At 44.4% G+C, this 57,671-nt stretch carries 46 protein-coding genes (1 of these 46 only partly in view); 40 read left to right on the plus strand and 6 right to left on the minus strand.

Translation table 11 applies throughout. The features are described 5' to 3' along the window. Positions 1 to 96: 96 nt before the first annotated feature. The 18 genes from PCH02S_RS19395 (at position 97) to PCH02S_RS19480 (ending at position 21,952) form a co-directional block, all read left to right on the plus strand. Complete coding sequence (locus tag PCH02S_RS19395) at positions 97 to 387, plus strand: YerC/YecD family TrpR-related protein (protein WP_079414635.1); 291 nt, start codon at positions 97 to 99, stop codon at positions 385 to 387. 148 nt (positions 388 to 535) lie between these two features. Next, positions 536 to 1,303, plus strand: coding sequence for a sirohydrochlorin chelatase (locus PCH02S_RS19400; RefSeq protein ID WP_127455598.1), 768 nt, complete (start codon positions 536 to 538; stop codon positions 1,301 to 1,303). Between the two features lie 17 nt (positions 1,304 to 1,320). Continuing rightward, positions 1,321 to 2,325 carry a diacylglycerol kinase gene (locus PCH02S_RS19405; protein WP_127455599.1) on the plus strand — a complete coding sequence of 335 codons (1,005 nt, stop codon included), beginning with the start codon at positions 1,321 to 1,323 and terminating at the stop codon, positions 2,323 to 2,325. Positions 2,326 to 2,362: 37 nt separating this feature from the next. Continuing rightward, positions 2,363 to 3,919, plus strand: coding sequence for a 23S rRNA (uracil(1939)-C(5))-methyltransferase RlmD (gene rlmD / locus PCH02S_RS19410; protein WP_127455600.1), 1,557 nt, complete (start codon positions 2,363 to 2,365; stop codon positions 3,917 to 3,919). A gap of 833 nt (positions 3,920 to 4,752) precedes the next feature. Further along, positions 4,753 to 6,981 (plus strand): hypothetical protein, encoded by a 2,229-nt coding sequence (locus PCH02S_RS35785; RefSeq protein ID WP_246069165.1) that lies wholly within the window; start codon positions 4,753 to 4,755, stop codon positions 6,979 to 6,981. A 31-nt stretch (positions 6,982 to 7,012) separates the two neighbouring features. Then, positions 7,013 to 7,636 carry a hypothetical protein gene (locus PCH02S_RS19420; RefSeq protein WP_127455601.1) on the plus strand — a complete coding sequence of 208 codons (624 nt, stop codon included), beginning with the start codon at positions 7,013 to 7,015 and terminating at the stop codon, positions 7,634 to 7,636. Next, complete coding sequence (locus PCH02S_RS19425) at positions 7,637 to 8,182, plus strand: HEAT repeat domain-containing protein (RefSeq protein ID WP_127455602.1); 546 nt, start codon at positions 7,637 to 7,639, stop codon at positions 8,180 to 8,182. 15 nt (positions 8,183 to 8,197) lie between these two features. Then, a complete protein-coding gene (locus PCH02S_RS19430) occupies positions 8,198 to 9,646 on the plus strand; it encodes a glycosyltransferase family 2 protein (protein ID WP_127455603.1) in 1,449 nt (482 codons plus the stop codon). Between the two features lie 33 nt (positions 9,647 to 9,679). Then, positions 9,680 to 10,495 carry a response regulator gene (locus PCH02S_RS19435; protein ID WP_127455604.1) on the plus strand — a complete coding sequence of 272 codons (816 nt, stop codon included), beginning with the start codon at positions 9,680 to 9,682 and terminating at the stop codon, positions 10,493 to 10,495. Positions 10,496 to 10,526: 31 nt separating this feature from the next. Further along, complete coding sequence (locus PCH02S_RS19440) at positions 10,527 to 11,882, plus strand: nucleotide sugar dehydrogenase (protein ID WP_127455605.1); 1,356 nt, start codon at positions 10,527 to 10,529, stop codon at positions 11,880 to 11,882. Between the two features lie 32 nt (positions 11,883 to 11,914). Further along, positions 11,915 to 13,744, plus strand: a complete 1,830-nt coding sequence (gene glmS / locus PCH02S_RS19445) for a glutamine--fructose-6-phosphate transaminase (isomerizing) (RefSeq protein ID WP_127455606.1) — start codon at positions 11,915 to 11,917, stop codon at positions 13,742 to 13,744. Positions 13,745 to 13,768: 24 nt separating this feature from the next. Further along, positions 13,769 to 14,530 carry a sugar phosphate nucleotidyltransferase gene (locus PCH02S_RS19450; protein WP_127455607.1) on the plus strand — a complete coding sequence of 254 codons (762 nt, stop codon included), beginning with the start codon at positions 13,769 to 13,771 and terminating at the stop codon, positions 14,528 to 14,530. Between the two features lie 24 nt (positions 14,531 to 14,554). Beyond that, positions 14,555 to 15,913 (plus strand): phosphoglucosamine mutase, encoded by a 1,359-nt coding sequence (glmM, locus tag PCH02S_RS19455; RefSeq protein WP_127455608.1) that lies wholly within the window; start codon positions 14,555 to 14,557, stop codon positions 15,911 to 15,913. Further along, a complete protein-coding gene (locus PCH02S_RS19460; protein ID WP_246069166.1) occupies positions 15,894 to 17,177 on the plus strand; it encodes a copper amine oxidase N-terminal domain-containing protein in 1,284 nt (427 codons plus the stop codon). The genes glmM and PCH02S_RS19460 overlap by 20 nt, the downstream gene beginning before the upstream one ends. A gap of 35 nt (positions 17,178 to 17,212) precedes the next feature. Next, positions 17,213 to 18,091 carry a hypothetical protein gene (locus PCH02S_RS19465; protein WP_127455609.1) on the plus strand — a complete coding sequence of 293 codons (879 nt, stop codon included), beginning with the start codon at positions 17,213 to 17,215 and terminating at the stop codon, positions 18,089 to 18,091. A 312-nt stretch (positions 18,092 to 18,403) separates the two neighbouring features. Beyond that, positions 18,404 to 19,105 carry a response regulator transcription factor gene (locus PCH02S_RS19470; RefSeq protein ID WP_218033164.1) on the plus strand — a complete coding sequence of 234 codons (702 nt, stop codon included), beginning with the start codon at positions 18,404 to 18,406 and terminating at the stop codon, positions 19,103 to 19,105. Further along, complete coding sequence (locus tag PCH02S_RS19475) at positions 19,096 to 20,574, plus strand: sensor histidine kinase (RefSeq protein ID WP_127455611.1); 1,479 nt, start codon at positions 19,096 to 19,098, stop codon at positions 20,572 to 20,574. The genes PCH02S_RS19470 and PCH02S_RS19475 overlap by 10 nt, the downstream gene beginning before the upstream one ends. 418 nt (positions 20,575 to 20,992) lie before the next feature. After that, complete coding sequence (locus PCH02S_RS19480; protein ID WP_127455612.1) at positions 20,993 to 21,952, plus strand: tRNA dihydrouridine synthase; 960 nt, start codon at positions 20,993 to 20,995, stop codon at positions 21,950 to 21,952. Positions 21,953 to 22,117: 165 nt separating this feature from the next. Here PCH02S_RS19480 and PCH02S_RS19485 read toward each other — a convergent pair whose 3' ends face one another. From PCH02S_RS19485 to PCH02S_RS19505, 5 genes are all read right to left on the minus strand, one after another. Further along, entirely contained in the window at positions 22,118 to 22,465 is a 348-nt protein-coding gene (locus PCH02S_RS19485) for a retropepsin-like aspartic protease (RefSeq protein WP_127455613.1), read from the minus strand. Position 22,466: 1 nt separating this feature from the next. Next, positions 22,467 to 22,709, minus strand: coding sequence for a hypothetical protein (locus PCH02S_RS19490; RefSeq protein ID WP_127455614.1), 243 nt, complete (start codon positions 22,707 to 22,709; stop codon positions 22,467 to 22,469). A 279-nt stretch (positions 22,710 to 22,988) separates the two neighbouring features. Continuing rightward, complete coding sequence (hxlB, locus tag PCH02S_RS19495) at positions 22,989 to 23,540, minus strand: 6-phospho-3-hexuloisomerase (RefSeq protein ID WP_127455615.1); 552 nt, start codon at positions 23,538 to 23,540, stop codon at positions 22,989 to 22,991. A gap of 5 nt (positions 23,541 to 23,545) precedes the next feature. Next, positions 23,546 to 24,178, minus strand: coding sequence for a 3-hexulose-6-phosphate synthase (gene hxlA / locus PCH02S_RS19500; protein WP_127455616.1), 633 nt, complete (start codon positions 24,176 to 24,178; stop codon positions 23,546 to 23,548). 178 nt (positions 24,179 to 24,356) lie between these two features. After that, the gene (locus PCH02S_RS19505; protein WP_127455617.1) at positions 24,357 to 24,752 is read right to left on the minus strand and encodes a winged helix-turn-helix transcriptional regulator; all 396 of its coding nucleotides are present in this window, start codon (positions 24,750 to 24,752) and stop codon (positions 24,357 to 24,359) included. A 449-nt stretch (positions 24,753 to 25,201) separates the two neighbouring features. Between PCH02S_RS19505 and PCH02S_RS19510 the strand changes: the two genes are divergently transcribed. The 10 genes from PCH02S_RS19510 to PCH02S_RS19560 all read left to right on the plus strand — a co-directional run bounded on the left by PCH02S_RS19510 (position 25,202) and on the right by PCH02S_RS19560 (position 44,410). Further along, positions 25,202 to 28,897 (plus strand): S-layer homology domain-containing protein, encoded by a 3,696-nt coding sequence (locus PCH02S_RS19510; protein ID WP_127455618.1) that lies wholly within the window; start codon positions 25,202 to 25,204, stop codon positions 28,895 to 28,897. Between the two features lie 139 nt (positions 28,898 to 29,036). Further along, positions 29,037 to 29,942: an NUDIX hydrolase gene (locus PCH02S_RS19515; protein ID WP_174806799.1), complete on the plus strand. Its 906-nt coding sequence runs from the start codon at positions 29,037 to 29,039 to the stop codon at positions 29,940 to 29,942. A gap of 21 nt (positions 29,943 to 29,963) precedes the next feature. Further along, positions 29,964 to 30,449 carry an NADAR family protein gene (locus PCH02S_RS19520; RefSeq protein WP_127455620.1) on the plus strand — a complete coding sequence of 162 codons (486 nt, stop codon included), beginning with the start codon at positions 29,964 to 29,966 and terminating at the stop codon, positions 30,447 to 30,449. Positions 30,450 to 30,777: 328 nt separating this feature from the next. Then, a complete protein-coding gene (locus tag PCH02S_RS19530; RefSeq protein WP_127455621.1) occupies positions 30,778 to 31,656 on the plus strand; it encodes a TIGR02452 family protein in 879 nt (292 codons plus the stop codon). Continuing rightward, entirely contained in the window at positions 31,643 to 32,521 is an 879-nt protein-coding gene (locus PCH02S_RS19535; RefSeq protein ID WP_127455622.1) for an ADP-ribosylglycohydrolase family protein, read from the plus strand. Before PCH02S_RS19530 ends, PCH02S_RS19535 begins: the two co-directional genes overlap by 14 nt. Before the next feature lie 1,020 nt (positions 32,522 to 33,541). After that, on the plus strand, positions 33,542 to 33,808 hold the full coding sequence (locus PCH02S_RS19540) for a hypothetical protein (protein ID WP_127455623.1): 267 nt from the start codon (positions 33,542 to 33,544) through the stop codon (positions 33,806 to 33,808). A 48-nt stretch (positions 33,809 to 33,856) separates the two neighbouring features. Next, on the plus strand, positions 33,857 to 37,597 hold the full coding sequence (locus tag PCH02S_RS36220) for a YecA family protein (RefSeq protein ID WP_218033165.1): 3,741 nt from the start codon (positions 33,857 to 33,859) through the stop codon (positions 37,595 to 37,597). A gap of 688 nt (positions 37,598 to 38,285) precedes the next feature. Beyond that, a complete protein-coding gene (locus PCH02S_RS19550; RefSeq protein WP_127455624.1) occupies positions 38,286 to 41,033 on the plus strand; it encodes an MrcB family domain-containing protein in 2,748 nt (915 codons plus the stop codon). Beyond that, positions 41,005 to 43,410 (plus strand): restriction endonuclease-like protein, encoded by a 2,406-nt coding sequence (locus tag PCH02S_RS19555; RefSeq protein ID WP_127455625.1) that lies wholly within the window; start codon positions 41,005 to 41,007, stop codon positions 43,408 to 43,410. Before PCH02S_RS19550 ends, PCH02S_RS19555 begins: the two co-directional genes overlap by 29 nt. Positions 43,411 to 43,429: 19 nt before the next feature. Further along, positions 43,430 to 44,410 (plus strand): restriction endonuclease, encoded by a 981-nt coding sequence (locus PCH02S_RS19560; RefSeq protein WP_246069167.1) that lies wholly within the window; start codon positions 43,430 to 43,432, stop codon positions 44,408 to 44,410. Between the two features lie 48 nt (positions 44,411 to 44,458). Here the strand turns inward: PCH02S_RS19560 and PCH02S_RS19565 are convergent, their stop codons facing one another. Beyond that, positions 44,459 to 44,680: a helix-turn-helix domain-containing protein gene (locus tag PCH02S_RS19565; RefSeq protein WP_127455626.1), complete on the minus strand. Its 222-nt coding sequence runs from the start codon at positions 44,678 to 44,680 to the stop codon at positions 44,459 to 44,461. Positions 44,681 to 44,792: 112 nt separating this feature from the next. On the opposite strand from PCH02S_RS19565, the gene PCH02S_RS19570 reads away from it, so the two are divergent. The 12 genes from PCH02S_RS19570 to PCH02S_RS19630 form a co-directional block, all read left to right on the plus strand. Beyond that, a complete protein-coding gene (locus PCH02S_RS19570) occupies positions 44,793 to 45,065 on the plus strand; it encodes a hypothetical protein (RefSeq protein WP_127455627.1) in 273 nt (90 codons plus the stop codon). A 636-nt stretch (positions 45,066 to 45,701) separates the two neighbouring features. Further along, positions 45,702 to 46,823, plus strand: a complete 1,122-nt coding sequence (locus PCH02S_RS19580; RefSeq protein WP_127455628.1) for an MORN repeat-containing protein — start codon at positions 45,702 to 45,704, stop codon at positions 46,821 to 46,823. Between the two features lie 293 nt (positions 46,824 to 47,116). Beyond that, positions 47,117 to 48,037, plus strand: a complete 921-nt coding sequence (locus tag PCH02S_RS19585; protein ID WP_127455629.1) for a hypothetical protein — start codon at positions 47,117 to 47,119, stop codon at positions 48,035 to 48,037. Between the two features lie 238 nt (positions 48,038 to 48,275). Next, a complete protein-coding gene (locus tag PCH02S_RS37000) occupies positions 48,276 to 48,653 on the plus strand; it encodes a CPBP family intramembrane glutamic endopeptidase (RefSeq protein WP_407670102.1) in 378 nt (125 codons plus the stop codon). Between the two features lie 297 nt (positions 48,654 to 48,950). Further along, positions 48,951 to 49,778, plus strand: coding sequence for a protein-glutamine gamma-glutamyltransferase (locus PCH02S_RS19595; RefSeq protein ID WP_127455631.1), 828 nt, complete (start codon positions 48,951 to 48,953; stop codon positions 49,776 to 49,778). 81 nt (positions 49,779 to 49,859) lie between these two features. After that, positions 49,860 to 50,450 carry a hypothetical protein gene (locus PCH02S_RS19600; RefSeq protein WP_127455632.1) on the plus strand — a complete coding sequence of 197 codons (591 nt, stop codon included), beginning with the start codon at positions 49,860 to 49,862 and terminating at the stop codon, positions 50,448 to 50,450. 209 nt (positions 50,451 to 50,659) lie between these two features. Then, positions 50,660 to 51,583: a sulfate adenylyltransferase subunit CysD gene (gene cysD, locus PCH02S_RS19605; protein WP_127455633.1), complete on the plus strand. Its 924-nt coding sequence runs from the start codon at positions 50,660 to 50,662 to the stop codon at positions 51,581 to 51,583. A 1-nt stretch (position 51,584) separates the two neighbouring features. Next, complete coding sequence (locus tag PCH02S_RS19610; RefSeq protein ID WP_127455634.1) at positions 51,585 to 53,219, plus strand: GTP-binding protein; 1,635 nt, start codon at positions 51,585 to 51,587, stop codon at positions 53,217 to 53,219. 210 nt (positions 53,220 to 53,429) lie between these two features. Beyond that, positions 53,430 to 54,431, plus strand: a complete 1,002-nt coding sequence (locus tag PCH02S_RS19615) for a glycosyltransferase family 4 protein (RefSeq protein ID WP_127455635.1) — start codon at positions 53,430 to 53,432, stop codon at positions 54,429 to 54,431. Positions 54,432 to 54,449: 18 nt separating this feature from the next. Then, on the plus strand, positions 54,450 to 55,568 hold the full coding sequence (locus PCH02S_RS19620; protein WP_127455636.1) for a glycosyltransferase family 4 protein: 1,119 nt from the start codon (positions 54,450 to 54,452) through the stop codon (positions 55,566 to 55,568). A 23-nt stretch (positions 55,569 to 55,591) separates the two neighbouring features. Continuing rightward, positions 55,592 to 56,875: a protoporphyrinogen/coproporphyrinogen oxidase gene (locus tag PCH02S_RS19625; RefSeq protein ID WP_164819634.1), complete on the plus strand. Its 1,284-nt coding sequence runs from the start codon at positions 55,592 to 55,594 to the stop codon at positions 56,873 to 56,875. A gap of 620 nt (positions 56,876 to 57,495) precedes the next feature. Then, positions 57,496 to 57,671 carry the 5' portion of a slipin family protein gene (locus PCH02S_RS19630; protein WP_127455638.1) on the plus strand. 928 nt of this gene lie beyond the right edge of the window, so the window shows 176 of its 1,104 coding nt (coding positions 1-176); the start codon lies at positions 57,496 to 57,498; its stop codon lies off the right edge, out of view.

Genomic DNA, 57,671 nt, shown 5'->3' on the forward strand with positions numbered 1-57,671 from the left:
AATCCTAAAGGCAGGATTTAAAGCGGGCGTGTCGAATGATACTCTGGAGCTTACTATAATAAGCTAACATGCATTTCTACCAGGAGTTGATAACGTATGCAATTAAAAAAATTAAATGATAAAGCTATAGACCAACTTTTTGAGGCCATACTGACCCTTAAGGATATAGAGGAGTGCTACGTCTTTTTTGACGACCTGTGCACCGTGAACGAGATTCAATCGCTTTCCCAGCGTCTGGAGGTAGCTCGCATGCTGCGCAAAGGCTGCACGTACAATCAGATCGAAGCGGAAACGGGCGCATCCACAGCCACCATCTCCCGAGTTAAGCGCTGCTTGAATTATGGTAATGACGGTTACGTATTGACATTGGATCGTTTAGGTCGTTAAATATTTGTATCATAAAAGATTTCAAGATCCTGCATTACCAAGTGTAATGCGGGATTTTTCCTGTTTATAGAGAGCTCAATTGACATGTGGGAACACATTCGTTAGCATAGGATTTGTAGCCATGGATAGAACGGGTGGGGAGAACATAATGAGTAAGGTTGGTGTCCTGGTCATAAGCCATGGATCTAGGGATAAAGGCTGGGTTGATCTGGTCGACGAAGCCGTATCTGCGGTTCACATGCCGGAAGGAATGCCAATCTATGCCTCCTATCTGGAACTGGTGGAAGGACGGTTGATTCAAGACGGTATATACAGCTTAGAGGCGCAAGGTGTGACGGATATCATCGTCGTTCCCTTGTTCGTGTCTTCTGGGAGTACACATATAGACGAAATCAGCTACGCTTTAGGCGTTATCGAAGAGCCGCTGCTGGAAACGGACATGGAGCCTTTTGAAATAAAGGCAAGGATTCATTTTACATCCCCGATTGATGACGATCCTGTAATTGCAGAGATTATGTATGCCAAAATCAAGGAACTGTCCGAACAACCAACGCAGGAAATCCTTCTACTGATTGGGCACGGAAGCCAGGAAGAGGGCTTTCATCAGAAGTGGCTTCAAGGCTTGGAGCAGCTTGCAGAGCGGTTGAAAACTTTGGGCGGCTTTGACGAAGCGGATGTTGCCATGCTGTTGCCGGATCAAGTGCATGCCAAGATGACAGAGTGGGCGGCGAAGAAGCCTGGACATGCTGTTATTGTGGCGCCGCTTTTTCTGAGTGAGGGCTATTTCACGAGACAAGTGATCCCTTCCCGATTGAAGGGATTTGCATATACATATAATGGACGGGCGCTGCTGCCAAGTCCGCTAATTTCCAAATGGATGGAGAAGCAGATTGCTTCCGCAAATTCGAGACGGTGAACAGGTGATGAGACACAATGGTCAAAAGAGCAAGACTGATCTATAACCCGACTTCCGGACGGGAAGAAATGAAGAAACGCCTGCCAGAAGTTCTGCAGCGCTTAGAGCGCGGCGGCTTCGAAACATCCGCTCATGCGACAATTGGTGAAGGGGACGCCACGCTGGCCGCGGCTGAAGCTGTGAACCGTGGCTTTGATCTTATTATCGCTGCTGGCGGAGACGGCACGCTGTGCGAAGTGGTGAACGGTATGGCCGAGAAAGAGGGGCGACCGCCGCTTGGCATTTTGCCGCTGGGGACGACCAACGATTTTGCCCGCGCGCTTGGCATTCCCAAGAACCTGGAGCAGGCATGCGATCTGATCATCCAGCAGTACAGTACAGATATTGATGTAGGCAAAATCAACAACCGCTACTTCATTAATATTGCCGGCGGAGGCTCGATGACCGAGCTGACGTACGAAGTCCCGAGCAAACTCAAAACCATGATCGGCCAGTTGGCCTATTATATGAAGGGACTCGAAAAACTGCCTAGGCTCAAGCCTATCGAGCTGTATGTCAAAGCAGGCGATCTCGAGTTTCACGATGAAGTCATGATGTTCCTTGTCGGCAACACGAACTCCGTCGGCGGGTTCGAGAAGCTCGTGCCGGAAGCCAGAATGAATGACGGATTGTTTGACGTTTTGATCCTGCGCAAGTGTAATCTTGCTGAGTTTATCCGAGTGGTCACACTCGCGCTGCGCGGGGAGCATCTAAATGACCCGAATTTGATTTATTTTCAGACCAATCATATCGAAATTAATTCTCCGGACTACGTTCAGTTGAACTTGGATGGCGAATTCGGCGGCACGCTGCCGTGCGTCATGACGAACCTGAAAAGCCACCTCCAAATCATCGTCGATGAGTCCGGTCAGTCGATTTATAAGAAGACGCTGATTGAAACTTTGACGACGCCGTTTCAGTTGAAGGAACGGATCGGTGATGATGAGCATGATGGGCATCATCCGCATCAGCCAAGGGAGTAGTTGTGCGAAATAATGGAAGAACAAGAGTGAGGGAAATATGAGCGTAAAAGATAAAAGGGCTGCGAAGTCCAACGGGAAATCTGCGGATCGAAGAGCGGGGAGTTTTGCGGGGCAAAGAGTAGGGAGTTCTGCAGAACGTTCTAAGGATCAAAGAGCAAGGAATTCTGCGCCCAAAGCGGCGCCGGCCTGGATGGCAGATCTGCCGGTGCAGATCGGACAGCAATACGAGGCTGAGATCATCGGGATCAGCCATGATGGGGAAGGGGTGGGCCGTGTGAACGGCTTTACCCTTTTTGTTGCTGGTGCGCTGCCGGGTGAGCGTGCTCTGGTGCGGGTGGAGCATGTGAAGAAGCAGTACGGGTATGCGCGGCTGCTGCAATTGGTGGAAGAGAGTGCGGAGCGCGTCATGCCGGTTTGCAGCATTTATGAGGAGTGCGGCGGCTGTCAGCTGCAGCACCTGAGCTATGAGGCACAGCTACGCGTGAAGCGTCAGCAGGTTGTGGATAATTTGCAGCGGATTGGGAAGCTGGATGTGCACTCGGAAGCATCTGAGGGCATAGTTGTCCATCCCACGCTGGGAATGTCCGAGCCATGGCGGTACCGGAACAAAGCGCAAGTTCCTTTTGGGGAAGAGCGTGGCGGCCTCATTGGCGGATTTTATGCACAGGGAAGCCATCGCATCATTGATATGGAGGAGTGCCTGATCCAGCACGAGGCGAACGACGAAGTAGTCGCTCGGGTGAAGGAGATCGGTGCGCGGCTGGGTATTACCGCTTATCGGGAAGAGACGAATGCCGGACTGCTGCGCCATGTCGTCGTCAAAGTCGGCTTCCGCACGGGCGAGATCATGGTCGTTTTGGTGACTAACGGCAGCACGATTCCGCGTGTGGACGAGTGGATTGATGGTATTAGGGCTGCGCTGCCTTCAGTGAAGAGCATTTGCCATAACATTAATGTGAAACAGACGAATGTTATTTTTGGGGATGAGACTCGCGTCCTATGGGGCAGCGAGGTCATCTATGACTATATCGGCGATGTGAAATTTGCCATTTCCGCGCGATCCTTCTTTCAAGTGAACCCCGTTCAGACGGAAGTCTTATACGGGAAGGCTCTCGAGTACGCCGGGTTGACCGGCGATGAAGTCGTCGTCGATGCCTATTGCGGCATCGGGACGATCTCCCTGTTCCTGGCGCAGCGCGCGGGACAGGTCTACGGCGTTGAGATCGTCGAAGAGGCGATCGCGGATGCACGGAAGAATGCCGAGTTGAACGGCATGACGAACGTGCATTTCGAAGCGGGCCCAGCGGAAGTGGTCCTCCCCGAGTGGACACGTCAGGGCATTCGCCCGGACGTGATCGTGGTGGACCCGCCCCGGAAGGGCTGCGACGCCGCGCTGCTCGCGACGATCCTAGAGCTGCAGCCGCGCCGCGTCGTCTATGTGTCGTGCAGCGCATCGACACTGGCTCGCGACTTGCGCGTGCTGGTTGATGGGGGCTACGGCGTCGCGGAGGTGACGCCGGTGGATATGTTCCCGCATACGGTACATGTGGAGTCGGTGGCTTTATTGGTGAGGGATGATGTAGATACTAAATAAACCCTTGCTATAACAAATAAAGTCCTGCCAAAATCGTAATAAACTCCTGCTATTCCCTATCGAGAGCCGGAACAAGAGCAGGTAAAAGATCCTAATTTTCTTCTCAAGCGTTACCCCAATCCGAGCGTTACTCAGGCTTTACCTCCTGATCTCGCTCGGCTTTTTTATTCCCATCATAAGAATAAAACGATTCGCCGCGGCACCGAAACCCTTGATATTCCTATGTTTCCCCAGGCTTATTCTCATCCAAATGCTTTTCCCAATCAATCCCTAATCATTTACTCAAACGCATTTCCCCATGGTTTTACCCGATCAATTATCCTGGATGCTCCAATATAGTCAGCACAAAAACGAAAATATAAGAGGAATAGCAATTCTTATTGAATGATGAGAGTAAATTTGTTAGAGGACGTGCTCATTCAGCTTTAAATGACATAAAAATGTTTTGTAAGTAGTCACGCTTCAGAGATATCTCTGAGGCGTTTTTTTATTGAGGGGGGGTGGCGATTAATCCCAATTTAAAATCTTCAGTCCGCATAACCATTATCAACCCTGTATTAGTTTTTCTTCATCCTTGGCTTTTTTATTTTTTACTGGCAATATCCGCTAAATTTACTCTTTTATTTCTCTGTAACTATTCTATTTTAGTAAAATTATTTGATTTTAATGATTTGCTCACAATCTTTTAAATCTTTGATAACAAAATTCAAATAAGGAACACAATGATTTTGAAATGATCACAATGTTTAACACTTTGAAAACAGACAATTGCACTTTCCTGTCGTAACATGACAGTAGACAGCACAACTAACAGCAAACTATCGAAGGTGAATATGATGCGCAAGTGGCTCAAATTGTTGTTTAAGATAGGTCTTGTCATTGCGATAGTAGCCGGTGCGCTTTATTATTGGCTGCGTCCGCTTTTGGTCAGAATCGAAAGCACGGCGCTGGCTAGCGGCATACATGTAAAGTTTAGGACCCAAGGAACGAATGTAGAAGAATACACGAATCAAGCCTGGCAGCCCTATTTCGCCAAGGGAATTAATATGGGGGCGACGATCCCAGGACATTTTCCCGGTGAATTGGCCATTTCGGAGGATGAATATGAGAGATGGTTTGGCATGATTCAGGACATGGGCGTGAATGTGATTCGGGTGTATACGATCATGATGCCCGAGTTTTACGAGGCGCTCTCCAAATACAACATGAAGCATCAGAAAGATCCGCTTTTCTTCCTACAGGGCATATGGAGCCCGGAGGAACAGCTGATTGAAGGGCAAGATGCCTTCGATCTCAAGATCAAGGAGAAATTCGAGCAAGAGATTAAAGACGCGGTTACGGCGGTTTATGGAAAAACGACACTCACGCCCGAGCCGCATTCGGGAAAAGCAGGAGGTGCTTATAAATATAATGCAGGTCCTTATCTCATGGGCTGGATTGTCGGCACGGAATGGGATCCTAAGATGGTGAAGGGGACCAATGATTTGCACGCGGGCACCCCGGACTATGTTGGGAAATATTTTCGCAATAAACCGGGAGCGAACGCTTTTGAGAAGTGGTTGGCCTTGATGGTCGACACGGCGGCGCAAACGGAAATTCAATATGGCTGGCAGCATCCGATGGCTTTCGCCAATTGGGTGACGACAGATCCAATCACGCATCCGGGTGAACCTCTCGTTGAGGAGGATCTGGTTAGCGTCGATCCCACGCATATTGAGGCGGTGGATTGGGAGGCGGGCTATTTTGCCTCGTATCACGTGTATCCGTATTATCCGGATTTCTTTGCTTTCGATAAGTCGTTTCAGGAAATGACCAACAGCAAAGGAGAAGCCGATAGTTACCTCACCTATCTGAATAAGTTAAAAGCAGCGCACCCCAATATGCCGGTCATGGTTACGGAGTATGGCGTGCCGGCTTCCTTGGGCGTAGCCCACTTGGGCACGCTCGGCCGCAATCAAGGCGGTCATAACGAGCAGCAGCAGGGAGAGATCGATGCGGACTTGCTGCAGGAGATTCACGGAGCCGGCTATGCTGGTGCGATATTGTTCACGTGGCAGGACGAATGGTTTAAGAAAACGTGGAACACCCAACGTTACGATGAAGCGGATCGCCGGGCTTACTGGTATAACACACTGACGAACGAGTCTTTCTTCGGGGTACTCGGGATGTTCCCGGGCAAAGACGAAGCGATTCACATCGATGGGGACGCCTCGGATTGGAACAAACTGAAGGATAAGAAGAAGCTTGATGTGCAGGCTCCCGGCTTTGAGGAGATTTGGGCCACGCATGACGAAGGCTACCTTTACTTGATGGCCAAGCTATCGGAGCCGTTCGACCCGTCTGCTGAAAGCATCTACTTCGGGGCAGATACGCTGCCTGGTGGCAATCGTCACGGACCCGAGCTTCATGGCATGACACTTGATGAGGGGCTGGAAACCTTAATTGAGCTGTCGGATAAAAATAAAAGCCGTATGACGATCGCTTCCAATTACGATATTCATGCCCGCTTGTATGAGCGTTCCGGACTACCGGACATCGATCCGAAGGAAAAACAGGATGATTCGGGGATTTTCAAGCCTTGGAAGCTGGCAGTCAATTATCTGCTGGAATATCCCGATTCCCGGGTGAACCACCCCTTTGGGGATGTCGAGGTTGGCCTTTTAGAGAAAGGTTACAGTGATCCGGCGCGTCCCGACTACAATTCGAAGGCGATGTGGCAGGTTGGGGGGCAGGTGCTCGAAATGCGGATTCCGTGGATGCTGCTGGGATTCAGCGATCCAAGCTCTCTGAGCGTATTCAATTACAACGCCCCGAGTAAGAATACTTTTGAAGTGAGACATGTGGAAGGCGTCCGTTTTGTTCCTTGGATTGTGAAGAATGATCAAGTCGTCGGTCGGGATAGCTCGGCAGCGGCGCAGCCGGTGCAGGTAGCCACGATGCCGCTATACACCTGGCAGGGCTGGGAGGATAAGGTGAATTATGTGGAACGACCGAAGCAAAGCTACTACATCATGAAAGAGGCGTTGCATAAGATCAATGGCCCCGTTATCTCTACCAATTAATCGGGTAGCTGAAAAAGAGGAGAGTGCAGGTGTGTACACCAATCTTCATACAGCCATACAAGCGTTATATATCATTTTAGCTTTTAATCTGGTTTGTGTGGCTATTATTTATGCCATTAAGTTGAGAAGTATTAGAAGGAGAAAGCTGAACGATCGCTTCAAAACGAAGTTCAAGGATTACCTGACGTATTTGCAAGCCAATCTGGATGGGATGGAGCCATTAAGGGTCCCTCCCTGGACGATGAACCCAGTGGAAAGAGAGGCGATGCAGGAAAAACTGAATGATATGATGGAAATCTTCTCGGGTGAACAGCGGCACAAGCTGGTTCAGCTTTGCGTAGATCTAGGGCTCGTGCAGCACCATCTAACGCGCTTTAATAGTCGAATTTATCGGGTGAAGCTGGATGCCGCTTATCATTTGGGGTGCATGAGGGTGAAGGAGGCAGTGCCGGCGTTGCTGGACATGTTAAAGGAGCATCCGCTCAATTCGGCGCTGTTTGTCGTCGCCCGAGCGGTCGCCAAGTGCGCCCGCAGCCAGCAGGAGCTCGAAGCCATGGTGCAGATTCTCCTTCAGCACAACAAGAACTGCTACGAGCTGATTGTGGATATGATTGCAGATTCGGAAGTAGATGCCGGCTCTATGTACACGGGCTAAGTGAGTCATAAGAATCCGGCTTACGTTCGGATTGGGCTGATTGGGCTCCATGTCTACACCGATCCGGCAGCAGCCTCTGCGGTCTACCGTCTCATGGATGCCGAGCAGGAAGACATTCAAATCAAAGCAGTGGATTTGTACCTGAAAAGCTCCCGCCTGCTGCCTAGAAACGTCATCAGCAAGCTGCTGAGTCATCCCAATCTGGACATTCGCCGATTGACGATAGAGGCTTTGGCCAACATCAAAAATCCGGCTTACGTCGAACTCATGGAAACCAGTCTGGGCGACGCCGATCAGCGCATCGTGTATGCGTCGGGCCGAGGCTTGCTCCGTATGGGAGAAGAAGGTATGGTAGTGCTCTGTGAGCGTGCAGCAGCGGTGCAAGGGACGGATCGTGGGCAATTTATGCAGCAGCTGATTGAGGATGAGATTAAGCAGCTGTCTATGCAGCTCCACAATTGGGAGAAGCTCACGCAATATAACCTGCTGATGTATACCTATGACAAAATATTTCGCAAGTCTACACGTATCTATCGTGTCGTATAGGAGGGTTGTGTAAACATGTGGGTTTTCGGATATCAAGTGGTGTTGGATTCATTTCTGAACGGGCTAAGGGAGTTTTTGCTCTATTACAGCTACGCCGCTCTCTTTTACGTTGTTCTCGTTACTCTGCTTTATTATTTTATCTTCGGATTCTCGATTCGGCATATTTTCTCGATCAAGCGGGGAATCCAGTACAACCGGATTAATAAGCTATCCAGTTCCAGTCAGCTCCCGCCGGTTTCCCTCTTGGTGCCGGCCTATAACGAGGAGTTAACCATCATTGAGAATGTAAGGTCACTGCTGGCGCTCAATTATGCGGAATATGAGGTGATCGTCGTCAATGACGGTTCACAGGACCAGACTTTGAAGGTCATGCTTGAAGAATTCAAGCTGGAGCTCATTCATCCGGTGCTTTCCAGCAGTATTAAGACCGGAAAAATCAGAGGGGTGTACCATAATCCCGAGTATCCCAATCTTTTTTTTATAGATAAAGAAAATGGAGGGAAGGCGGATTCGTTAAACGCAGGCATCAACCTTTCCCACTTTGCGTTGATCTCGACGATTGACGCAGACTCATTGCTTGAAAAGGACGCCCTAACGCGGATTGCTCGGGTCTACATGGAGAACCCCGAGGAGACGATCGCCGTTGGGGGCAATGTTCGAATCGTGAACAGCTGTACGGTGGAAGACGGCATTGTGAAGGATGTTCAATTTCCTCGTAAGCTGCTGCCGGCACTGCAGCACGTCGAATACACGAAAGCCTTTCTCGGCGGCAGGATCGGTTGGGGCGCCGTCAATGGTCTCATTATTATCTCGGGAGCCTTCGGCGTGTTTCAAAAGAAGATGGTCATCGCTGTCGGCGGTTACCGTGGGGGCTACCCTGGTGAGGATATGAATATTGTGATTAAGCTCCACCGTCACTGCTTGGATAATAAAATCCCATACCGGGTAGCGTTTTGCCCGGATGCCGTTTGCTGGACACAAGCCCCTGATTCGTACCGGATCTTGAGCAGTCAGCGCAAGCGCTGGGGGCGGGGGAATCTGAAAAATATGATTGAGGAAGGGATTTACATATTGCTGCGCCCGAAATACAAAATATTCGGGATGCTGACCATTCCCTATAACATCGTGTTTGAAACACTGAATCCGTATTTCCGACTCAGCGGCTTGTTGGCGATATTGGGCTACTGGATGCTGAATATGACGGATTGGCACACCATCGTTATCTTTTCGTTAGTCAATTTCTTATCCTGTTTTGCCTTAAGCCTGGGTGCCTTGTTTATTGAAGAGACGGCCTTTAGCCGGTATCCCAAGCTGGGTGACCTGAACAAAATGATCTTGTTTTCGATCTTAATGTTTGCGGGGTATCGGCAAATTGGTGTTTGGTGGAGGTTAAACGGACACGTCGAATTCCTGCGCAATAACAACTCGTGGGGAACGATGGTCCGTACCAATTTTAATAAATAGCAAATCTAAACAAAGACAAGAGGAGTGGTGAAGATGGCTGTATTAGTGCATGATCCGATTCAAGAAGCAATGTTGCAATTAGCAGAACAAGTTCAGGCTTCGTATGAAAAGGGTGCTCCATGCGGGATGATTCTTGCGCCAAGCGCAGAGGTGGGCCAGAAGGTACTGGAACACATGCAGTCCTATGTGAGCAGCTTTGAGCCTGAAGTACCCCTTCATGGCTTCTACTTGGATCCCTGCGGCCTTCTCGGAGTCGTTCTGTCCGGGCAAAAGCTGATCAACACGCATTATACATCGCTCGTGCTCAAAGAGTTCCTGGAACAGCAAAATTTGCTCGAAGGTCAGATGGTTGTCGCTAGCTTCCCGGAGAGTGGCGAGCTAACGGAACAGTCGATGTCACAGCTACTTCATACAACACTACAAGGGAAAGGGGAGAGCAGAGACATTCACCTGTTCATGCATCATGGGGTTCAACAGGGAATCACCTCGATTCTCATCGCCGATCCGGACGAGGTGAGCAGAGAGTTTGTCAAGCTGCGGCTTGAGATAGGCGGTTACAAGGTCGAAGAGGCCAAGGACGGCAGTGAAGCGCTCGAGAAATTTGAGAAAACCATGCCGGACCTGGTAATTACGGAGCTAAACCTGCCGATTCTTGACGGATACCAGTTGATCGACAAAATCCAGAGGGACCATGCCGGCGAAGGACAAGTTATCGTGCTTACGGATAAGCAGTTACCGAAAAGTATGGACCGTGCCTTTGAATTAGGCGCATCTGATTATGTGACGAAGCCCTTCTCCATTTCAGAGTTGGAGTGGAGAATCAAAAAGCTGGTTTCCCGTCTGGGCTAATCCACGTGAAAACATAGGAGGGAGAATTACAATGAACGCATATACCAATTTAAAATATAAATTCCAGGCAAAAACAGCTGAAATCGGGGTCATCGGTCTCGGCTATGTAGGGCTGCCTCTCTGCATGGAGATGGCGAAAGGCGGGTTTACTGTATACGGCATCGATCTCGATTTCCGGAAGGTAGAGTCGCTTCAAAGCGGCCAATCGTATATTCAGGACGTTCCGAACGAAGAAGTGGCGAAAGCGGTTGAGTCCGGCCGGTTCATTCCGACCGACGACTACCATACCGTTCAAAGGCTGGATGCAATCTCCATTTGCGTACCGACGCCGCTCAGTGAAAACCAAGACCCGGATACCTCTTATATTCAAAGTGTTGTCCGGGAAATTAAGAAAAATCTTAAGCGCGGAGCCCTGATCATCCTTGAGAGCACGACCTATCCGGGAACGACGGAGGAGCTCATTCAGTTCGAGCTGGAAGCGCAGGGACTCAAGGTGGGCAAGGATTTCTTCCTCTGCTTCTCGCCGGAGCGGGTCGATCCAGGTAATCCCAAATTCAACACCTTTAATACGCCTAAGGTGATCGGTGGTACGACGGAAGCATGCATCGACCTCGGCGTCACCTTATACAGCCATGTCGTGAAGGACGTCGTACCGGTCTCCTCGCCAAAAGTAGCGGAGATGTCCAAGCTGCTGGAGAATACGTTCCGCAGCATTAACATTGCGTTCATTAACGAAATGGCCATGATGTGTGACAAGATGGAGATTGACGTCTGGGAGGTCATTAAAGCGGCGTCGACGAAGCCGTTTGGCTTTATGCCATTCCATCCGGGGCCTGGCATCGGCGGTCACTGCATCCCGCTGGATCCGATGTATTTATCGTGGAAAGCCAAGGAATTCCGCTTCTACAGCAAGTTTATCGAGCTGGCGCAATCCATCAATGATAATATGCCGGAATATGTTCGGTATAAAGCTTCGCAGGTGCTCAATATGTATACGAAATCTATTCGCAATTCGAAGATTCTTATTCTAGGCATGGCGTATAAGCCGGATGTAGATGATCTCCGTGAATCGCCGGGACTGGAGCTGTACGAGCTTCTTCGGGAGAGCGGAGCTCAAGTGGACTATTACGATCCGCATGCCGTTTCATTCTTCGATAAAGTTGGGGATACGGTACAATCCGTGAACTACGATCTGTCCGCTTTTGCCGAGTATGACTGCATGGTGCTGATCACGAATCACCGCAACTTCAATAGCCGTGAACTCGTGGAACTGGGCGTGCCGATCATCGATACGCGCAATGCATTTGCCGACATCCAAGGGGACAATATTTATAAATTAGGTACAGGTATTCGCAAGCAAGAAGTGAGGATCGCCGTAGGCGTTTAAACTCATCCTAGAAGAGAGAGGAGATAACAACGATGTGTGGCATTGTAGGGTATATAGGAAAGCGAGATGTACAGCCGATTCTACTGAACGGATTAAGCAAGCTGGAGTACAGAGGGTATGATTCCGCGGGGATCGCGGTACTGGTGCAGGATCAGGTCAAGATTAGCAAGGCGGAAGGGCGGCTGGCCAACTTATCGGTTCAGCTGGATAAACAGCCGTTGATCGGATCGATCGGTATCGGGCATACGCGTTGGGCTACGCACGGCAGACCGTCGGATGCCAACTCCCATCCGCATACGGATATGTCGGGTAAATTTACTGTCGTGCACAACGGCATCGTGGAAAATTACATGGAGCTGAAGAAAGAACTGGAGGATAAAGGCGTCACCTTTACTTCCGAGACCGACACTGAGGTGATTGCTCACTTGCTTGCCGAGCATTATGAAGGCGACATCTACACCGCCATGCTTGCGGTCATTCAGAGATTACAAGGGGCTTATTCGCTTGGTGTCATGACGGAGTATGAGCCGGATAAGCTTGTTGCAGTCAGACAATCGAGTCCGCTTGTGATTGGTGAGGGTCAGGGAGAGTACTTCCTTGCATCGGATATCTCGGCTCTAATTGAGCATACCCGTAAGGTTTATATTTTGGAGGATGGCGATTTGGCTATCCTTACGCAGGAAGGTATCTCCATCACGAAGGTCGAGACAGGGGAGCCGGCGGCGTGTAAGCTGCTGCATATCGATTGGAGCGCGGATCAGGTGGAGAAGGGACCGTTTGAGCATTTCATGCTGAAGGAAATTCACGAACAGCCGTTAACGCTGCGGAACACGATGCTCGGGCGCATCAACGACCAAGACGAAGTGAGTTTCCCGGAGTTGGCGCACGCAGCAGGCGAGTTTCAACAGGTGGATAAAATCTTTATCGTGGCTTGCGGCACCGCTTATCATGCCGGACTTGTCGGCAGCACGGTCCTTGAGAAGCTAACGCGAATCCCGGTGCAGTGCGATATCGCATCGGAATTCCGATATCGTGACCCGATTATCACGGAACGAACGCTCGTCATCGTCGTGAGCCAATCCGGGGAAACGGCGGATACGCTGGCTGCCCTGCAAGAGAGCAGAAGGCAAGGCGCTAAGGTATTGGCAATTACAAATGTGCCAACCAGTTCAGTTGCGCGAGATGCGGACTATGTCATCGCAACGAAGGCCGGACCGGAAATTGCAGTGGCATCCACGAAAGCGTACACCGCTCAGCTGCTCGCTTTCTATTTGTTCAGCATTTACTTGGCCCAGGAAAGAAAGACGCTGTCTGATGAGCTTCATACGGAGCTGATCCAAGGCTTGAAGTCGCTTCCTGTTCAGGTGGAGAAGGTGCTGGAAAACGCCAACGAAGTGAAGCGGTATGCGGAATCGATCAAGGATGCAGACAGTCTATTCTTTATCGGCAGGGGCTTAGACTATGCCGTTGCGCTTGAGGGTTCTCTCAAATTGAAGGAAATCTCTTATATCCACTCGGAGGCTTATGCAGCCGGAGAGTTAAAGCACGGTACATTGGCGCTGATCGAGAAGGATACGCCGGTGATTGCGCTGGCTACGCATATGGATCTGTACGAAAAAACAGTTAGCAATATTAAAGAAGTCAAGGCGCGTGGAGCCCATGTCATGGGGATTACGGTGGAAGGCAATGTGGGGCTGCTGAATAGCGTCGATGAAATCTGCTTCATCCCGCCGACCCTCCAACTTCTGGCACCGATATTGGCTGTCGTGCCGCTTCAGTTAATCTCCTATTACGCCTCCCTGTCTCTGGGGAACGATATTGATAAACCGCGAAACTTGGCCAAAAGCGTGACGGTTGAATAACCATTCAGAGGGGAGCTGAACCACATGGAAGCATTCGCTATTCTGTTAGCTGCAGGCAAAGGTACACGGATGAAGTCGGAGCTGCCCAAAGTGCTTCATCCCGTCGGAGGCGTGCCGATGATCGGCCGCTTGGTGGGCAAGCTGGAAACGATGCCGATCACCCGTATTGTGGCGGTGATCGGGCATCGGGGAGAGCTGGTGAAAAAGTGCTTGGGCACGCGGGTCACCTACGTCCAGCAGGAGATTCAGCTTGGAACGGCACACGCCGTTCATCAAACGGAGCCTCTGCTCCGTAAACGTAGCGGGTCTACCTTGGTGCTGACTGGCGATACGCCACTCATCCGACAATCGACCATCGAACGTCTGCTTGCCGCCCAGCGGGCAAACATAAGCGCCGGTGTAGTGCTAACCGCGATCGTTCAGGATCCAACCGGCTATGGAAGAATTATTCGAGATCCTGCAAGCAGCGAGGTTGTCGATATCATTGAAGAGAAGGACGCGACGCCTGAGCAGAAATTGATTAATGAAATTAACACAGGGATTTTCTGTTTCGATAATGATAGCTTGTTTCAAGCGCTCCCTGGCATTACCAATGATAATGCGCAGCAGGAGTACTATTTGACCGATATCGTGAAGGTGATGCGACAGGCCGGTATTTCCGGGGGCAAGAAGCGATTTGAGGCCATCATCCTCGAGGATCCGACAGAGGTGATGGGGATTAACACTCCTGAACAATTGGAGGAGGCGAATCGTGCCTTTTATGAACACATGGGGATTTTTGCATAACAAGTCATAGGGAGGAAAGCTGATATGGGAGCTATTTTCGGTACGGATGGCGTCAGAGGGGTTGCCAACCGCGAGTTAACGCCAGAGTTGGCTTTTGAATTAGGGCTTATTGTTGGTTACATGCTATCCCGCAGTTGTGGAAGTATTCGGCCTACCGTCGTCATCGGACGGGATACCCGCATCTCCGGGCACATGCTGGAAGCAGCTTTGGCTGCCGGGTTGTTATCCACTGGGGCGGATGTCGTAAGACTGGGCGTACTACCGACGCCGGGTGTGGCTTATGTCACACGGCACTCAGGTATAGATGCAGGGGTGATGATCTCGGCATCTCATAATCCGGTGGAGGACAACGGGATTAAATTTTTTGGCAGGGACGGATTCAAAATGCCGGATGCGTGGGAAGCGGAGGTAGAGAGCCGCCTGGAGGGTGACGAACATTGGATTTCCCGCCCTACGGGAGCAGGAATTGGCACCCTGCGTGAGGATCCGCAGGGCGCACAGGACTATGTGAGCTACTTGAAGTCGACGGCTACGGCGCCGCTGTCAGGCTGCAAGATCGTGCTTGATTGCGCGAACGGGGCAGCTTCCTTGCTAGCTCCGCAGCTATTCGTAGAATTGGGTGCAGAGACCATTCTGTTGTATCATCAGCCGGACGGTTTAAATATTAATCAGGATTGTGGCTCAACGCATCCGGAGCATCTGCGTAAGGCTGTGCTGGACCATCGAGCCCATGCGGGACTTTCGTTCGACGGTGATGCGGACCGGTTGATTGCGGTTGATGAACGGGGCGAAATTCTGGACGGGGATCACATCCTCTATATCCTTGCCGCTCGTCTGGCCAAACAGGGACGGCTGAGGCAAAACACGGTCGTTTCTACCGTCATGAGCAATCTTGGCTTTCATCAAGCGCTGCAAACCATCGGTCTCAACTCGTTAAAGAGCAAGGTCGGAGACCGGCATGTCATGGAAGCGATGCGGATAGGCGGGTACAACTTGGGCGGTGAGTCGTCCGGACATATCATTTTACTGGATGAATCGACGACAGGGGATGGTTTGTTATCGGCTGTTCAGCTGCTGCAGGTCATGCTTCAAGAAGGAAAGCCTTTGTCGGAGCTCGCGTCCCCTGTCGTAAAATACCCACAGCTGGTGGTAAATGTACGAGTAATGAATAAATACAAGCTGGAAGGCAATCACCGAATTGATGCCGCAATCCGTCGGGTGGAAAGTGAGATGGCCGGTCGAGGCCGTGTATTGGTGCGGCCTTCGGGCACGGAATCACTGGTGCGTGTGATGGCGGAAGGACCGGATGAAAGGGAGTTGTCCGGTTATATTGAAGGCATTGTAGAGGTGGTAAAGGAAGAGCTTGAATATAGCATGGTTTAATCCGTTAGTCCCTATGAGAAAGATGATTGTATGCTTGGTCATTCTACAAATTTTAACAAGTGGTCCTTTATTTCTCCCGGCATACTCTCTTATCACTGAGCTTGGGGTGGAGGTCAACGGGGAAAAGATTGCCTTTGCGGATGTCCAGCCTTACATCGATGAACAGACGGGTAGTACGATGGTGCCGGCTAGAGAAATTGCCGAAAAACTGGGTGCTGAAGTGGAATGGGATCGTTCCCTGGAATTGGTGACCTTTCGGAGTCAGCACGCTACAACATTATTAACCATTGGTCAGAAGATTGCTTCGGTTGATGGCAAGCAGGTGGAATTGGACTCTCCGGCTGTCCTTAAAAATGACCGAACCATGGTTCCGCTGAGAGCTGTTAGTGAGAGCCTCGGAGCCGATGTCGATTGGGTGGGAGAACGGAATTTGGTACTGATAACTTCGGCGGACAAAGCGCAAAGGTCCACTTGGATCTGGGACAGCAAGTTAATTGAGACGGATGGTGACCGCATCCTCCAGTTTGCGGCGGACCAAAAACTGACTTTCATTTATGTGCGCTATGAAACGTATCCAGGTCAAGACGTTTATCGGAATTTCATCCGCAGAGCGAGTGGTCAGGGCATCAAGGTTGAGGCGCTGGCCGGCAAATCAGATTGGATATATGAAGATAACCATATTTATATCCGGCAATGGATTGCAGCGGTTACGCAATATAACGCATCGGTAGGTGCGCTAGAACGCTTCCAAGGCTTTCATTTTGATATTGAGCCCTACACATTGGATATGTGGAAGAGCAATCAGACCTGGGTGCTTGAACGGTGGATGGATACAATCAGACTCATTGAATCGGAAGTGAAAAGCTCTGATCGCAGCATGACGATGGCCTTCGATATTCCCTTTTGGATCAACAGCTGTACCGTTCCGGGATCCAGCTACTCCTTTAGCGCCTGGCTGCTGGAAAAGGCGGATACTGTCGTCATTATGGCTTATCGTAATACGGCACTCGGCAACAACGGCATCATTGCCAGAGCCAAATCCATCATTTTAGAAGCAGCTACGCTGAAGAAACAGGCAGTCATTGCAGTGGATACGTTGCCCAGTACGGAAGCCGATTATACGACCTTTTATAAGTCGAACTCTTCGCTTATGGAGTCGGAATTGAAACAGGTCAAGGAAAGCCTCTCCCTTTATCCGAGCTATATCGGCATCGCTGTCCATGATTACGTGAGATGGATCGAGCTATTGAACGCTAATCGTTAAACGGGTTCGATGAACAAGAAGGAGGAGGATGCAAAATGAAAAAAGCAGGTTTGGTGATCACTCTGTTGGCTAGTGCGGCGCTCGGCGTCTCAGGAGTGGCTTTTGCTTTCGCAAGTGGCCATGAGACGGCTGGAACCTTTCAGGAATCGTCTTTACCGGGAGGAGGACTTGAGGTCCCTCATAATGATCGGATTCATCTTTCTACCGATAAGCAGTGGATCTCCTCGGAAGGCCATTTGTCGGATCTCATTCGGCTGCAGTGGACGAAAGACCGAGCGAAGCCGGCCATCGCTTGGCTGGATGAGAATGGAAAGGACAAGGCGGCTATCATTACTCATGCCAAAGCGAATAACCCGGAGCAGCACGATCATAATCATATGTCGTTCGAAACGACGATGGCACCAGTCGGCAAAAATGCAAATGAGCTGTTTACGCGTCTGGAAATTCCGTTCGATCAGGATGTGGCCGAAATTCGCACACATTCCTCTAATTTCAATGTAATGGACGGGATTTTACGGATAGCCGGAACCGGTGGCGTCAATCGTGATCTGACTTGGGCCAAATCGGATGATGGGAATGTGACGACGCCTCGCTGGGCGATGCGTGCAGATACCTCCGAGGAAACAGGAGGAAATGCCGGCTCCAATCTGCAAATTATCCGTTATTCGGATGATGGTAAAGCACTCGACAACCCGTTAACTATTAACCGCAGCAACGGCAATATCGGTATTGGAAATTCGGACGCCAAGACCAAGCTGGACGTCAGTGATGACAGCATTCGCATCAGGAAATCTATGACGCCGGCTTCGTCTACTGCCCCTGGAGAAGTGGGGGAGATGGCATGGGATGACGGGTATGTATATGTTTGTGTAGCACCTAATACATGGAAAAGAACGGCACTATCCTCGTGGTGAAAATAACTCCTTTCTTTCCAAAACATTCAAAGCATTTAGCCTCGGCGACTCATTTTTCATTCATATTAGTTCAGAAGGTAAAGCCCTCTATTTCATAGAGGGCTTTTTTTGAGCGATAAGCGGAAAATGCCTTGTATGACGCGGGGGCTGAAGGCATTCAACGCGCTTCCAAAGCGGCTTTTTGACACATTTCTTGAAGGTTGTTATGTGGTTTCTATTATGCAATATAAATCATACAACTTCGAATACCCCCTTAAAATGTAAATAATTTCAGAAGTCTATGAGAGGATCATAGAAAGGTGTGAACCGCTTGTGACTTGGAAAGTGTTGATTGTGGATGATGATCCGAATGTGAGAGAAATCATCCGGCTCTACTTCCGTCAGCAGCTTATCGAATTAATCGAGGCCCCAGATGGCGTCTCGGCCCTGACCATGTTAGCGGAAATTAAGCCTGATATCGTGATACTAGATGTGATGATGCCCGGACTCGACGGTTATGAAACGTGCCGGGAGATTACCAAGCGTTATGATGTGCCGGTCATTATGTTGACGGCGAAGAACGATGAGTTTGATCGGGTGCTGGGTCTTGAGTTGGGCGCCGACGATTATATGACCAAGCCCTTCAGTCCGAGGGAGCTGGTGGCGCGCATTAAAGCGATTTTTCGCAGAATGCAGAAGGGACAGTCGATTATTGAGGTGGATGCACCCGTCCAATATGAGTTTGATAATTTAGTCATACATGTGAACCGCCGAGAGGTACTCTCGGGGAGTATGAAAATTGACATGCGCCCCAAGGAGTTTGAACTGCTCGCATTTTTCGCGAAATCTCCGGGCAGCGTGTTTACAAGAGAACAGCTGCTGGAGCAGGTGTGGGGATATAATTTTTTAGGCGATATGAGAACGGTGGACGTTCATATTAAAAAGCTTCGTGAAAAGCTAAGTACGTGCCATCATGTTTGTATTCATACGGTCTGGGGAGTGGGCTATAAATTTGAGGTAGCAGCATGTACCTAAATCCAAATAAAAGCATTCTCCGCAAAATGTTGACCAGCTCCATCGTTACGGTGCTTCTTGGGCTATGTGCGGTAGGAATCGTTATTTCGTTGTTTGCCAAGGATTATATCGTCAACTCCAAAAGTAATGAGATGATCCGGCAAGCCAAGCAGGTTAATCTCGCCATTCAGAATCAGACAGAACCGAATGATAGATTTAAGGAGCAGCTGCGTTTTTTCGATCAAGCCTTTGATTCGCGTATTTGGATATTTGACTTGAACGGAAACATCGTTACTACATCTTCAAAGGATGAGGTGAACGTAGGCAAGACCGTCAGCACTGAAGTTGTAAAACAAGTCCTGAATGGTGAACCCGCCATATGGAATTTATCCGAAGGTTCTAAGGAAGGCATGCTTTCGATTGCCGTCCCATGGGGAAAAGACAACGACGTATACGGTGGAATTGTCCTGCATTCGCCTCTTAAAGGGATGAATGAGACCATCGCGCAGCTTAGAGAAACCATCCTTTGGGTTACCTTGCTCGGTATATTCTTTTCATTTGGTGTATCCTCCTATTTATCCTGGTCCATTACCCGACCTATCCAACAGATCGACAAGGCGGCAGCCAAGATTGCCGTCGGTGATTACAGTGAGAGAATTCAAATAGATTCCAAAGACGAGATTGGTGAGCTGGCGACAACCATTAATCACATGGTGGAGCAACTTGCGCGCGTTGATCTGGAAAAGAGACAGCTGAATCAGCTGCGGCATGACTTTTTGGCTAATGTTTCCCATGAGCTGCGAACGCCGCTTACGGCGATGCAGGGTTTTTTGGAGGCGCTTCAGGATGGTTTGATCGAAGAAGGAGCACGGGAAAAATATTACGAGATCATGGTTAACGAAACCCTTCATATGAATCGGCTGGTGGATGATATTACCGATTTAATGAAGCTGGAAAATAAGGAAATCGATCTTGTGTGGTTGGCGGTCGATGTTCAGGCGATGTTGTCCAAGCTGTCCTTTAAATTCCAACCGGAAGCAGAACTTCGCGGGACGGTTATTCACTGCCTTGAAGATGAAAATTCGCCACAGGCTCACGCTGATCCGGATCGACTGGAACAAATTTTTAATAATTTGATCAAAAATGCAGTTAAGTTCACCGAGAACGGAACGATAGAATTGAAGGCGATGGCGGTTCCGTCGGAAGGGTGTGTCCTCATCACGGTAACCGATACGGGAATCGGTATATCACCGGAGGATCAAGGGCTCATCTGGGAGCGCTTCTTCAAAGTGGAGAGAGGCAGACCAGTGAAGCATAAAGGCTCATCCGGCTTAGGGCTCGCCATTGTGCGAGAGCTTGTAGAGCTTCACAATGGAAGCATTCGCGTGCGAAGCGAGCTGGGGATCGGAAGCGCCTTTGAAGTCAGAATTCCGCTTTATGACAGCCGTCAGTATGTGCGGCCGTTGGTAAATTTGGCTGATGTTGGATAACTCGTATCCACCTATCGCTAGAACCAAACAATCCACTAAATAAATAATGCATGAGCCTCCATCTCCTTCACAAAGGGTTGGAGGTTCTTTACTTATGCAGGCGTCCTTGCAAAATCCGAGCTTCTTAGACGAGTTAAAAAAATTCGCGCCTGCACAGTGGAACTATCTATATCAAATGTTCTAAAATATCGAGAGAAGCTCATTCGAAGATATGACCTTGAACAATTCCCTCGTGGATAAAATGGGAGTTTATGGACCTGGCTGCGCGTTCTTCCTAGATCGCTATCTTCCCACTTAAGCAGGCGAAGGCAGCTAATTTTATTTTACGTTGTCCAAGGTTGACAATGGAACGGATAGCTAATAAATGAGATGAATTGGGACATTGAACAGTCCTGATTTCCATAGAGAGGTTTATGATATGATCAATAATTTTTGGCGCGAATTGCCACGACCTTTTTTTGTATTGGCTCCCATGGAAGATGTGACGGATGTTGTGTTTCGTCATGTCGTGAGCGAAGCGGCAAGACCCGATGTTTTCTTTACAGAGTTTGCGAACACGGAGAGCTATTGTCACCCGGAGGGGAATCACAGCGTTCGCGGGCGTTTGACTTTCACAGAGGATGAACAGCCTATCGTCGCGCACATATGGGGAGATAAGCCGGAATACTTCCGTCAGATGAGTATCGGCATGGCGAAACAAGGGTTTAGAGGTATCGATATCAATATGGGCTGTCCTGTAGCCAACGTTGCGGAGAATGGGAAAGGAAGCGGCTTGATCTGTCGTCCTGAAGTTGCAGGGGAGATCATTCAAGCAGCCAAAGTCGGAGGACTGCCCGTAAGCGTAAAAACAAGGCTGGGTTTCAGTGCTATAGACGAATGGCGCGATTGGCTAACCCATATCTTGAAACAAGATATCGTTAATCTATCCATTCATCTGCGGACAAGAGAGGAAATGAGTAAAGTAGACGCTCATTGGGAGCTAATCCCGGAGATTAAGAAGCTTCGCGATGAGGTGGCACCGGATACGCTGTTGACCATTAACGGAGATATACCTGACCGTCAAGTCGGGTTACAGCTCGCACAACAGTATGGTGTAGATGGAATTATGATTGGGCGTGGTATATTCAATAATCCTTTCGCCTTTGAGAAGGAGCCGAGGGAGCATAGCAGTGGGGAATTGCTTAACCTTCTACGGTTGCATCTGGATCTCCATGATCACTATTCAGCACGGGAGCCGCGTCTGTTTAAGCCTATGACTCGCTTCTTTAAAATCTATGTCCGTGGATTCCGAGGAGCTGGCGAATTAAGAAATAACTTAATGAATACGAATTCAACGAGTGAAGTGCGTGCATTGCTCGATGAGTTTGGAAGCAAGTAATAGCTCTTGTTCTCACTGATTACTCCACACATGTGGAGTCGGTGGCTTTGTTGGCCTACAACGTTTAGCAGGCTTCTACACAACAAAACCCAGCCTTTATGAGGGCTGGGTTCTTTGGTAACCAATTAATTTGATTGAGCAGAGTACATTTCCATCTTTTTAAGATCAATGATCACCACTTTTTAATAGGTCGAGACCAATCAATCCGTTAATATGAGTAATCTCTTCATGAAAAACACCAAAATCAATAGGTATATCTGTTAGAATTAATGAGCCTAATTGGATGTGGTCGACACGTTTTTGAAATGAATACTCGTCTCCGCCGATACCAAAGCTTCGTACAAGCTTATCCCCATTTTCAAATTTAATACCAATTTGTGACACGACATCTGAGGATAGAAGTGTATGCGCAGCACCGGTATCTATCACTAAATTATCGATTTTTATAGAGTTTCCTTTATAACAAAGCACTAATGATGTTTGGAGTAAATGATCGATTAGGTAGATTTGCATCTTACCGGCCTCTGTAGAAAGCACTTTTTCTAATTTCTATAGTAATCCGATCTTGACCTGTATGATAAACAATATTATTTTGTCTGCACTGTAAAAGTTCTTTTGTTGCCTCATCGGGATCCGCAATAGCTTTAATCAATGCGACTTCATCAACGTACTGAATGCTTTCTTCTGTATGGGAATTCAAAATTTCGAGAAGGACGTACTGATCAGGGTAAATATTACGGACTTCCTGCCATTGCATAGTAATCACACCTCTCCATTTGTATTAACCTTCTTAATTATATCATACTATCGGTTTTGTTGGCTTTTCTCAGGTATGGAAAGGAGTCCCACTCCCCTCACCTCTATACTAGTAACCTACTCTGTGAGCGATTTTCTTCCTTTTTGAGGAAACGTATTACAGTTCTCAACTCAGCAATGAGTAAAATTTGTTAAACTTCGACTACTTATACTAAAAAACTCGGTCTCCTCTCCAAACGGTAAAATACCGATGGAAGGGTACCGAGTTTTCTTGTTGCTTTTATTCCAGATTGGCATGATTCTTAAACATAGTCGCACCTTGAAGTTCCTTTATCTCCATAAGGCTTAGTACGACCGTATCCAGCAGCAGCAGGAGGGCTTGTTCGAATAAGCTTCCCATAGGCTGCCTGGAGCTGCCCGATGTGCTTTCTTTGGTAGAAGCGGGAATGCGTACGACCGTAGAAGATAATATACCTAAGGTTGATTCTGATACAATTGTAATGGCAGCAACCGAGGCGCCTGTGCTTTTGGCTTTGGATGCCATTGCCGTCAAGCTTTTGGTCTCGCCAGACCCTGACCCAACCAGAAGCAGGTCACCTTGGGTAATACCTGGTGTTATGGTCTCTCCTACCACATAAACACGGAGGCCCATATGCATAAGTCTCATCGCGAATGCGCGCATCATCAGCCCAGAGCGTCCTGCTCCTGCTACAAAAATCGTTTCAGCTGTTAAAATCTGATGAGCAAGCTCATCAATCTCATTTGGTTGAATACCTTGAAGCGTGCGCTCCAGTTCTTGAAGAATAGAGGATACAGATTGCAGCGTACTCATGTCCATTATCCCTGTCTAATCAGTTGATGCATTTGAGCTGCAACTGCTGGTTTGTCTTCAACGCCGGTAATACCGCCGCCTACGATAACCAGATCAGGCTGTGCGTGGATGACTTCAGGTAGTGTCTGAAGTTTAATGCCGCCAGCGATTGCTGTTTTTGCCTGTTTTACGACACGCTTAATTGTAGCCAAGTCCTGAAAAGAGTTTTTACCCTCTGCTTGATGGTCGTAGCCGGAATGTACACAGATATAGTCAACGCCAAGGTTGTCGATTTCTACTGCACGTGCGGCAATATCTTTCACATTAATCATATCAACCATAATTTTTTTGTTTTGTTTCCGAGCTTCTTCCACAGCGCCTCTAATCGTGGAATCATCGGATACACCAAGCACGGTGATGATATCAGCTCCTGCTTCGGAAGCTTTCATCACCTCATAACCGCCGGCGTCCATGATTTTGAGATCGGCGAGTACTTTAAGCGAAGGGAATTCTGCTTTGATTTCTTTAACGGCGCGAAGCCCTTCGTTGATCACAACAGGAGTTCCAATTTCCACGATATCGATATAAGGCGCTACCTCTTTTATAAGTTGTTTTGCCTCAGGGATGTTGACCAAGTCGAGTGCCAGTTGAAGTTCCATATAATAAAATGTCTCCTTTAGATGAATTATTATTTTAGGGCTGAGTTCATAGTAGGACGATACCGAAATTTATGGAAGTACGCACTTTCAAGTAAGTCTGTATCCTGGAGGATACTGTAAAGCGCAAAAAAGCAGACTCCATGCGGAGTCTACCGGTTTGTAATAGATATTTGCCCGTTTATTTTTCAGTAGCTTGAAGTGGTATTAGCTCAGAATTAGAGGTTCTGCCGAGCACTTCTTCGCCATAATTTTTCCCCCAGTTGTACATCAGCTTAAGAATCGGGACGAGGCTTTCTCCATATGGAGTCAGCTTATATTCAACCTTTGGCGGGACAACCGGATATACGGTTCGCTCGACAAGCTGGTCTTCTTCCAGCTCGCGGAGCTGGTTGGTTAAAATCTTTTGCGTGATATGGGGAATGAGCCTCTGAAGCTCACTAAATCTCTTAGTACCGTCGATGCCCAGATGCCAGAGGATAATAAGTTTCCATTTGCCTCCGATTAACGCGAGTGTGAGTTCTTTCTCACAGTTAATTTGATCAATTTCAATTCTTGAACGGATATCTTTCGCCAAAGCTTAAGCACCTCCACATTCCTATAGTGTCACAATAGATTACAGGATTATAGGGCACATGTCTATGGAAGAAGATGTCGAGTATTATTCAGGAAGATCGCGGTTTGCTAGACGGACTCCGAACTGAGAAAGCAGTTTTCGCAGAGTATCCTCTGAGATGGCTGCTTTTTCTTTTAGGGCTCCAGTCACGAAACATCTGACAAAAAGCTGAAATGGAATGGAAACCAGCGCTGAATTTGCAAGAAAAGTTGTTGATAATGATCGGATACATCAAGATTGTCCCCATTAAGATCCCCCAGCGATGCCAACGATGATTGAGTCGAAGGCGGTAGCTGTCTTTTTGCTCAGAATTTGCTCAGAACGGTGTGCTATGGTTAATGGGTATGACAAAAAAATACACAATGCGACAGATTTAATAACTGGGCTTGTGCAAAGGATTGGGGATATCAATGAAAAAAATATCTGTGTTTCTTATCATGGTTGCCATGTTATTTGTTAATTGTTCCTTTGTATCTGCTGCTGTAAAAACGGGGTGGGATATAAGCGCTGCTCGTGGCGTGGCGGTTGACGCAAGCGGTAAAATATACGTCGCGGATCTGGGGAATCATCGGGTTCAGATTTACAATAGTGACGAAAGTTTATATAAGACGCTTGGTGTTAAAGGAGTACTCGGTTCAGACAACAGCCACTTTAACTCGCCGAGGGCAGTTGAAGTCGAGAGGACGACAGGGGATATCTATGTCCTAGATAGTACCAATAATCGAGTACAGGTGTTTGACTCTCAAGGTAACTGGTTGCGAACTATCGCGCTGCCGCCAAATGCTAGCAAAACACCAATCCCCGAAGCCATGACACTGGATGGCAATGGGCATCTATTCGTGTCTGATCAAAATATTAATATCGTATACCGATTCGACCTCGATGGGACGAATATGATTGTCGTTGATTCTACCGGGGTTAGTGGAAGGCCTATGGGGCTAGCCGTGGATGATTCAGGAAATCTGTACGTCTCACAATATAATTCTCAAGTTGTGTTCAAATACCAATATAACTCAGGTTCGGGTACGTACTCAAAAGTGAAAACGATTGGGGCTTTGAACGCTTCAGGTACAGACAATAGCCACTTTAATGGTCCTTGGGGTTTGTACACGGATAGCAGCAACCGACTATATGTTACAGACCAGACTAATAAACGCGTGCAAGTTTTTAATAGTGACGGCAACTATGCGTTAACATTGTCCGATACAGGTTTTATAACTCCGCATGATGTAGCTTCAGATAGCAGTGGGAATGTTTATGTGTTGGATAGAGGGGCCAATAAAATATTTTTATTTAAACCGCAAGAAAGCTTTGGTACAGCACTTGGTCAAAACATCGTTCCGACTTTTATAGGAAGTATCACGACCCTGACCGTCGATCAAAATTCCGGTGCTGCCGATATCACAAGCTTATTGCACATCAGCGACACGGATCTGGGTCAGATCGAGACATGGACAGCCAGTTCTCCACCTTCACATGGTACGTTGAGCATCACCAATGTGACTGCACCCAGCGGCAGTGTCGATATCGCTCCAGGCAGCCCGATTACGTATACACCGACAGCCGGATACTCCGGTACCGACAGCTTTACGGTACAGGTAAGCGATGGCGTCGGCGGAACGGTAACCCGTACCATATCGGTGAACATAAGAGGGCAGGTTGCAACGCCGACAGCCAATCCGGCAAGCGGCGCTGCGGTGGCGAACAACAGTAAAGTGACTTTGGGATCCGCAACAAGCGGAGTGACGATCTATTACACGACCGATGGCACGACGCCAACAACGGGTAGCGCGAGTGGAACGAACGTAACGATCAGCGGTGCGCCGGGTGCAACCGTAATCGTCAAAGCGATAGCGGTAAAGGCAGGCAGTTTGAACAGCAGCATGGCAACGTTCACGTATACGATTCAAGCTCCTGCGCCAATAAACTTGACGGCAGCAGCAGGAGACGGCCAAGCAACACTGAGTTGGACTGGGGTTCAGGGAGCAAATACGTATAGTGTTTATCAAGGAACAGCTAGCGGTAATTACGATTCGATTCCAGTGGTTACGGTTAGCGGTGTGTCTCATACGGTAACGGGATTGACCAATGGCAGTAATTATTACTATGCAGTCAAAGCCAATTACGCAGGAGGAAGCAGCGACTACTCCAACGAAGCCATTGCAAAGCCTAAATCAGGTGATGCGAATTTGAGCGGCCTGGCATTATCGAGAGGTACGCTGAATCCTATATTTGCGCCGAACATAGTGAGCTATGAAGCAGACGTAACGAACGACGTGACCAGCGTCACGATAACGCCGATGGTATCCGATGTCGGCCATGCTGCGGTAACAGCGAGCGTCTACACCAGCAGTGGTAATCTTAAGGATGGACCGTTTACTTTGACAAGCGGTACGGCTTCTCCAGCTGTTACCCTGGACGAGGGAAGCAACGTGATAAAGGTAGTTGTGACAGCACAAGATAGCACAACGAAGACGTATACGGTGACGGTGACCCGCGTTGGGAGCAGCGATGCGAACTTGAGCGGCTTGAGTCTGTCGAGCGGGTTGCTGAGTCCAGTGTTTGCATCGGGTACGACGAATTACAGTGCGACTGTGCCTAATGATGTATCAGTCACGACAGTCACCTACCATCCTGCTGATAGCCATGCAACTGCGGCTTTACGGCTTAATGGGGCTTCGGCTAACAATCCAGTTAATCTGACCGTGGGCTCAAATATCATTAGTGTTGTTGTTACTGCGCAGGATGGAACTACGAAAAGCTATTCAGTGACAGTTACACGTGCAGGTTCAAATAACGCAGTCTTAAGTTCGCTGAACTTAAGCGGCATTACGCTAGATCAACCGGTAACAGGAAATGTTTATGCGTATACCGCGACCGTGCCTTATGATGTTTCTGTTACTACAGCTACGTACGCAACTACGGAAAGCCATGCGACCGTTGCTTTAAGTTTAAACGGAGCACCAGTTATTAATCCGATAAGTTTACAAATGGGGTCAAATATCATTAGTTTCGCAGTGACTGCACAGGATGGAACGGTGCAAACCTATACAGTCAATGTTACACGGGAACCCCAACGGGTTGCTAATATTTCAGTGTCCAGTGCTAGCGAAACCATGTACGTCGGAGACTCTCTACAACTTAGTGCAAGTGTAACTCCTGACAATGCAACGGACAAAACAGTTAGCTGGTCGGTAGTTCCAAGTACGGGGGCGGCAACAATCAATGAGGATGGTTTGCTCGTTGCAACTCAAGTGGGTATGGTTACCGTTCAGGCAACGGCACAGGATGGTTCCGGTATTGTAGGAAGCAAAGTTATTACGATCTCTAACAGATCTACTAGCGGCGGTAGTCATTCTGATTCTCATACAGATACTCAATCGCCGTCTGCACCTGTACAGACTCCTGAACCTGCTCAGACACCGGATTCGACACCAAAACCTGCAACAGATGTGTTTAGGTCGAATGTAGTACAAGGCGACAATAATGTTGTTAAGAACATAGAAACACGGATTCAGGAAGCTAAAAAAGACCCAACTATAGCTAATCTTTTGGACACTAAAGGACATTGGGCAGAAAAGACGATTGATATTTTCGTAAAACTACATGTGATTGAAGGTTACGATGATGGTGCGTTTAAACCGAATGGTAATATCACACGCGCTGAATTCGCAATGATTCTGAGCCGGGTATTCGATATTAATGGCGGCGACAATACTAGCACTGTCTTGAAGGATGTTGGCAGCCACTGGGCGCAAGGCGCAATCGAGAGATTTGTAAAAGCAGGGGTAATCAGCGGCTACGAGGACGGTACGTTCAAGCCGGATAAAACGATTACTCGCGAGGAAATGGTAGTCATGTTGTCCCGCATAATAAACCTTAACAACGTGGCGAAGGACACCTCCAAAGGCAATTTCAATGATCTGGAGGGGGCTTATGCAACAAATGAGATCAAAGCTGAAGCGCAGGCAGGAATCATTAGCGGTAAAGCGGATGGGAAATTTGATCCCAAAAATAATGCCACACGCGCTGAAGCTTTGCAGATTATATTGAATACGTTGAAGCTCAACCCGCAATTGAAGACGTTATTGGATTCGATTAATTAAATAGGAACTTTCACTCTTAAGTCCGAGAAATCGGGCTTTTTTACTTTTCCATGTATTGACAATGGCAAGTAAAGCTATATAATAACAAATAGATATTAACAAAATGTTATTAACAAAAAGAAAACAACAGGTGATTAGAATGACAGAAATAATCATGAGAGACCGCAACGGGTTAACGGAGCGGGAATTTTTGCAAAAATACGATGCCAGTATATATGAACGTCCTTCGGTTACCGTGGATATGCTTATTTTTACTGTTTTTGATAAAGATCAGGACAACTACCGGAAGCTGCCCGAAAAGTCTTTGCAATTGTTGCTCATTAAGAGGGGAGAGCACCCTTATTTGGGTCAATGGGCACTTCCAGGAGGATTCGTATCTGTACGTGAAAGCATTGAAGAAGCCGCGCAAAGAGAATTGAAAAGCGAAGCCAATATCGAGAACCTCTATATGGAGCAGTTATTTACATGGGGCGACGTGGGGCGTGACCCAAGAACGCGGGTGATCAGTTCCTCATATATGGCGCTTGTGGACCGGACGTCGCTAGATGTTAAGGCAGGTGACGACGCAGAGGACGCGCGTTGGTTTGAAGTCAAACATCAAGTTTTTCAAGAGAAAAAAACGATTCTGGAAGATGGGTACGAGTTTGAGCGAATCATAAAAATAACGCTGAACCATGAAGCGGAGCTTCTAGCCGCAACGGTGAAGATAACGACGATGATTACCGGGCGGACAAGGAGAATCAGCCGTAAAATTGTCGAGTCGCAGGGGCTTGCTTTTGATCATGCCAAGATTATTGAATACGCCGTAGAGAGGTTGCGCAATAAAATCGAATACACTGACATCGCGTTCCATCTTATGCCTCCTTTATTCACGCTGTCAGAGCTTCAACAGGTCTATGAAGTTATTCTCGGGAAAGAGCTGCTTGCTGCAGCATTTCGAAGAAAGATAGCGCCTATGGTCACAGAGACGAATGAATTTACAAAAGATGCCGGGCATCGCCCCTCCAAGCTTTATCGTTTTAACCCCAATTGGGAGAACATTTAACCATGCGAGGACGGATTTAATATGGAAAAGTTCACTTTTTTCTATCGGATAGAGTCGCCGTTTTCACAATGGCATCCTGCTCTATTTCAAATAAACGGAATTACCTTTAATTGTGCAGAACAGTACATGATGTATCAAAAAGCTAATCTTTTTAAAGACGAGAAAATCGCGGCAAAAATCTTATCCGCCCAAACTCCGCGTGAGCAGAAAGAGCTTGGACGAGCGGTACGCAACTTTCAGCACGACAAATGGGAGACTTCCTGTCGACAATTCGTGTACGAGGGGAATTACGCAAAATTTATTCAGAACCAATCACTGCTCGAGAAGCTGCTCGCAACAAAAGGCACCACACTGGTGGAAGCAAGTCCGACGGATCGCATATGGGGTGTAGGATTGCTAGAAGATGATCCACGGATCTTAAACCGGAAAACATGGAGAGGGACTAACTGGCTAGGTGAAGTGCTTACGAATTTAAGGGAAGACCTGCTCTCTAAAATGAATAAATAGCATCCGAATCCATTATTGGTCATCAGGTCAATTGTCAGGCCGTAATGGGCTCGGGCGTAGCCAAGCAAGTGAAGCAACTCTATCCTGAGGTTTTTAATATACGAACGATGACGCTTTAAAAAATGCTCTATCCCAATTGTACGAGTTTGCCAAGGAAAACCAATGTTCAGTAGCACTTCCCTACAAAATTGGCTGCGACCGCGGCGGTGGGGATTGGCATGTTGTTTTAGGAATGATCAGTGATATTTTCACGGATGTAGCCATTACACTATATAAATTGGAATAGGAAATTGGATTAAACGGAAGTTCAAATAATGGAGTGAGTTGTATGAATCTACAAAATAGTAATAGAGAAATAAGATCTCAAGTAGCTAAAGAAACGTTAGCTATTCTAGAAAAAGGCCACTACCTTAACTCGGAAGGGAACAGAATTACAATACAACAAGAGGTAGAGACGGCTATACGTGACTCAAAACTATATTCACCAAATGGATTACAGATAATTAAGCAGGAGGCAGTATCCCGGATAAATGATCATCAGGGAATTCAAACAAAAATTGAAGTGACGGACGAATCTACTTTAGCCGCTGCCCGAAGACTTGTGGTAAAAGAAGGGTTGCAGAACACCCTGTGTCTTAATTTTGCCTCTGCGAAGAATCCGGGCGGGGGGTTCCTTGGGGGAAGTCAGGCTCAGGAAGAAAGTTTGGCTCGTTCCTCTGCACTATACCCCTGCATTTCACAAATGGATGAGATGTATACCTATAACCGGAATCTTAAGACTTGTCTGTATTCAGATTATATGATTTATTCCCCTAGAATTCCCGTCTTCCGAAGCGATGATTGTACACTTCTAGAGAATCCATATTCAGTTTCCATCCTCACAGCGCCAGCTGTTAATGCTGGGGTTGTCCGTGAGCGGGAACCGCAGCAAGTGAGTATGATTGAGCCAGTCATGCTAGAGAGAATCCGGTACATTCTTTCCGTAGCGGCAAAACATGGGGAGAAAGCCATCATTCTGGGGGCATATGGATGCGGCGTTTTTAGAAATAATCCTAGTGATGTTGCCAGAATGTTTAAGCGTGTGTTGGTTGATGAAGGCTATCGGACATTATTTGATCATATTGTTTTTGCCATCCTGGATAAGACTGACGAAAAGAGAATTGTTAACCTATTCAAGAGGGAGATGAGATTCTATGAGTCTGAATAGTAAAATTAAAGGCGGTCTCTACGGAGTAGCAGTAGGCGATGCATTAGGCGGGACGACGGAATTTATGAGCAGCCGGGAAATCCAGAAGAAATACGGATATCTCACCGATATCGTCGGTGGCGGCGTTTGGGATCTCACGCCAGGAGAAGTAACGGACGATACCATGATGACCCTTTGCGTGGCGGAAGGAATTCTAACTGACCCTCACGAACCCAAGCAGGCAATCGGCGAGAAGTTTCTCGAGTGGTACAGGTCGGATCCCAAAGATATCGGAAATATCATTAGAAGATCCCTAAGTAACTATCAAGGTAACTGGTTTGAGGCCGCGTATTCAGCTCACTTGGGTTTAGGACGAAGTGCAGGTAACGGTTCTCTTATGCGTTGTCTCCCTGTTGGTTTGATTTACCCTAATCTTTCGGATATTGAAAAGGTATCACGCTTGCAATCAAAAATGACTCATTATGATGAACGTTGCAATCAGGCGTGCGAGATATACAACCGAATCGTTTGGAGATTGCTACACGGTGAAAAGCTTACAGAGGCCATTCAAAGGGAAATTACGAACACGGAATACGAGGATATTTTAAATGGAACTCCTGATTGTGAACCAAGCGGTTTTGTCGTCCATACGTTTCGTCACGTTCTCCACTTATTGCTGACAAGCGATTCGTTCTCGGATGTTGTTGAGCGGGCAGCTAACTTGGGGGGAGATTCGGATACCATAGGGGCTATAGCAGGCGGTCTTGCGGGAGTCCATTATGGCTATGAGGGGATACCTGAGCGATATTCGGGTGTGATTCTTATTAAGGATAGGCTTGATGCTTTGTCGGAACGGATTTTTGGGTTGCGTGATAGGTTGGTTTGAGTTGTTAAGGTAGATCTGCAGGTAGAGTGATAAGTGGATATGGAGTTTTAGTAGGTATTTATACAACAAAACCCAGCCTTTATGAGGGCTGGGTTCTTTGGTAACTGATGAATTAAATTGAGCGGAGTGGATTTCCATCTTTTGAAGATTAATGATCATTTCACCGCTTTTTAATAGGTCGAAACAATCAATCAAATAATATAATTAATTTCTTCATGTATAACACCAAAATCAATAGATATATCCTTTAGAACTAATGAGTTTAATTGGATGTGATCGACAAGATGGAGAACATTGATGAAGATGAACGTAAATTCAGGGTATATCGCTGAGTTATTTCAATGCTATATCGAATCATTGAAATGTGAAAATGCATTACAAAATTTTAAAAAACCAGCCATCATCGAATTCAAAACTTCTTAATCCGATTTTGGGGAAATATAATGTGGTTAAATATGTTCAGAGAATTAGTATTGTCTAGTAGTCGGTTGGCTTGTAATTGTATTTTGCAATATATTCATAAACCAATAGTAGCGATTGGACACCTCAAGTAAGAAGGAATGAAAAAAATCTGCTTGTCACTAAACGATATCTCAATAATAGAAGTGTTATTGAATATGACCGCCACTGTAACGAGTATGCAGTTGATGTGAATGAATAAGGGCAATTGTATGTGATTATCGCAACGCAAAGTAATGTATAGATTAAAAAACTGTTGGGATAGGGTTAGCTCTTGATTCCTACGACTTAACAGATATTTGTATACGAATGCGTAAGCGCTTCCGCATAGAGGATGCCTTGAACAGATGTTAGCTCTGAGTGTCAGTGCTTCATGATTTTCCATGTTGACGGAATGAGTGAAACGAGCCCGAGAACTGCATCTTGGAAGGAGCATTGTAGAGAAATTCTTGGAACGGGCGAAGCAGAAAGTTGAAGAAGCAAAAAATGAGCAGCCTATTCCTATTGGAGTAACTTTCTTTTTAATCTATAATAGTAAAATATGGGAATTAAAGAGTTGCTATGAGTAATGAAAAATTAGCATTAGATGTTATCTTTGAGACAAGCGTATGGGTTTTATCGTTAATTCCAGGTGCTGAAATAATCGTCGATCCTGTTAAGTCTGTAGTTTCAGATTACGTAATAATCCAATTATCAAAGCGGGAGGAATTTAGGGATAATACCTATTGGATTAAAAGAAATAAAAGGGAATATGTAAAGATTAATCTACTTCATTATGACAATCTATATGGTTATGCAGTAGACATCAAAGAGATGTCAACACATTAAAATGGAAATAAAGTAGTCTCGAGACTTTTTTAAATGGAGAGTGTGAAGGTGAAGATCGGAAGAAATAAACCGTGTTCCTGTGGTAGTGGTAAGAAGTATAAAAAATGTTGTTTAGGAATAAATGAAACTAATATTGGAAAAACAAGCTTCAGTTCTTCTAATTATGGGGACAATTTTCCTTTCTTAGAAATGAAAATCAAAGCATTAAAGTCTATTTTTGAAAGGTATTCTTTCGAGGATTTAGTAAAAGCAGTTTTTTGTATAAATATAAATCTTAATAATCGTTCAGCCATTGAGAATGCATTAGCACTTAATGGATGCTTAATACAACATGATAAATTCGGGGATAAAAGCATAGATAATTATGCGGATTTTACCAATTTTTTTAATGAAGTTTCAAAAGTTCTTACTGTTAGTAGCTACGATGATTACACTATTGAAGATTTCGGAGAAGTGAAGTTTTACTGGAATAATAGAGCTTATAGTGTCATTCTAGGAACAGGACATGAACAAGTTTTTGGGGCTATTCAATTTTTGCCTAAATTGGCGAAGATTCTGAAAAAAGAGGATATGTTAAAAGAAGTGTTAGAGTATTCATCAAATATGATTGAATATTTTAAAAGCAATAACGTTTCCAATAATCAAGTAGAAGTAAAATATTTATTACCATCTGAGAATTTGTTCCAATCTGTGCAAGATTATTTTGAGTTGAATTTGCATAATACAGTAAGCGATTTGGCTAGCTTCTTTACGAAGGAAACATCATTAATAGAAAAAAAGCACTTTGTAATTAAGTTAGAAAGTTTATATCCTCTCTTTAATACATCCATAATAGTTGATTTTTATAGTATTTTACTTAAACAAGCAACACAATCCCAAATTATCGATCATATTAATCTTACAATTTTATATAATATTGAGGAAATTTGTAGACTACAAGATAAAGAGCATCCACAAATACTTTTCCCTATTTCTACTACTAAAAATGGGAAATTCACATCGAAAAAGCCGTATGTGTTTGTAGCATTAGCAAAAAAAATAGCCATTCTTGCTATAAATTCAGATCAATTTGAAACACAAGAGTTAGATAATGAATTAAACAGGATTTATGACTTACATCAACAAGATAAACTGAATTTTGTTGAAGTGGTCAAAGAAAAAAGTAGTGATGGTTATAGAGGAATAACCATTTCAAAAGATACCAAGCTCTCAGTAATATTATTTAATAGTTTTACTGATGTTACGGGATATTGCTTTCAGTTTAGTGAGAGAAACCAAAAATATTTTACATGTTCAGCAATTGATATGATGTATATGATTGGCTTTATGGAAGGTATTGATGAGTTAGGACTTTACTTAACTCAGGATAGAGAACAAGAATATGAACAGTTCTTTGGGTTTGGAGGAGAAGCCACACATTTTATATCGTGGAAGCAGATGAATCACATGTTTTCTAAAGGTGCTATCTCTTATGGAATGATTAGCATAATGCCAGGTACAGCAGATGAATACGTATGGGATCACTTTAGAACTAATTTAGGCAATTATCCGTGGGGAATGAATGACTTTATGTTCTGCAATCCTTTTGTTTGGAAAATTAAACGGCTTGAAGAGGGTTATTACGAATATGTAAATAAACTCTCCAAAGGTTTTGGAGGCTTCGGAAAGAAATTTATTAATGGTTGCTTCATTTTTTTTACCCATAATGTAGAATTTTTAAAGGGACAAGATTTTTCTAATAAACAAATTGATTTAATAAATTTAATTGATGATTTAAATCTTAGAAAAATCAAAAGATATTCCGAGTGGTTCCAAGAAAATGCTTTTTTTAATAATCGTTTTCTTCAGTTAATGGACATGCCAATTTCGTATGCCAAGAGAGTGGATTATACTGGTTTTACAAACGACATTGAGCGACTTTATGTTTATAGTGATTTATATTTTACCGAGAAAGAAATAATTATCAGGTATTCGGTTAACGCAGATAAATTATATCAAGATATTGAAGCGTCACAGAATAGGAGTGTTGAAACAATATACTTCTTAGAGCTACTCCGACCATTAGAATTCTATATACCAAAAGAATATACGATGTTAAAAAAACAATTAGAAAATGATATGGATTTGCCTAAAGAAGTTGGAGTAGTATCTGTTGAATTAGATTACTATTGGTCGGATAAAAGTATTGGGTTTAATGTACCTGATAAGGCTTTTCAAGATGCAAGAAAAATTATTGCAGAAATTTGCCTATTAAAAGGTATTAATCAAGGTATGTATGAGGGAAAAGAGGCAACTAAAATTATTCGAACAATGCAGGCTGAATTGATTAGTTTTTTAGAAGAAAGGGTACAGGTATTTGAGAATAATGATTTACATCAAAAACTATTAAACCTATATGCAGATAGTATCCATAATATAAATATTCATAAGAAACGATATGGTAGCTTTCAAGATGTCGAAAAAGAAGTACGGGAAGAAGTTCGAGAAAAAATTATTAAAATGCGTGAAGAGGAGAGACACCATTTACGAGTTATTCAATATCTACTAGAAACAAATTTGAGCATCCTTAGGGACGTTAATATTCCGGTAAACCATTGTAGTAGTTCAGATATTGATTTTTTACTCGCCTTTTCTAATTGGTTAGTAGTATTACAGGACAATGCTGATATTTGTTATAACAGTGCAAGAAGTCACAAGATTGAAGTGGACTCTGAATACCTAGTGAATATACTTGAGGTTGAATCAATCTCTGAGTTTGAAAGAGTAGTAGGCAAAAGAATATACGAAAATAGTGATTATAGTATCAGAGGAGACGAAGAGGATACAGCTTTTTTAAATCAAGTAATGGATAATTTTAAAGTGGATACTAATATTGACTTTAAGAATCTTATGTCTCTTATTGAATATTTACAGTTGACCTTCATGGAAAATGCGTTTGGTGAATGTTTACCGAATGTATTTGTTCTAAATATTACTGATCTTATTAATGGGTTTATGGAAGTTATAGAAGGGGCAATAAGTGAAAATGAAATATTAGAAATATTAAAGTTTTTAACTTCGGAGGGTGTTACCTTTAAATTATGGAGAGGAAAGATACAGAGCTTTTTGCCAATTAATGAAAGAGTGAACCGTGACAATCGGTTTGACGTAAAACCTTTAGTTAAAAGAAATGAGCAGATTATATTCTCACCAGTAGTCATGAAGGAGCTTCATAATAAATGGAGGAATGGTCTCGCAGACTTCTATCCACCATACGAAATAGGCTTGGAAAATACCGTGAAAATATTAGGGCAATGGAAGAAACGTTATGAAGATTTAATGGTGAAAGATATTGCTAAGATTTTCAAAGAAAATGGTTTCTCTCATATATGGCCTGATGCTAAATTGCATTCTCTAGACAAGTCTGGTAATCATCCTAAGGAATTAGGGGACTATGATGTTTTGGCTGTTAATGAGGAAAAAAGGGAAGTATGGTTAATTGAGAGTAAAGTTCTGAGTAAAGTGGGGTCTTTTTACGAAGGACACATGCAGCAATATAACTTCTTTTTGAATCACAAATACGATGAGAAGTTTCAAAAAAGAATTGAATACATGAATAATCACTATAGAGATTTTTTAACTTCTCAGAATATAATGAGTAAATATGATTATGAGATTGTACCTTATATGGTAACGAATAAGATATTTACATCAAGATATAAAGATATTGAATATCCGATCGTAAGTATATATGAATTTAAAGAATTGTTTAAAAGTATGAATAGCAAGTTCAAGTTATTAGAAGACTGAAATCATAAGGGTTTATGGGGACAAATTGGGTGCGAAATTCAGCATAAAGCTTCACATCGCTGCCGCGGGAGCCTAAAGTCCATTTCAAAGAATGCAGTAACAGAAAGGTATTGCTGGTTTTAACATGAAGCACCATAGCAGGGTATAATCCCCATACAATGCATGTGGAGTTGGTTGTTTTGCTAGAAATTAAATAAAATATTTCATTCAAAAAACAAGTGCAACCAAAAGTGCACTTGTTTTTTGCTTCCCACTATATTACAAATTCCTATCAAATAAAACAGAAGTCATGATACAATTTACCTATATTAATTTAAGGGGAGACTCCATCGGTTATTTCAATTGTTTGTTTTAGTCTAAGAGCTGATTTAAAAGTCAAAGTATCTACTGAGGTTATTTATTCTAAATACTTAGTCAGTACAATTGAAAAATACAATGACCTTGTCATTTCTAGTGAATTATATCAATCATTTCAGAAGGCTACGTTACAAGATAATAAGGCTTAAAAAGAGCATGTTCAAGCAATTCGTAATGAATTAGCAGACAAGTCCAACAAGGTAGCAAATAAAGAGTGCCCTAAATGTGGTGGAAATTTAGTTGATCGAGTTGGAATTATCCCTAGTGTAGATTTATCCATAAAAGCATATAGCAACGATTTAAGATATTTAGAGAAAAGGTGACTCGTGCGATGCTCCCGACCGGACTTAGTAATATCTTCACCAACAAACAAAAATCCTACAAAATGGTGCTAATCATAGCACTATTAACCGAAATACAAGCCTCAGGTAAAAGAGAGGCAGCCTTATCACAGATAAAACAACGATTCCTCTCACTCCTACAGGAGAGAGAGTCAAACTGCCTTCCAGTCGATCAACCACCAGAAAAAGCCGGAACAAGCTGGAATAGCATGACCGTTACTAACGTACAGTCCGTCATCTCAACCCCGATCGCAGCACTTTCCTCCATTTTGGAGCAAACGAGCGATTCCATAGGTTTTAAGAAAGAGCTATACGAGTCGTGGTCTGACGATGTACTAAGTGAACTTTATCAATATGCTCAAACTGAGCTGGAGAACTATTACAATCAGAAGAACCAGAGCACTTTATCATTAAAAGAAGCACTATCCGACATTTTATCCACCTACCTAGTCGCGAAAAGGGAAACCTTTGCCGCACATAGATTAGGTAATTTAGTGCGTCAACTAATCCCGACTGAACTCAGGAAACTCCCGTTTATGCACCCTGATCTGAAAATCCAAGGATCAGTCGGCCAAGGTAACTGGGCAACGATTCCGTGGATCGCCATCATGGATAAGCGAATCACTGAGACAACACGTCAGGGTGAGTATCTGGTCTATCTTTTCGCGGAAGATATGAAATCTGTGTACCTCACGTTCATGCAAGGAGTCACAATTCCTGTCGAAACAAAAGGGAAACAAGCAGCTTACCAATACTTTAAACAAAAAGTCCAAGAAATCCGTGATCTACTCCCACTCGAGGGAATGGCGAAGGATGATGCTATTTACTTAACGTCTGGTGGTCTAGGCCAGGATTATCAAGTATCTACCATCGCGTATTATCGATATGATATAGATCATTTGCCGGAGGATGAGCAGCTAATCTCTGATCTTAATAATGCTGTTACCAACTATAATGAGTATGTAAATAAGAGCATCAACTCCAATGAGGAAGCAGAACGACTAGTAAGCTTCAACTACACGATAAGCCATCTTTACGCCGGACAAGGTATCATCCATTACTTATATCATCACGGACCAGAAGCGGTCACATTAGATGAACTAATCTCAAACCAAGGCTCAATCCTTCTCTCTGGAGATGATGTAAAACATCCAAAAGAGCGAATTCGCCATTTAGGACGAGCCCTACAGGACTTAGGTTTACTAAATATAAATGAGAATAACTTTTCATTAACTGAGCTTGGAAAAGAATATGCCGACCATTTTAACGATAATAAATGGGAACTTAGTGATCCACAAGTTAAGCTAATCCGAGATCAGTTAAATCGCGCTAAAAACCAAACGCCACTTGTAAGAAGCATCAATAAGGCTATAGAGATCTGTCAACAACTAGGCAGTTTCACATTAGATCAATTCGTGCCAATCTTCATTGATGCTCTTGGTATGCAAGAAACTTGGGGTGAGGTTACCCAGAAGCAACGCTCTATTTTCATGCTCAACTGGTTAGAGATCCTAAAATTCATTTCAAAATCAGGTCAGCAGTACACGTACACCGAGTGGGAGGAGAGACCTCTTGTGGATTTATTAACCGTAAGTGAGCGAGTAGCCACGATCAAAAATTTCATAGCAAGCAAAGGGTTCATGTACCCGGTCCATTGGATCGAGAACTTTTTCCTATCCCTAAAAGCAAAGCCTTTCGTAATACTGGCGGGGGTATCTGGCACGGGGAAAACGAAGTTAGTCAAGCTGTTCGCTGAGGCAGTAGGAGCGACGGCGAGTAATGGCCAATTCACTTTGATCCCCGTTAGACCGGATTGGAGTGACCCTTCGGATCTTTTGGGATATAAAGATTTGTCTGGTGTTTTTCGCCCAGGTAAGTTAACGGAAGTATTGGTTGAGGCCTCGAAGCCAGCCAATCAGGATAAGCCTTATTTTATATGCTTGGATGAAATGAACTTGGCTAGGGTTGAGCACTATTTCAGCGATTTGTTGAGTGTGCTTGAAACGCAAGAATGGCATAACCAACGGATTGTGACAACGTCGCTCATACATAGAGACTCCTTACAGAATGAGTCAGATAAGCAACTGTACGGCAACCTCTATTTGCCAGACAATGTGTACATCATCGGAACGGTAAATATGGATGAGACGACGCATCCTTTTAGCAAAAAAGTATTGGACCGCGCCAACACCATCGAGTTCAATTATATCGAGCTTGGTCAATATCCATCTGTGGAGGAAGCAAGTAATACCGAGGTGGCTACTGTTCCTCCTAATTCAGTCCTGCGAAGCGAGTATTTGCAGCTTATTGATGTGTATCGTGACTATAAGCTACTGACGGAAGAGATAACGGAGTTGTTGGTGAAAATAAATAGTATTTTGGAGCAGATTCACTCCCATGTTGGATTTAGAATTAGGGATGCTGTGTGCTTCTATATGATCTATAATGAACGGTATGCGTTGCTTAGCAAAGAAGCGGCTTTTGATATGCAGTTGTTACAGAAGATTTTGCCCCGTATTCAAGGGAGTAACTTGTCGGTGAAAAAAGCATTACTTCAACTCATGCAGGTTGCACAGGATCGTAGTTTGCCCCTAGCGGAGTATATGGAGGATGCCTCCAAACTGTATCTTTCATATGAAACGTTGGCAGCATCTAAATACCCACAAAGTGCAAGGAAAATCGCCTTCATGCTACGGAGGTTAGAAGAAGATGGCTTCACTTCATACTGGCTCTCCTAATCAAAGCAGAGAATTGCTGCGGATCGAGACGAATTTGTTTAATCTCTATATTCAGGGCAAACCTTTTCATCCAACTGTGGAGACTTTGAACCTTCATCGAGATGAGAATGAGGCTTGGGTGGATGCGCATTTTCATGCTGCTACGCTGAAAGAAGTGCTTTCAATTGAGTCGATCTCACTATTTTCACATGAAAATGGGGATCTAAGAAATTGGAATTCAGGTGACGCATGTGCACCGACTTTTTACGAAACTCAAGCTTACGAGCTGGTAATCGAAAAGAAGGCAGATATCTCCCTAACCTTTTATCATGACAACATGAATGTGAGACAGGCTGTTAAGCCACTGGGGAAGATGATTTTGTCAGGGATTCTTAATTTTCAAAATGAGGTAGGTCACTCGGAGCTTGAGCTTCGGTTGAATGGGGAGGCCGTTTTCCGTCTTCAGTTGGAGATCTTCCCCGCAAAAATTGATTATAAAAATGACTACCAAATGATTCTTAATGACGTTAATGAACAGATATATAATTTATCTTTTGACTTTCTACGCAAAACTTATAACATGACCGGGTTGAAAGAGACGAATCATCAGAGTTTAACAGAGTACTTTACAATTCTTCAGCATATTTTTACGCTGCTTGTTCAGGCTGTTGAGCGAATTAAGCTATCACCTCATTCCAAGCTTCAGAGAGAGAACCGACTTGTCGACGCTGCACGTGTAAAAAGAGCCGGAAAAGAAAACATCGCGTTTCTAGGCAAGCGACCACATCTTATGGCGAAGGATTCGGCGAATGGGGTTATTGAGGTGGGAGGCCAGTGGTTCACACCAACGCATTTGTTGGAGAGTAGGCGCCATGTTGATTATGATACGGCTGAGAATCGTTTTGTAAAATGGGTCCTTGCTCGTGTTAACCAGAAGCTGAAGGATATCAAAATCCGTCTAACAGAGAAAGGACGTACCAAAGACCCAGAGCTTATGAATAAGCTCAATCGGATGCAAAGCCAAGTACAGAGGTCGTTGCAGCATGATTTTTTACAAGTTGGTGAGATGCGGCAGTTTTCGATTTCGTTGGTTTTACAAATGGCATCGGGTTACCGAGAGGTGTATCGATATTATTTAATGCTGTTAAAAGGTTTATCGATCCAGAATGATCTATTTCGTCTATCAATGAAAGATTTGGCCCAACTCTATGAGTATTGGTGTTTCTTGAAGATTCATCATCTTTTAAGTAAAAAGTATGAGCTACTCAAGCAGGATATCATCCGTATCAACCGGAGTGGTCTGTTCGTAACCTTGGACAAGTCGCAGCAGGCGAAAATGGTGTATAAAAACCCGGTGAATGGGGAGATTTTCACACTGTTTTATAATGCGCTGCCGAAGGGCGATCGGAGCCAGACACTGGCGCAGCGGCCGGATAATGTCCTGACTTTAAAGAAGAACGATGCCGCGGCTGAGTATAAGTATATTTTTGATGCGAAATATCGGATTAATCCGGCCTACGAGGGGACGCCATATTTTCAGAAGTATCAGATGCCAGGCCCGGAAGAAGATGATATTAACACGATGCATCGCTATCGGGATGCTATTGTGTATTCAGAGGGACAGGGCAAAGAGTACGAGCGGAGCATGTTTGGAGCTTATGTGCTATTTCCCTATCATGATGAGAATCGTTTCGAGCAGCATAAGTTTTATAAAAGTGTGGAGCTCATTAATATTGGAGCTTTTCCGTTTTTGCCAAATTCGACTAGCTTGATGGAGAAGTTTTTGGACGAGATCATTATGGATAGCCCGGAGAAGGCTTACGAACGGACAACGCGTCCGCGGGGGACGAAGGAGTACTACGGGAACAAGTTGTCTGGGAAAAATGTGCTGGTTGGTGCCTTAAGTAAACAGTCTCAGTTGGACGCTGCTTTGGAGCATGGTTTTTACCATACACCACTTCGTAATATAACCGATCATAAGGTGCTGACGAGATTGGAATTCGTTGCTTTATATCAGTCGATCCGTTTGTTTGGTGCGGAGGAAGCCGGGATTTCTTGGTATGGAAGAGTGAGAGATTGGAAGGTTGTTCCACGATCTGCGATAACAGAGATTCCTTCTAGCAGGGGAGCAACGGATGAGCTTTATGTTAAGTTTGAAGTAGAAGAATGGGTGAGAAAGAAGAAGGCGATTATTCCCGCGGGGCATGGAATTTATCGGATTTTGTATACGACGGATTATATGCTTAGTAGGGCTAATGAGGTTTCGGAGTTGCGTTTGGAAACGGAAGAAGAATTGAGCGAGTGGAGAGAGAAGCGGCGTTCAGGGAAGGTTCGCGTTACGCTGGATCGGGAGCATTTGGATTTGGGGAGTGCGGTTTTGGGGATTGGGCTGGAGTAAGATGGAGGAAACTACAAGAATGAATAGTGAACTAGGCCAATTGATGAATCAAAGTTTGCTTTATCCCTTGATATTTATCGCAGCATTTATTGCAGTATTTTCATTAATAGGAGTAATTATTTATTCTCGAATATTTGTCAGGTGGGTACCAGTGAAACTTGCATCAATTTTATGGTTTGTAGGTGCTGTTTTCATCTTATTTAAATGCGTGAATTACTATACTGAAATACAAAATATGACTAAAAATTGGTCGATGTCAGGCATCGTTATAGGATTCATTGTCTTTATTGTCATGATAATTACCTGTGGAGTTTTAATTTCGAGTAAGAAAAAAAGTAAGGTAAAGAAATCTGCGAATAAATATGGTAGCTCCAGTAAATCTCAAAAGCCGCGAGTGTTACAAAATAGATCAGATGATGAAATCTTAAATAGCTCATTTGATCGCTTGTCTGGTGCAGAATTCGAACGGTTGCTTGCATTGTACTTCCGTGATCAAGGTTATAAGGTTCATGAAGTAGGTGTGGGAGGTAAAGATGGTGGGGTAGATCTTGTAATTATTGACCAGCGTGGAGAGAAAACTGCAGTACAAGCAAAATGCTATGCTAACCACAACAATGTAGGTGTTCAGATCGTACGGGAGCTGGTTGGGGCAAAGAGAAATCATGACTGCATCCTTTCCCTGCTGGTCACTACATCGGATTTAACGGAACCAGCTAAAAAAGAGGCTGAGCAATTCAAGGTTGATTACTGGCATGGAGCTTTATTGGAACAGAAGCTAAAAGCATGGGGAAAATGGCAACCAACCAATAAAAAGCTGAAAGCACAACCAGTAAAACAGACCGCACAAGTTGAAATACAAAGATCTCAAGCGCAAGTTTCTTCTTCGAAAGAAACAATTTGCTCTTGTGGTGCCCCTATGGTTCTGAGAAAGGGCAGAGAGGGTAAGCAGTTTTTTGGTTGTTCTACATTTCCTAAATGCAGGCATACGAAATCCCAATAAAATAGAACCCTAGGAGCTTAACGCTTCTAGGGTTCTATTTATTATTTCTTATTCATCGACCTCGACCATATCAATAATATCCCGAATATCCTGAATCTCTAGAGCCTCAGCGATCCTCACAATATGACTGAAGTTAATATTCTCCCGTTTCCCATTCGCTAACTCACTTAGGGCTGCATGTCGCACATCTGAAAGCCTAGACAACTCACGCATGGAAATTTTGTATTTTTTAGTAAGTTCAGATATTTTAACGATTACCTTTTTTGCCATGGTTAGATCACCTTTCGAGCAATCATGTTTAGTTGTTGACTATACGCAATAACGTACCATATAATGTTTTTATAACTGGTACGCATATGCGTAATAATGTGAGGTGGCAGCCATGCAAGAAGTCCAAACCAAATATGAACAAGCCCTACAAGAAGAAGACACTCTAACTCAAAGAATCAGCCTCTGCAAAGAATTCATCGACATCATACTAGAGTATATCTCCCATAAAGCAGATTCTATTCATATCCTCACAGCAGAGGAAATTGTCACAGCAGTGCATACCATCGGCCAGGATCTTGAAACAGAGCTGCTCCATCTAAGGTTGGAGAAGAGGATGCTAGAGAACAAGCTCAGGCTAAAAGGCCTAGGGGTGCAACATGATTAGGTTCTATCTAATCATGTTTGACTTAGTTACATCATGCCGCCCATTATTCCCGATTTTTAAACATCAAGAAAACCAATGGGAAAATTTATTAGAAAAAGAAGGTAAAAGAGAAAAGTGGGATCAAGTAGGACCTTCCAATGAAACCTAAGTCCTGTGCTAGACTTCACACTTGCTACATGCTTCAGAATAAATTAACCGCACCCATTAGTCCTATGATATTTCATCCTTACCAAATACAATGAAGCCATTAAAGAAGAACAAGTACTTATTCAAAGAATCAACGTGTGTAAAGAATTCGTAGACGTTATACTAACTTACATCTCCGAGAAGGCAGATTCTATTCATATAATTACGGCAGAGGATATTGTTACTGCGGTTCATACCATAGGTCAGGTTGGATACGGAATTGCTTCATTTAAGGCTTGAGAAGGGAATTCTGGATAATAAGCTTAAAGTGTTAATGGATTAACAGGGTCTTCAAAACCTCTCAAGTTGAGAGGTTTTTTTTGTTCTTTTGCAATACTTTCAATATCAACTCTAGTATGTTAACGTAGAAAACAGATGTCTATGTAGGAAATATATGTATTTGCGTCATGCGGATGATATCCAAAACTAAATAATCTTTGAGGTGACAACATGAAGAATGTGCTCGCTATTTTGTTGTTAGGTTCTCTTCTTGCTATTAGTGGAACATTGGCCTACAACCTGTATGAGAAAATCACGGCCCAGCCAGTCTACGTAGGATCTGGACCACCTTCCTCCATACCTCCTGGTCAGAACGCCAATGAACCGGTAACGGGTATCGCCTCCAAGGATGGAGAGAATGGCGCGGCAACTGCCAGCATGCCAGCGACTGCATCGTCAGTGCCTGCCAAAGCGGATAAGCCTGGCGCCGCAGTAAAGGAAACGACGGTCAAAATGTCCGATAAAACATACAAATACATAGGTGAGGTAGTAAATGGTGTAGCGCATGGACAAGGGGCAGCGTACTACCCGAACGAACAAAAGCGTTACGAAGGTGAATTCGTAAACGGAAAAATAACTTTGGTTGGTAAAACATTTTTCGAAGACGGGAAGCTGCGCTCAGAAGGAAAAAAGGTGAATGGAGTCATTCAGGACATAGGCTACAATGAGGATGGCAGCGTGTATTCGGAAATGACACGTCCGGAGAATAATAAATTGGGGGATGCCAAAATTTATTCGCCCGAAGGTTATCTGCAATACGCTGGGCAGGTTACCTCAGATTCGGTCATTCCTGAAGGAACGGGAACTGAATATCATTCGAATGGAAAAACAAGATATACGGGAACGTTCAAGAACGGTCAATACAACGGAACGGGTACATTTATTTCCGACGATGAGCGGGATAAGTATGTAGGCCAGTTCACAACTGGAGCCATGTCAGGGAAAGGCAAGTTCTACGAATACGGAACGATTTATTATGATGGAGAGCATCAGGATGGTATTTATCAGGGTAAAGGCAAATTTTATATGAATGGAGCGATTGCATACGACGGCGATTTCGTGAATGGAAATGCCAACGGAACCGGCAAGATGTACGATAATGGCAAGCTTGTGTATGAAGGAGAAGTTGTAGACAATATTCCAACGGGCAACGGAACAAACCACTTGGGAAGTACCAACCTGAAGATCAGCATCACGATACGGAATCCTGGCGTGCAGCAGTCCCCCGGTGTATCTTCCTTTAATGTGCCTCAGGGAGTCCGTATTCCGACAAAGGGTGATATATTGAAGTAAGCGAATTTTTGGTCTTATACCAGTTTTCAACAAAATGAACTATCATTTGGATGTGAAATTGGTGAAAAAACCTCACTTAAACTAACAAAATGAGCCTAATCGAACTCAATGCGAATGTCAAAAAAACAGTAAAATCAAGGCTTCAGCGGACTGTAACGTCTCTGTAAAATTCGCTTTTCGACTCGTATATGGTGCATGTAGAATCGGTGGCCTCGTTAGTAAGTAATGGTATAGATGGAATATGTTGTTGGTATCACATATGAAAGTTTTGACCAATTAAAAGGGAGTAATATATGGACATTACACTAGATCCACCAATTGTTGCTGCTATAATAACGGGATTTGTAGCAGCAGTAGGTCTATTAATTCAATCATTTTTATCAATTTCCAAAAATGCGTATGATAAAAAAACAAATTTTGAAAAGACATTAATTGATAAACTTGAGAAAATCTATTCACCTCTTCATATGGCATTTAACATATCATCAGAACAGGAATACCTTATTAATGATCAAATAGAAGGATTAGTTAATAAGTACGGACATCTTCTATCTAGTAACCTTTTAGATGATATTAAAGAACTAATAAAAATAGAAAAGGATCAACAAAAAGTCATAAAATACTATCCCAAAACTAAATCTTCAGTCGAGTATCCCGAACTAAGGAGAAAGATAATTGAAATTACGAGAAAGGAATTCAGTGAATTGCAGAACGTCCATGATAAAAACTTCCATTCCTATAAAAAGAGAATAACTGTTTCTCTTCCAGATAAAATTGGGTTTTCAGTGATAAAACTTTGCATTGGACTTACTTTGCTAGTGTACCTATTCGTTATTTTCTGGTGGGTTTTCAGAAACAAGACTCTACAAGATGTGGCAATAGTCATTTTGGTGGTTCTTTTCACAATTGCATTAATAACAACAATAATTGGGGTAAGTTTTATAGTTTCAATCGTCTCAGAACAATTGATAGTTAGAACAGGGAAATTAAAACGTCAATTCAGAGAATATGACTATGTTCCTGTAACAGCAGAATATATGTGTAAAAAGTGTAGAACCGTTGATAGAAAAATTAAATACAGCATTTTTTCATACTGTACAAATCACCATAGTGCTTTTGAAACCTTCAAAGGTTTTTGGTTTAATTATAAGTGGAAGGTGGTACCTGAAAAACAGATACGAACACAATTAGATCAACGAGATCTTACTTTATGAGTACTAACACAACGGGATATAGTATGAAGGCGTCTTTGAGTTAGACTATAAGATAGTGAGAGCCATATTTTAAAAGTAAAAATTGTTTGCCGTTGAACACTTGAATTCTAATAAGCGCCGAGTGAAATCAGGCATTTGCCCTGATTTCGCTCGCCAGGGGAGAAGCTTTAAAGAACTCGGCTGGACCTTCAAATTTACCGACATTGGTCACGCGATATTACTATATCTCTGCTTTTATGTGCTCGAAATTGTATTGGTTCTATTCGTTCCACACTTAAGGTCTGAGCCCGAGAACATTGGATTCTTAAAAAGCAACATCACACTATTTTATTTTCTTTTCATTATTGTGAATCCTTTCTTTGAAGAGTTAATTGTTAGAGCATATGGAATAACCGAGTTTCTTCACTTTTTTAAAAAGGAAGAGATTGCTGTGCTTGCAAGTACGCTGATCCAAACTTCTTATCATTTGTACCAAGGTGCAGTACCCGCGATATTAAACGGATTACTATTTTTTATTTTCTCCATTTATTTCGCTAAAAAGAGGCGCATTATTCCTATCATTCTGGTTCATGGATTTTTGGATATCTATGCAATGTTTCAATTGCATGGAACGTGATGGAAGTGTACTTTGAGGGTCAGCTCGGCAAGTCGAAGGAGGATCAAATGGAATTAATTAATGTATGGTTCCCTCTAATCCTTGTTATGATAATATTCAACTTTATTATTAGGCTATTGATCCGCTATAAATTTAAGAGCATGACTCGGCGTTTTGAAAATACTTTAGTATGCGTTGGGTTGCTCCTTATCCTTTATTTCTACGTATGTTATGTATGCTATACATAATTCACATAACCCGGAATCTCCACATATAAAAATAGGTGAATCACACTTACTTCATTATGAGGAGAAGTCCATGATCGTAATCGAAGGCATCAACTATATAACCTTTGGGGAAGGTACGCTGTCTGAGCTGGAACTAGCCATTTTCCAAAAGAAGCAGGCCAGTCCTTATGAGTATCGGTATGACTCTATTCATGATTTGCTTTTTGAGCTGCACATGCGAACGCAGATTATGGAGTCGGCGAAGGAGCTGAGTGGAGCCGGTGTTTATTTTGCCGGATTCCAGAAAACGCTGTGCAACCCGATCTATTGGCATTTAACGAACGAGGGCAGGTTCCAGTTAAATCATGGAGTTAAGCCGCGAGACGCGATAAGGGATATTTTTGAAAATGGCGGTTCCTACGGGTTCGAGTGTTCGATGGCTGTCATCGTTGTTATGTATCATGCCCTATTACACTCCATAGACCCTGGTCAATTCGACCGTTTATTCGCGGGTCTTTTATTATTTGATTGGCATTCCAATGGCAAATTGAACCTCATCGACAGATTCGATAAGGAGGAGGCGGTGGTGGGGGATGTGCTTTATTTTGAAAATCCCGACGTTGAAGAGCTGCTTCCCTGGTGGAAGGGGGAGAATGTCGTGCTGCTGGAGAACGAGCTATATTATGGACATGGCCACGGACTCGGAATTGCATCTGGGGAAGAAGTCATTAATGTCCTAAATAAATACAGAATGCCTGGCAGTACAAAATCAGCATTTCTGACGGATCGTTATGTTCATCCGGATTTCTCCTACTTCTCAGAATTTCAACATCCTTTGCGGGAGAAGCCCCTTATTACGAAAATCGGAGACTGGATTCATGTCCGTAAGGCTGGGTTTTTCACGACTCTTGGTAAATGAGCCCATTTTCTATAGACATATATCCTAATGGCGAAACGATGCATAGGATGACGTATGCCTACTTCAGGAAGGGGAAAGAAAATGCCAAAAGACAGTCTGCGGGCGGAGGATAGCCTCCCTATTTATCAAGCTGGAACAAGAACAGAGAAACTCCCAAAAGCTCAACCGATTCAACCCGTTACACCAGCTCAGCCGCTTCAACCCATTCAACAAGCTCAGCCAGTTCAACCGATTCAACCAGTTCAACCCGTGCAACCAGCTCCGCAATGGTCCGGAGATAACCTCCCGATCTACCAACAACCTATCGTAGCGCCAGTAGGCCATGCTCCAACGCAAGCCCATCACGCACAAGCACAAGCTCAAGTTCACCATGCCCAGCCTCATCACGGTTACCATCCGCAGCATCATTATGCTTATCATCCACATCATGTTTATCATCCTATGCATCATATGGCTTACCATCCGCAGCATCACTACGTTGCCTATGTTGCACATCCCTACCATGCTTATATGCATCATCATCCCATGCACCACCTTCAACACCATGTTCAGCACCATCAACATACCGGACATCAAGGACAGCAACATCACACGGGCCAGCATCACAACACAGGGCAACATCACCAAACTTGGCAAAATCAACAACATTATACGTCTACACAAAATAATTAATACGGTCGCCGAATTCAAAATAGACCCTGGAGGCTTCATGCATCCGGGGTTTATTCCTGTTCGCTGATGATTTGTTACGACAATATTCGAGAAAATTGATATAATTATTGAGACTTTCACTTTCTTCCACTTTGCATAAAAGCTAGAATCTGATAGTATATAATAAAATACCGATGGATTTAGTAAGAATTAAAAGGAGGCACCTTTCCATGCAAAAACTGATGCTTGATTCTATACAAGAAATGACGCATCTGGATCAACTCGAAGCTGAAGCGATTTATATTATCCGAGAAGTAGCCGCGGAATGTGAAAATCCCGTGATGCTGTATTCGATCGGGAAGGATAGTTCCGTGATGCTGCATTTGGCGCTCAAAGCTTTTTATCCTGAAAAGCCGCCGTTTCCTTTCATGCACATTGATACAACGTGGAAGTTCAAAGAGATGATCGAGTTCCGCGATCGCAAAGCGAAAGAGTTCGGAATCAAGATGATCGTTCATTCCAATCAAGAGGGGATTGAACAAGGGATTAACCCTTTTGATCACGGTTCCGCGTATACGGACATCATGAAAACCCAAGCCCTGAAGCAGGGATTGGACAAGTACGGATTTACGGCTGCGTTCGGCGGCGGTAGACGTGACGAGGAGAAGTCGCGTGCGAAAGAGCGGATTTTCTCCTTCCGCAATAAGAACCATGCCTGGGATCCGAAGAACCAACGCCCGGAGATGTGGAAACTTTTTAACACAAGAATTAATAAAGGCGAAAGCATCCGCGTATTCCCAATATCCAACTGGACGGAAAAAGATATTTGGCAATACATTCGCAGAGAAAATATTGATATTGTGCCGCTCTATTTTGCCCAAGAAAGACCTGTTATCGAACGCGACGGGCATCTCATTATGGTCGATGATGATCGCATGAAGCTGGAGCCGCACGAGAAAATTGAAATGAAGAAGATGCGATTCCGCACATTGGGCTGCTATCCTCTTACTGGTGGGGCCGAGTCTGAGGCGGATACATTGGATACGATTATTGAAGAAACGCTTGGTGCGGTTTCATCCGAACGGACAACCCGGGTTATTGACCAGGAAGCGGCGGGAAGTATGGAAAGACGCAAACGGGAGGGTTATTTCTAATATGAAAAGTCTGCTTAAATTTATTACATGCGGAAGTGTGGACGACGGGAAATCCACTCTAATTGGGCATATGCTTTATGAGGCGAAGCTTTTGTTCGCCGATCAGGAGAAAGCGCTAGAACTCGACAGCAGACTTGGCAGCCGCGGCGGCAAAATTGACTACTCCTTGCTTCTTGACGGATTATTGGCTGAGCGTGAACAAGGGATAACGATTGACGTAGCCTACCGATATTTTACCACGGATCACCGATCCTTCATTGTAGCGGACACACCGGGGCACGAGGAATATACGCGTAACATGGCCGTAGGGGCGTCCTTTGCGGATCTTGCCGTCATTCTTGTGGATGCAACCAAAGGGATCATCACTCAAACCAAACGCCATACTCGTATTTGCGCACTTATGGGCATTAAGCATCTTGTTTTAGCTGTGAATAAAATGGATTTAGTTCATTTTGAACAAAAGATTTTTGAGCAGATTAAAGATGAGTTTTTCCAAACAGCTGGTGAATTTCAGTTCCAAAGCATAGAAGTGATCCCTGTTTCGGCAACAGAAGGGGATAACATTACGAAGAAATCACAACATACCCCTTGGTATGAGGGCCTTCCTTTATTATCTTACTTAGAAAATGTGGACGTTCTTGAAACGAATGACACGAAACAATTCATGATGCCGATCCAGCGTGTATGCCGACCGGACCATACGTTCCGCGGTTTCCAAGGCCAGATTGAGGCTGGCAGTATCGCGGTTGATGATGAGTTGACGATTCTGCCGAGTCATGAGAAGGCGAAAGTCAAACGTATCTTAGTGACAGACAAAGATAGGGATTCCGCCTATGTTGGACAACCTGTAACGATCCAGTTGGATCGTGAAGTCGACGTTTCTCGCGGCTGCGTATTCACGAAAGACAGTGAAATCAAAGAGGCTGATCGTTTTAGCGCGACGATTCTATGGATGGATGACTCCGTACTGACTCCGGGTAAAAATTATTTGGTCAAAGTAGGCACGAAAATCCTGCCAGGTACCGTGACGGCGATTAAGCATAAAATCGATATCAACACAGGAAACACGGTTCCAGCTGATCAAATTGTCAAAAATGAAGTGGCAAAATGTGAATTTTCCTTATCGGATGACATTGTTTTTGATTCTTTTGAACATTATAAAAGCATTGGCGGATTTATTCTGATCGATCGTGTAACCAACATGACATCCGCTTGCGGAGTCATCGAAGAGGCCCTGCAAAGCTCCGACAGCGTTGTAAGCTTAGATGCGGAAGTCACCAGAAACGTTCGTGCTGAGCAAAAAGGACAGAAGCCTTTGACCCTCTGGTTCAGCGGTTCGGTTTCGGATAACTTAGCTCTGGCGAAGGAAGTCGAGAAACGTTTGGTATCGACAGGCTACCATACGATGTTACTCGAGAATAGCCGCGGAGAATCGTCGCTACGAATCGCGGAAGTTGCCAAATTGATGAACGATGCCGGGCTTATCGCTTTGGTCGTGAACGAGAATGACAATGACCAGGCAACCGTGCGAGACATCATTGGGCAAGAGCTGATGGAAGTTGATTCAAGCAAGGATTCGGTTGAAGAGGCTGCGAGTGTTGTGAAGCGGGTTGTGCGGTTTTTAATTAATTCTTAGTGAAACGTGGAATAAAAAAGGTGAATTGAATCCCTACATCATCGTGCATTGTGATGATGTAGGGATATTTTATTTTTCGCGTGCATACTCTTTTCACATTTATCTGATAAGGATTTATTTCTCTGTAAAGATATGGTAGTATAAACAAGACAAAATGTTCTTTATTGAGAACAACTACGATATTAACACTGATTTAGCGGAGAGAATGCTATGCAACTAATCATCTTTTTTCTAGCAGTTCTAATATGCGTGATATTGACGCCAATTGCGAGAGTTATTGCAAAGAAACTAAATATTCTTGATTCCCCTAATACCGATTTGAAAAAGCACAGAGAACCCATTCCCTATTTAGGTGGAGTGGCAATTTTCGCTGCAATAGTCATCTCTATGGCTATCTTCGAAGGAGATTCAATCCTAATGTTAAACGATCAGCAACGCGGATTATTGTTAGGAACATTAATCATTTTATTAATCGGGCTAATCGATGACATGAAGGGAATGACTCCCAAGATTAAGTTAGTCTTACAATTGTTCGCGGCTTATATCGTTTGGTTTCATGGAATTAGCTTTTCACTGTTTGATCATTGGTACTTAAATATGGCACTGACATTGATATGGGTTGCAGGCCTTTCTAATGCTTTCAATTTAATCGATATCATGGACGGTCTCGCCGCGGGAATTGCTGCTATATGTTCTTTGTTTCTTGCGTTGTTACTTTTATTATCGGGAGATCCATTCCACAGCACCTTAATGATAGTTGTATCAGGATCTTGTCTGGGATTTCTTATTTTCAATTTTAAACCCGCCAAAATCTACTTGGGTGATACCGGAAGTTTACTGCTGGGTTTCTTACTTGCTTGTACGGTAGCAAATTGGGCCAAAGATCAGCAGCTTAATCATCATTTCATCGTACCGATATTAATTTTGGGGATACCGATTTTTGAATTGTTTTTTGTATCGATACTTCGGATAAAAGCCGGGAAGTCTCCGCTGTTAGGAAGTCCGGATCATTTTGCCTTGAGGCTTATTAGGATGGGATTTTCGGTCAAGAGAACGGTGGTTCTGACTTATGTTTGCTCTATCGCCTTTGGCGCTATTGGCTTCCTGATTTTATTTTTTCATAACTTTACATACAGTTTTGTGGCGCTCATTCTAGCGTTTGTATGCTTTGCTGCACATAGATTAAGCCAAGTAAAAATAAACAAAGCTTAACTTGAGGAGTCAGACCAGATGGCTAAAATGTTGTTCATCGTTCCTTATGCCAAGTGTTATTTGAATTTTTATTGGGATCTTATTGAATCGTTGGTGCAAGACGGGCATCATGTGACGGCGGTGGCTCCGGATACCGATGCGGAGAGCGCTTTGACTGCCATAGGTGTGAGGTTTATTCAGATTCCGATAAAAAATACAGGCATTAATCCGTTTTACGATATACGCAGTGTTTGCTATTTGACTCGAGTTTTACGGGAGGAGCGTCCCGATATCCTTTGCTGCTACTCAATTAAGCCTATACTTTATGGCTCTCTGGCTGCCCGGATGGCAAGAAGTAGAAGAGTCTTCGTTACGGTCACAGGCTTGGGCTATTTGTTTACAGAACGCAAATGGAAACAGCGGCTGCTGTTACCTCTTGTCACCTTTTTGTACCGCTTTGCTTTTCAACATTGTGAAAGGGCCTTCTTCGAGAACCCTGATGATTTACGTTTATTTAAACAGCTTGGCTTAATCGAGAGGAACAATACAACCATCGTGAATGGTTCAGGAGTTAATCTCGATAAATTTACAATGACAAGGAACCGCCCAGTTCAAAGCCAAGTCCCATTAACTTTTATACTAATCGCAAGAATTATTAAGGATAAAGGAATCTACGAATACATCGAGGCGGCGAGGATTTTAAAGGCTAAGTATCCGTCTGTAAAATTGTGCCTCTTAGGACCATTTGATTCGAATCCGAGTTCCATCAGCAAGACGCAGGTTGCGAAATGGATGGAAGAGGGAGTGGTCAACTATCTGGGGGAGGCAGCCGACGTTCGCCCTTATTTAAGAAATTCGAATATTTTCGTCCTACCTTCCTATCGCGAGGGCACCCCCAAATCCACACTGGAAGCCATGGCAATGGGACTGCCAATAATAACGACTGACGTACCTGGGTGCCGTGAGACAGTCATTCAAGATTTTAACGGACTGATAGTCCCTGTAAAAAATGGGGGAGCTCTTGCCGCAGCGATGGAACGTTTTATCTTGAACCCGCAAATGACAGAAGTCATGGGAGCAAATAGTAGAGAGCTGGCTGAGTCTAAATACGATGTCCACAAAGTAATCGGAAAAGTAAGAGACATGATACAGATTTAATTAAAAAGGGGAGACACATGTCCATGTACATAATTGGAGCTGGGGTGACCGGATTAGCTTTTGCGTCGGCATTGGGACGCGGAAAGGTGCTGGAGAGCGCTCCGGAGCTAGGGGGAAAAGCGTCTTCGTATCATGTTCATACATCTGTCGGCAAATTTACCTTCGATATCGGCGGACATTGGTTCCATCTTCAGAACGCACCGAAAGTTATGCAATTACTGGATGGCCTTCCTCTCGAGAAACATGTCCGACAAGCAGTCGTATATTGGGATAATAAGTGGTTTGATTTTCCAATTCAGCAGAGTTACAAGGCACATCCCGATCATTGTCTGGTCGATCAGATTGAATATGAATTAACTGCAATTGCCAACGAAGCAGCGACGAGGAGCCGTGGCTATCTGAATTATTCGGACATGCTGCTCCATTCTTATGGTCCTACTTTGTTTGAGTGTTTCTTCAGAGATTATAATGTGAAAATGTTTGGGGTGCCGAACTTATCTCAAATCCAAATCGGCCAATATGAAGAGGTCAGAAATGTTCGTACGAATCAGAGCATTGAGGGGTATAATCATTATTTTTACTATCCGAGAGGTGAATTGGGAGCTTCAGCTATTCCTTTGCATTTGGCCCAAAACAAGCAAATTCAATTTAATTCCCACGTCCAATCGATAAATTTACATCAACAAACCATGAGCATAAATAATCAAACGTCTCCTTGGAAAACCATTGTATCAACGATGCCTCTGCCTAAATTGATTGATATAATTACCGATGTTGATCCTGATATTGTCTATTTGTCCCAACAATTGCAATCGAGCAAAGGGTTCATTCTCAACTTAGGCGTTAAGAGAAATCCAATGCATGCCAACAAAAGCTGGATTTACATACCTGATCTTAAGTACCGTTTTTACAGAATCGGATTCTATAGTAACGTTGAGTCTAGAATGGCACCAGAAGGCTACAGTTCTATGTATGTAGAATGCTCACCGCTGTATTTTCAGAACCAACAAGAGGCTATGAACTTAATTCCGCATATTATACAGGACCTTATGGATATCGGTATGATTGAGGATGAGAGGGATATCCTTACCTTGAGGCCAATTTACTTGGAACATAATTATTGTTTGCCGAATAGTGAAGTAACTGCTCATATCCAAGGCTATTTGCGGCGGCATGGTATTTACAGCATTGGCAGGTACGGAAGTTGGCATTGGTCCAGTCAGCACGAAGATATGCAGCAGGCCATTACTTTAGCTGAAGAGTTGGACGCAGTATCCAATTTTAGAGATATGTTAGGGGTTCGATAGAGCCTTAGTAAAATAAATCCTTCTGTCATAGTGGCAGTGGGATTTTTTTTGCTCAAATAGTTAAAATGGAAAACTTTTGCATCATCGTAATACTTTCGCCATGTTCGTTATTTGGGAAATAAGCGAAGATAGAACCTGCAAGGATTACATTGTTTCTTGCACGAACGGTCGTAACGAGGCGGGGATATCGCGATATCCCGCAGTGCTGTGCATCATATGCTACGGTATCCTGTACGATCGGATCGGTAAGGAACCATTATTAGGGGTTCGATTCCCCACTCGCATAGTGAGCGATTCTGGTAGAACAAAGACACTCGACTTCCCATCGAGCGATGAAAACTCAATTAGACCTGTTAGCGGGAATCCCCAGCCTCCTTCAGGTAGGCACTGATGAAGCAGCTTTGCAGCCTGTGGATACCGGATGAGAAAAAAAGTACAAGACCACGTAATGGCAAGATGAGTGAGCGCGGGCTGGAATGGAAGCCGACATCACCATCAGAAAGTTTCGTGCGCAGGTACCGATTTTCCAACCTTAAGCTGGCTCCGCTTCCGACTCAGGGGGATTTCCTCATAAAGGGTCACACCACACCGTAAATTTCCCATGAAATGAGGAGATAGATATGTTTAAAAAAGTGATCGTTAAGGCTGACGAACGAGGATTATTGTTTAAGAAAGGCAGTTATGTGAAGCACTTACAGCCAGGTGCTCATCGATTAGCTCCATTTTCAGATGATGAAATTGTGTTGTTGAATGTCACTAAACCATTTGTCGTACAGGGAAAGGATCTGAACTTATT

The organism is Paenibacillus chondroitinus NBRC 15376, from assembly GCF_004000765.1.
GTDB lineage: Bacteria > Bacillota > Bacilli > Paenibacillales > NBRC-103111 > Paenibacillus_E > Paenibacillus_E chondroitinus.

What these genes read in the sequence shown, in the direction of transcription:
- PCH02S_RS19440 (WP_127455605.1), top strand. Translation starts at nt 10,527, where the DNA reads ATGAACGCATATACCAATTTAAAATATAAATTCCAGGCAAAAACAGCT.
- hxlB (WP_127455615.1), bottom strand. Translation starts at nt 23,540, where the DNA reads ATGAGTACGCTGCAATCTGTATCCTCTATTCTTCAAGAACTGGAGCGC.
- PCH02S_RS19555 (WP_127455625.1), top strand. Translation starts at nt 41,005, where the DNA reads ATGGCTTCACTTCATACTGGCTCTCCTAATCAAAGCAGAGAATTGCTG.
- PCH02S_RS19560 (WP_246069167.1), top strand. Translation starts at nt 43,430, where the DNA reads ATGAATAGTGAACTAGGCCAATTGATGAATCAAAGTTTGCTTTATCCC.
- PCH02S_RS35785 (WP_246069165.1), top strand. Translation starts at nt 4,753, where the DNA reads ATGATGCGCAAGTGGCTCAAATTGTTGTTTAAGATAGGTCTTGTCATT.
- PCH02S_RS19480 (WP_127455612.1), top strand. Translation starts at nt 20,993, where the DNA reads ATGATCAATAATTTTTGGCGCGAATTGCCACGACCTTTTTTTGTATTG.
- PCH02S_RS19400 (WP_127455598.1), top strand. Translation starts at nt 536, where the DNA reads ATGAGTAAGGTTGGTGTCCTGGTCATAAGCCATGGATCTAGGGATAAA.
- PCH02S_RS19450 (WP_127455607.1), top strand. Translation starts at nt 13,769, where the DNA reads ATGGAAGCATTCGCTATTCTGTTAGCTGCAGGCAAAGGTACACGGATG.
- PCH02S_RS19550 (WP_127455624.1), top strand. Translation starts at nt 38,286, where the DNA reads ATGCTCCCGACCGGACTTAGTAATATCTTCACCAACAAACAAAAATCC.
- PCH02S_RS19570 (WP_127455627.1), top strand. Translation starts at nt 44,793, where the DNA reads ATGCAAGAAGTCCAAACCAAATATGAACAAGCCCTACAAGAAGAAGAC.
- PCH02S_RS19565 (WP_127455626.1), bottom strand. Translation starts at nt 44,680, where the DNA reads ATGGCAAAAAAGGTAATCGTTAAAATATCTGAACTTACTAAAAAATAC.
- PCH02S_RS19490 (WP_127455614.1), bottom strand. Translation starts at nt 22,709, where the DNA reads ATGCAATGGCAGGAAGTCCGTAATATTTACCCTGATCAGTACGTCCTT.
- PCH02S_RS19610 (WP_127455634.1), top strand. Translation starts at nt 51,585, where the DNA reads ATGAAAAGTCTGCTTAAATTTATTACATGCGGAAGTGTGGACGACGGG.
- PCH02S_RS19430 (WP_127455603.1), top strand. Translation starts at nt 8,198, where the DNA reads ATGTGGGTTTTCGGATATCAAGTGGTGTTGGATTCATTTCTGAACGGG.
- PCH02S_RS19535 (WP_127455622.1), top strand. Translation starts at nt 31,643, where the DNA reads ATGAGTCTGAATAGTAAAATTAAAGGCGGTCTCTACGGAGTAGCAGTA.
- PCH02S_RS19510 (WP_127455618.1), top strand. Translation starts at nt 25,202, where the DNA reads ATGAAAAAAATATCTGTGTTTCTTATCATGGTTGCCATGTTATTTGTT.
- PCH02S_RS19540 (WP_127455623.1), top strand. Translation starts at nt 33,542, where the DNA reads ATGAGTAATGAAAAATTAGCATTAGATGTTATCTTTGAGACAAGCGTA.
- PCH02S_RS19515 (WP_174806799.1), top strand. Translation starts at nt 29,037, where the DNA reads ATGACAGAAATAATCATGAGAGACCGCAACGGGTTAACGGAGCGGGAA.
- PCH02S_RS19620 (WP_127455636.1), top strand. Translation starts at nt 54,450, where the DNA reads ATGGCTAAAATGTTGTTCATCGTTCCTTATGCCAAGTGTTATTTGAAT.
- hxlA (WP_127455616.1), bottom strand. Translation starts at nt 24,178, where the DNA reads ATGGAACTTCAACTGGCACTCGACTTGGTCAACATCCCTGAGGCAAAA.
- PCH02S_RS19520 (WP_127455620.1), top strand. Translation starts at nt 29,964, where the DNA reads ATGGAAAAGTTCACTTTTTTCTATCGGATAGAGTCGCCGTTTTCACAA.
- PCH02S_RS19475 (WP_127455611.1), top strand. Translation starts at nt 19,096, where the DNA reads ATGTACCTAAATCCAAATAAAAGCATTCTCCGCAAAATGTTGACCAGC.
- PCH02S_RS19395 (WP_079414635.1), top strand. Translation starts at nt 97, where the DNA reads ATGCAATTAAAAAAATTAAATGATAAAGCTATAGACCAACTTTTTGAG.
- rlmD (WP_127455600.1), top strand. Translation starts at nt 2,363, where the DNA reads ATGAGCGTAAAAGATAAAAGGGCTGCGAAGTCCAACGGGAAATCTGCG.
- PCH02S_RS19530 (WP_127455621.1), top strand. Translation starts at nt 30,778, where the DNA reads ATGAATCTACAAAATAGTAATAGAGAAATAAGATCTCAAGTAGCTAAA.
- glmS (WP_127455606.1), top strand. Translation starts at nt 11,915, where the DNA reads ATGTGTGGCATTGTAGGGTATATAGGAAAGCGAGATGTACAGCCGATT.
- PCH02S_RS19595 (WP_127455631.1), top strand. Translation starts at nt 48,951, where the DNA reads ATGATCGTAATCGAAGGCATCAACTATATAACCTTTGGGGAAGGTACG.
- glmM (WP_127455608.1), top strand. Translation starts at nt 14,555, where the DNA reads ATGGGAGCTATTTTCGGTACGGATGGCGTCAGAGGGGTTGCCAACCGC.
- PCH02S_RS19615 (WP_127455635.1), top strand. Translation starts at nt 53,430, where the DNA reads ATGCAACTAATCATCTTTTTTCTAGCAGTTCTAATATGCGTGATATTG.
- PCH02S_RS19435 (WP_127455604.1), top strand. Translation starts at nt 9,680, where the DNA reads ATGGCTGTATTAGTGCATGATCCGATTCAAGAAGCAATGTTGCAATTA.
- PCH02S_RS19600 (WP_127455632.1), top strand. Translation starts at nt 49,860, where the DNA reads ATGCCAAAAGACAGTCTGCGGGCGGAGGATAGCCTCCCTATTTATCAA.
- PCH02S_RS19625 (WP_164819634.1), top strand. Translation starts at nt 55,592, where the DNA reads ATGTACATAATTGGAGCTGGGGTGACCGGATTAGCTTTTGCGTCGGCA.
- PCH02S_RS19405 (WP_127455599.1), top strand. Translation starts at nt 1,321, where the DNA reads ATGGTCAAAAGAGCAAGACTGATCTATAACCCGACTTCCGGACGGGAA.
- PCH02S_RS19585 (WP_127455629.1), top strand. Translation starts at nt 47,117, where the DNA reads ATGGACATTACACTAGATCCACCAATTGTTGCTGCTATAATAACGGGA.
- cysD (WP_127455633.1), top strand. Translation starts at nt 50,660, where the DNA reads ATGCAAAAACTGATGCTTGATTCTATACAAGAAATGACGCATCTGGAT.
- PCH02S_RS19580 (WP_127455628.1), top strand. Translation starts at nt 45,702, where the DNA reads ATGAAGAATGTGCTCGCTATTTTGTTGTTAGGTTCTCTTCTTGCTATT.
- PCH02S_RS19485 (WP_127455613.1), bottom strand. Translation starts at nt 22,465, where the DNA reads ATGCAAATCTACCTAATCGATCATTTACTCCAAACATCATTAGTGCTT.
- PCH02S_RS19465 (WP_127455609.1), top strand. Translation starts at nt 17,213, where the DNA reads ATGAAAAAAGCAGGTTTGGTGATCACTCTGTTGGCTAGTGCGGCGCTC.